This window comes from Bradyrhizobium sp. 170, from assembly GCF_023101085.1.
Taxonomy (GTDB): Bacteria; Pseudomonadota; Alphaproteobacteria; order Rhizobiales; family Xanthobacteraceae; genus Bradyrhizobium.
The window spans coordinates 225789-283459 of the sequence record NZ_CP064703.1 but is presented as its reverse complement, the minus strand read 5'-3'; the positions used below and the strand labels follow the sequence as shown (position 1 = coordinate 283459).

The window sequence follows — 57671 nt, the reverse complement described above, 5'->3', positions numbered from 1 at the left end:
ATTATTGGACTGGATTGCCGATGACCTATTTCACTGCGTCCACCCCGTCGCGAAGGCTGTTCGCTGCGGCGGTGGCTGGCCTGCTCTGCCTTTCTACCTCCCCCCTCGCCGCCGACGACGAGGCCCCCCCAAAGGGTGCCGCCGTCACCGTGCTCAAGGCCGCGAAATCCTGTTTCGCCAATATCGTCGAAGTCTCCGGCACCATCATTGCGCGCGAGGAGAACCAGGTGCGGCCCGAGCGGATGGGGCTGAAGGTCGCCGAGGTGATGGTGGATGCGGGCGACAGCGTTACCGCAGGTCAGGTGCTGGCGCGGCTGACCCTCCCCGAGGGTGGGCAGATCACGGTGCAGGCGCCGGTGGCGGGCGTGATCTCGGCCTCGACGGCTTCCGTCGGCGCGATGGCGTCGGCCAAGGGCGAAGCGCTGTTCTCGATCATCGCGCGCAGCGAGTTCGATCTGGTCGGCATGGTGCCGACGCGCGACATCGCCAAACTTCAGGTCAACCAGACCGCGCGGATCAAGGTGATCGGCGCCGGCGAGGTCGATGGAAAGGTGCGGCGGCTGTCGACCACGGTCGAGCCGAACAGCCAGCTCGCGCAGGTGTTCCTCGGCGTCACCACCAACCGGCGGCTATTGGTGAATTCGTCAGGCCGCGCGCAGATCAAGACCGGGCAGAGCTGCGGCGTCTCGGTGCCGCTCACCGCCATCCTCTATGGCTCCGCCGGCACCGTGGTGCAGGTGGTGCGGCGCGCGCGCGTCGAAACGCGGCGGGTGGAGACCGGGCTGATGTCGGCCGGACAGGTCGAGATCACCTCCGGCCTACAGGAAGGCGACATCGTGGTGGCGCGCGCCGGCGCGCTGCTGCGCGAAGGCGACCCGGTGCGGGCGGTGACGGCGAGCGCGGATGTGAAGTAGGCATCCGTCGCCCCTGCGAAAGCAGGGGCCATAACCACCGTCGCTAGTTGTGTGATAAGGTATCTGCTACCGCACTCTATCGATAGATCACGCGGTATGGGTCCCTGCGTTCGCAGGGACGACGGCAGTGTTTCGCGCATGTATTACGTCTACATCCTTGCGAGCCGGCGGCATGGGACCTTGTATATCGGGGTCACAAATTCCCTTTCGAAACGCAAGGAGCAGCATCGCAACGGCGAAGGCTCCTCGTTCGTCAAGACCTACGGTGTTTATCGCCTGGTTTATGTCGAGGCGTTCGAGCGGCCGGATGAGGCGATCGCCCGTGAAAAGCAACTCAAGCGCTGGAAGCGGAACTGGAAGATCGAGCTGATCGAGCGCGAGAATCTGGAGTGGCGCGATCTCAGCGATCTGATTGTGTGAGCGGAACTCACTCTCTCGTCGTCCCTGCGAACGCAGGGACCCATACGCCGCGGCCGGCGTATTGGGCACATTGGAAGACGGCTTTGCCTCAGCAAGCCACAGAGGTAGTTGGCAGAGCGTTTGCGACCGCGCGCTATTGAGGGATCACGCGGTATGGATCCCTGCGTTCGCAGGGACGACCGTGGGAAAAGGCGAGAACCTATCAACTCGTCGCCCCTGCGAACGCAGGGGCCCATACGCCGCGGCCGTTGGAATGGGCAAGAGGGAAGACGGATTCGGTTCAGCAATCCAACGCGGGTGTTGGGCAACGCAGGGCGTCTGCGACCGCGTCCCATCGATGGATCACGCGGTATGGGTCCCTGCGTTCGCAGGGACGACGTGTGGATAGAGTTGAGCGCGCGGCGCGCTTACCCGCCGATGCGGACGTCTTCCAGCAGCGACGACGACACCTGCGGCACCTGCTCGCCGTCGGAGGCGCGGGAGACGGAGATGCGGGTCTTGTTGAAGGCAGTGGCGGCGCCGGACTGCGAATTCAGATTGTTGAGCAACTCGGTCACCAGCACGCTGTACTGGCCCTTGCCGTCATCGGCCACCTTGCCCGGCGTCGCCGAGGTCAGGATCAGCGCGTTTTCCGGCGCGGAGATCGGGGCCAGACCGTGGGAATAGGAGCGGAAGCGGCGCTCATAGGGGTTGCGGCGGGAGGCGTCGACGACGACGAGCTTGGCCTTGGCGCCTTTCTCGGTCATCGCGTCCAGCACCTGTTCGATCGAGACGCCGTCGCGGCGGACGTCGGCTTCCTTCCAGATCGCGGCATCGACCGGAATCATGAAACTCTCGCGGCCGACCTGGACGCCATAGCCGCCGAAGAACAGCATCGCCACGGTGTCCGGCTGGATCTTGGCCTTCAGGCGGACGATGGCGCGGGCCATGTCGTCCTTGGTGGCGTCCTCGACCACGTCGACGTCAAAACCCTTGCCGCGCAGGGCGGCGGTGAGGCCGCGGGCATCGTTGATGGGCTGGGCGAGCGGCGCGGACGCATCCGGGTAATGGCCGTTGCCGATCACGAGCGCAACGCGGCTGGCGGTGGCGCCGATCGAGCCGGTCTGCTCGGTTCCGATCGCCTTGGCGGCGTCGAGCGAGCGCTTGTTCAACGCCGCATGGGCGCCGATCGCCAGCGACACCAGGCCGACGAAAGCAACGGCAATGGTGACGGTGCGGCGGGAGATGCGGAGCTGACCGAGGTTCATTGCGTTACCATTCCCAAGTTTGTCCAAAGGGCACCAAACAAGACCGCGCCAGTTAGTCGCGTGAGGACCGTTCAGGTTTGAAGGGGTTGCAGGGTTAAGTGCCGTCCAATTGCGCTCAATTTGCGGCACCGCAACAACCGGGCTTTTAGCCTGCCGGGCCCTCCCGAACAACCTCATTTGCCGCATGGAGCCAGTTGCCGGCCATACTGGCGGAAGGTTAATTTCAGTTAAGTGACCTAGATCACATTTGTATTTTTCGCTGATTTGTATAGTTTTCAAGGGCTTGCAGGCCCGATCCGGCCGGCGGTGGCCGCCTTGAGCTCGTTGCCGTGCTCAACGCGGCCCTCCCTTCACCGTTCCGGCGGAAAGTAACTGCATGGGCTTCCACACCATCGCCGGCGCCGCATTCCGGGCGCTGACCGCGCGGAAAGACGGCCCCTCGCTGTACGACGTCTGCGATCCCGTGCTGCTGAAATACCACGGCGGCGACCCCCATCTCGGCAAGTTCTATCGCACGGCACTGGGCAATCCGGCGCTGCGGCCGCTGCTGCGGCGGACCGGGCTGCCGGCGCTGCGGGACGAAAAACGACTGGGCGCCTTGCAGGAGGCGCTCCGGCAGGCGCGCGACGAGGCCGAGCCGGACTGGGCCGCGGTCGGCGCCCCGATCGCCGAGCTGATGGCCGATATCGGGGTGAACCACCCCTCGCCGCAGCCGGCGGCGGCCCCCGGCCGGGCGGCTGATGGAAGCGAGATCGACCGGGTGATCCGCCGCTGCGGCGCCCATCTCTTGGCCTCGTTCGCCAAAAACGGCTTCATCCCGACCTATGCGGCCTTCAACCTGATCGGCGACGCCGACATGGGCGGGCGCGAGATGCTGATGGCGCTGACGGGACTGAACTCGCGCGGCTACAAGAACTCGACGCTGTTGTTCAGCCTGGCGCGGATCTTCATCGCGCATTCGCCGGCCCGCGCCCTGATCAACCCGCCCTGGACCGGAATCGCCGAGCCGATGTGGCAGCCGATGCAGATCCGCCACCGCTCGGCCTATTACGACGCCTTCTTCACCGAGGCGCTGTTGAGCTTCATCGAGACCGGGCTGGCGTCCGTGGACGAGGCCGCGGCATCGCGGCGGGCGATTTCGGAGATGGTGGATTTCTGCCTGAAGACCTCAGCCGAGGAAGTGTCCTCGCATGACGGCTCGACGGTGCGCGTGATCACGGCCCTGGCGCCGCTGCCGCATCCGCGCTTCTCGCGCTTCTTCGCCCAGATCAAGCAGGATTTGGGCTTCGGCATCTACGTGCCGGATTGCGACACCACCGCGTGCTCGTTCTCAGCGGCGACCCAGGCAGGCTCCGCCGATCCGATCCTCGACCAGCCGCTGTTGGACTTCTACCGCGGCTATCAGGTGCGCGAGGGCGCCAACGAGCCGCGCGTCACCGTGCCCTTGAACGACAATATCGATTACGAGGGCGGCGTCGTCACCTGGATCGATAATCTCGCGGGCGACCGGCCCTACGGCAACGACCTCGATCCGACGCTCAACCTCGATATTCTCGAAGTCTCTTTCCGGAATCTAAAGCGCTGGAAGATTCTGGAGACGCCACAGCGGCTGGAGACGGTGCATCGCATCCTTGGCTTCCAGCGGCGGCTGGTGGAAAGCGGCGCGTTCAGAAATCCGCGCTCGCATATCTATTACCTCCCGGAACTCTACTCCGCCTATTTCGGCCGCTGCCATGCCGCGTTCATGGCGTTGCCTGAGGCGGCGCGGCAGGCGATCGATCCGGACGGCGCATTCGAGTTCATCCGCGTTCGCGTGCTGGCCTATGTCGAAGGAGAATTGATCGCGCGCGAGATGAACCCGTTCGACGCCGCGCTGGCGCTGATGGCGCTGGCGCATCTCGGCGCCGACGTTTCGACCTTCGCGCCCGCGCTCAACTGCATCACAGCCCAGCTCGGCGAAGGCGGCAGGCATGGGCCGTACAAGGCCTATGAATGGAACAAGATGAAGACGCCGACGCGGATTCTGGTCGGCGGCCCCGAGGTGACGTCGGCGTTCGTGCTGATGGGATTGGCGCTGGCGAGAGGCGTGATGATGAAGAGCTCGTAGGGTGGGCAAAGCGAAGCGTGCCCACCGATAGTGTTGCCGTTGAGAGATGGTGGGCACGGCGCAAGCGCGCCTTTGCCCACCCTACGAATCGCGCAATGACGGGAAGTTGAAAGCGATGCGACGCTACGGCACTGGCAAGATGGCTCCATTGTCCGCACTATCCGCATCATTCCGCTGGGACTGCCGATGAATTTACGGAAATTGCTGTCCGCGCTTTTGCTGCTGTCACTCCCCGCCATGGCGCAGGCGGCCGACATCACCGGCGTTCCGAAAATCCGCGAAGGCGATCAGCTCCAGATCGGCAACAGCCGCATTCGCCTCGGTGGCATCGACGCGCCGGCCGCCGACCAGCTCTGCCTCAACACCAAAAGCGAGCGCTGGGCCTGCGGCGCCGCCGCGCGCGACGAACTGATCAAGCACTTCGGGGGCAAGAGCTGGACCTGTCATACCAGGGCGGTCACCGACCGCCGCGGCCGCACGGTGGCGCGCTGCGAGGCCGACGGCGAGGACATCCAGAAATGGCTGGTGTCGAACGGCTGGGCGCTGGCGGCTACGCGGATCTCGCGCGACTATGAGGCAGATGAGAAGGCCGCGCGCGAGGCCAAGGCGGGGATGTGGCAAGGGGCGTTCATCGCGCCATGGGACTGGCGCGTCCGCAACAAGAAGACGGCGATCCTTGGCGCGGTCAGGCCGCCGGAGAATGCCAGGGCGATCCTGCTGGCGTCGGCGTCCGGATCGGTCGCGCCCTCGCCCGACTGCACCATCAAGGGCAACGTCAACCGGTCCGGCGAGTGCATCTTTCATCAGCCGACGAGCCGCTGGTATGCGAAGATCGAGATGAAGATCTCAAAGGGCACGCGCTGGTTCTGCTCGGTCGAGGAGGCCGAACTCGCCGGCTGCCGCGAGACGCGGCGGTAGCACCACAGCCCGGACGTGCTACCCTTCGGGGCCTGACATCGCGGAGCGCTGGATGTGACCGACACCGATGGCGCGCAATCCCCGGTCAAACCGAAACGTTCGCGGTGGAAGCGCGCGGCTTGGATCTTGCTGCTCGTTGTCATCGTCTACGGCGCCGTCGCCTATCTGATACTGCCGTTGTTCTGGACCCATTACGAACATCAAAAAGGCCTCGCCCAATTGCCGATGGTGACGCGGACCGGCCAGGGCATTCCCGGCGATCCCATGAATGTCGGGCTGATCGGCGACATCGGCGACGTGGTCTGCGCGATGCACGCGGCCGGCTGGTATCCGGCCGATCCGATCACGCTGAAATCATCGATCGAGATCGTCGGCAGCGTGCTGCTCGACCGTCCTTACAAGGACGCGCCGGTCAGTAATCTCTATTATCTCGGCCGCCGCGAAGATCTCGCCTATGAAAAACCGATCGGAGCCAGCGCCGATCGCCGCAATCATGTGCGTTACTGGAAGGTGCTCGACCAAGGCGAGGAGAAGCGACCGGTCTGGCTTGGAGCTGCGACGCAGGATCGCGGCGTCGGCGTCAGCAAATACACGGTGGCCGTCACGCACCATATCAGCCCCGATCTCGACGCCGAGCGCGCGCTTCTTGCGGCCGACCTGGAAAATGCCGGCATGGTCGAGGCGAAATACCAGGTCACCGGCATCGGGCCGACGATTGCGGGCCATAATGGCGGCGGCGACCTCTATTACACCGACGGCGAAATCTGGGTGCTGCGGCTGGTCGAGGCCTGCAAAAAACGCGAGGGGCCTGCGGTGACGGTCCCGAGCCCGCCGGCGACCGAATTGAAGGACCAGATCTGGCGCGCGATCGCCAACGCGGTTGGGAAATAAGCCGGCATCCTTACTCCCGGGAGCGGAGCAATGAGTGCAATCAACTCTTTTTGCGGCTCTGGATTGCTTCGCTGCGCTCGCAATGACGGTTTCGATCACATATTATCCAGCCTAACCACAAGCGCTTCGATTCCGCGTGCTTACCCATAAGGAAAACCAAAAAATGACCGTTCGCGCGGGCCGGGAATTTCTGGCCATCCCCGGACCCACCACCATGCCCGACGAGGTGCTGCAGGCGATGCATCGCCCGGCGCTCGATATCTATTCCGAACAGATGCTGGAATTGACCGACAGCCTGCTCGCCGATCTCTCAAAACTGTTCGCCACCAAGGGCCAATCCTACATCTACATCGCCAACGGCCATGGCGCGTGGGAAGCGACGCTTTCCAACGTGCTGTCGCGCGGCGACAAGCTGCTGGTGCTGGAGAGCGGACGCTTTGCGATCGGCTGGGGCCAGGCGGCGGCGGCGATGGGCGTCGAGGTCGAGGTGCTCAGGGGCGACTGGCGCCGCGCGATCCGTCCCGCCGAGGTCGAGGCGCGACTCAAGCAGGACAAGGAACACAGCATCAAGGCGATCGTAGCTGTACAGGTCGATACGGCGTCCGGCGCCTATAACGACATCGAAGCGATCGGCAAGGCGATCAAATCAACGGGACATCCGGCGCTGTTCATGGTCGACACCGTGGCTTCGCTTGGCTGCATGCCGTTCGAGATGGACAAATGGGGCATCGATGTCGCGATGTCCGGCTCGCAGAAGGGCCTGATGACACCGCCCGGCCTCGGCTTCGTCGCCGCCAACGACCGCGCCCGCGAAGTGCACAGACGCGCCAACTTGCGCACGCCCTATTGGGACTGGACCGAGCGCGAAGGAGCTGAGCATTACCGCAAATATGCCGGCACCGCGCCGGTGCATTTGCTGTTCGCGCTGCGCAAGGCGATCGACATGCTCCATGTCGAGGGACTGGAGAACGCCTTTCTGCGTCATCGCCTGCTCGGCGAAGCCGTCCGGCGCGCGGTGGCGGCGTGGTCCGAGGGTCAGGTGATCGGCTTCAACATCGCGGAAGCCAATGAGCGCTCCAACACGGTGACGACGGTGACGACGAACGGCTTTGATCCGGCCGCGCTGCAGCGTTACTGCAAGGAAAAATGCGGCGTGGTGCTGGGCACCGGGATTGGCGACCTCTCCGGCCAGGCGTTTCGCATCGCCCATATGGGCCATGTGAATGCACCGATGATTCTGGGCACGCTCGGCGTCGTCGAGGTCGGCCTCAACGCGCTGAACATTCCCCATGGCAAGGGCGGGACCGAAGCCGCGATCGAATATCTCGGCGAGAGTGTGAGCGCGTAAGCCCCGACGTGCACCTCTTGTAGGATGGGTAGAGCGAAGCGAAACCCATCAGCCGCGTCCAGTGGCTGTAATGATGGGTTTCGCTTCGCTCTACCCATCCTACGGCCTGCGTCTCTCACAATGTGAAATGGTGACACGTCGCTGCGCCCGCGCGCAATTGCGCATGAGGCGGGGCGACATCGTTTCCAACCCAACTCCCTTTCCCATCCCGTTTTTGTCCGTATACTGGCATACCAAGCCGGGCGCTGATCCGTGCAAGAACAAGGGTGGGAGTGAGGCGATTGGCGTCCGTTGATTTGCGCGGCCTGACCAAGCGATTTGGCTCGCTTGCGGTGGTCGATAACGTCTCCTTGAAAATCGACCATGGACAACTGGTCTGCCTGCTCGGCCCATCCGGCTGCGGCAAGACCACGACGCTGCGACTGATCGCGGGCTTCCTGGAGCCTTCCGACGGCGAGATCCATGTCGGCGAGCGGCTGGTGTCGTCCAAAGCGCGCACGCTGCCGCCCGAGCAGCGCAGCATGTCGATGATTTTCCAGAGCTACGCGCTGTGGCCGCACATGACGGTGACCGAAAACATCGTCTATGGCCTGCGCCTGCGCAAAATGGACCGCGACACCATTGCGAAGAAGCTGGCGGCGATTTTGGCCACGACCAAGCTTGAGGCGCTGGCGCAGCGCTATCCCGGCGAACTCTCCGGCGGACAGCAGCAGCGCGTGGCGCTGGCGCGCGCGTTGATCGTCGAACCCGAAACGCTGCTGCTCGATGAGCCGCTCTCCAATCTCGACGCCAATTTGCGCGAGGAGATGCGGTTCGAAATCCGCCGCCTCCACGATGAATATCGCTACACCACCGTCTATGTCACCCACGACCAGTCAGAGGCCATGACCACGGCCGACCTGATCGCGGTCATGAATGGCGGGCGGATCGACCAGCTCGGCACGCCCGAGGACATCTACGCGCGGCCGGAGTCCGAATTCGTCGCCCGCTTCATCGGCGCCAGCAACGTCATCAAGGGCACCGCGCTTGATGCCAACCACATTTCCTTTGCTGGCGCGACGTTGCAGGTGGTCGGCGCGCCGCTCACGGCAGGTGACGGCGCCGTGGTCGCGATCCGCCAGCATGACGTCGGGCTTTCGACGCAGCCGCCGGCTTCATCAAAAAATGCGATCAGGGCGGTCGTCACGCGGCAGGTCTATCTCGGCGCCGCACGCGACTACATGGTCGAGGTGGCCGACGGCACCAGTTTGCGCGCCACCACGCCGACCGAAACCAACGTACCAAAGGGCAGCGAGGTGTGGTTGACGCTGCCGCCCGAGCGTTGCCGGGCGCTGAGCCGGTAAACAAGAAGAAACGGGAGGACGCGATGGAGGGACGAAAGCTTTCGAGACGCGACATCCTGCAAGGTTCAGTCGCGCTGGCGGCCGGAACTATGTTCGCCTCTCCCGTTCGTGCGCAGGCGCCGGAGCCGGTCGCGATCACGCCTGATCTGGTGGAGGCGGCGAAGAAGGAAGGCAAACTGATCTTCTATTCCTCGATGGATCTGCCGGTCGGCGAAAAGCTCGGCAAGGCGTTCGAGGCCGCCTATCCCGGCATAACCATTCAGATCGAACGTTCCGGCTCGGAGCGGCTTTTTCAGCGGATCGACCAGGAATTTGCCAGCAACATTCGCGCCGCTGATATCGTCAACTCCTCCGATGCCTCGCACTTCATCGTCTGGAAGAAGAACGGCTGGCTGATGCCGTTCGTGCCCGAGGACGTCGCCAAACATTTTCCGGAAAGCTATCGCGACCCCGACGGCATGTTTGCGACCTCGCGCGTCTGGCTGTCGTCGATTGCCTACAACACCAACCTCGTCAAGCCGGAGGATGCGCCGAAGAGCTTTGCCGACCTGCTCGATCCCAAATGGGCGGGCAAGATGGTGAAGGGTCATCCCGCCTACAGCGGCACCATCATGACCGCGACGTTCCAGATGGTGCGCGAGCTCGGCTGGGAATACATGGAAAAGCTTTCAAAGCAGCGCGTGATGCAGGTGCAGTCGTCGACCGACCCGCCAAAGAAGCTGTCGCTCGGCGAGCGCGCCGTGATGGCCGACGGCAACGAATATGGCATCGTGCTGTTGAAGGAAGCCGGCCAGCCGGTCGAGCCGGTTTATCCTGTCGAGGGCACGCCGACGATTTCCGGGCCGACCGGCATCTTCAAGACCGCGCAGCATCCCAACGCCGCAAAACTGTTCCAGGCCTGGCTGCATACGCGGCAGACCCAGCAGTTCTTCATCGACTTCACCGCGCAGTATTCGGTTCACGCGCAGGTGCAATCGAAGCCGGGACGGCGGAAGATCTCGGACATCAAGCTGATGAAGGAAGATGCCGAGGGCGTCGAGAAAATGACCGAAGAGATCAAGACGCGCTATGCGCGGCTGTTCAGGGTTTGAGGATGCGCTGCCTCAGCCATTGCCGTCATTCCCGGTGCGCAATTGCGCACCTGAGGGCGCGCGTTAGCGCGAGCCCGGAATCCATTTCTCCGGCTGGCATGGATTCTCTGATGTGCAATTGCACATCAAAGCTCATCGCTTCGCGATGCCCCGGAATGACGGCGAGAGAGTTAGCATGACCACCATCACGACCACCGACACCTCAAAATCCCGCATCGACCTCACCCGCCCCGTCCTGTGGCTGTTCGCGGCCTTCATGATCGTGCTGATCGTGCTGCCGATGTCGTGGCTGATGCTCTACGCCTTCACGGACAAGGCGCGGCATCCGACGCTGCAGAATTTCGTCACGCTGTTCACCGATCCCGCTTTTCTCGATCCCTTGCTGACGACGGCGATCATCGCCACCACCTCGGCGGTGTTCTGCTGCCTTGTCGCAGCTCCGATCGGCTGGCTGGTGTCGCGCACCGACATGCCGGGGCGGCAGACCATCCGCGCACTGGTGACGGCTTCCTTCGTCACCCCGCCTTTTCTTGGCGCAGTCGCCTGGGAATTGCTGGCGGCGCCGAACAGCGGCCTGTTGAACCAGCTTTATCGCTATCTCACCGGCGCTGAAGATCCTCTGTTCAATATCTATTCGCTGACCGGGCTGATCTTCGTGATTTCCTGCTACACCTTTCCGTTCGTCTTCGTGCTGGTCGCCAACGCGCTCGACAATATGCCGGGCGAACTCGAGGATGCTTCCGCCATCCTTGGCGGCAAGGCATGGACGACGGCGCGGCGCGTCACGATTCCCCTGGCGCTGCCCGCGCTGATCGCCGGCGCGCTGATCGCCTTCCTGCAGGCGATGACGCTGTTCGGATCGCCCGCGATCCTAGCGCTGCCGGCCGGCTTCCACACCATGACGACGAAAATCTGGAGTCTGTTCCAGTATCCGCCAAAACTGGAATTGGCCGCAGCCGCCGCAGTGCCGCTATTGCTGCTGACGATCCTGCTGCTGCAGGGCCAGAAATTCCTGCTTGGGCGGCGCGGCTTCTCCGTGGTCGGCGGCAAATATGGCGCACCGCGGCCGATCGAGATGAAGGGATGGCGCTGGGCGGCGCTGGCCTTCTGCCTCATCGTGCTGCTCAATCCGGTGTTCCTGCCCTATTTCGCGCTGCTCAATGCGGCGTTCTCACCGAACGCGACCACGCTGGTGACGCCGTCGACAGCGACCCTGCACAACATCGTGTTCGTCTTCACCGAACTATCGTCGACCCAGCTCGCGTTGAAAAACACCGTGATCCTCGGCGCATCGACGGCGACCATCGGCACCATCCTCGCGCTGGTCGTCGCCTATGTCACGACCCGCCGCGTGATCGCAAGCCACCGCGTGCTCGGCTTTCTCGCGACCGCCCCCGTCGCTGTGCCCGGTATCGTGCTCGGCGTCGGGCTGTTCCTGAGCTACACGCGGCCGCCCTTCGTGCTCTACGGCACGCTGTGGATCCTGCTGGTGGCGTTCCTCACCATCAATCTGCCGTCGGCCTATCAGCAATTGCAGGCGGCGTTCGCGACCATTCATCCAGAGCTCGAAGACGCCAGCCGCATCCTCGGCGCGACGCGGCTGCAGACGCTGCGCCAGATCACCGCGCCCTTGCTGCGCACCGGCGTGATCGCGACCTGGTGCTTCATCTTCATCGGCGTGATGCGCGAGCTGTCCGCGGCAATCGTGCTGTTCACCTCGCAGACCAAGGTGCTGTCGGTCCTGATCTACGATCTCAACGAAAGCGGCGACCTCGCCGCGATTTCGGTGCTGGGTATCGCGATGCTGGTGATTACGTTTGCGGTGGTGCTGGCGGTGAACCGGATCCCGGTGTTCGGCGGCGGCGCCGCGGCGAGGTTAAGGAATAGTTAGTGGATCGTAGGGTGGGCAAAGCGAAGCGTGCCCACCATTCGGAGCCGCGATGATGATAGATGGTGGGCACGCTGCGCTTTGCCCACCCTACGGTTGGACCTTATACGCCTCGATCTGCGCCTTTAGCCGCTCCAGCGAAGCCAGCGGTGCTCCACGAGCGACAACATACTTCCGTTCCGCCAGCCACGACAAAATCTTCAGATCTATCGCCGGTGAATGATGGATCACGTCGCCGTAATTGCCGAGATCGTGGGTGACCTCCTTCACATCGCGGAAATCATGCAGCCGCACATTGGGGAATTGCAGCAATCGCGGGAACGCGTAGGCCGTGAGGTCGTAGGCCATCTTCAGCGTTGCCGGCGAGGCATCGCGCATCGCCACGAAATGCAGGATCGAATAAGGCGCGAAGTAGATATCGAAGGTGACGTTCGGGTTGCTCTCGATCAACGCGATCGCGTCGCGCTCAAAGCCCCGGACCATCGCTTCGTAATTATAGCCTTCCGCGATGGAATGGCTGCGCGCTGGGTCGGTGATGCGCCTGAAGGCGGCGACGGCACTGTTCGCATTGTAGAAGCCCGCAACGTCGAAATCCGGCCTCAGGGCGTTGATGTCGTCGACACGCGAAATCGGAAATTTGAACATCACGCCGTTCGTCAGCCGGGCGACGATCGGCTCCAGCGGCGGGATCGCGCGTGCCGCTATCCACCACGACTCGCGCGCCATCGCGCCGCTGAACAAATAGCCGCCGATGCCCCTGATATTGCGCCGGTAAAGATCGGCAGGAACGTAGATGTCGGAATCGATTTCGGGCGCGTCGCGAAAGATCCAGTCGTCCATCTGCCAGATGACCCGCTTGGGGCGGCGCTCCATCGCGGCAGTCAGCACAAAACCTTGCTCGCGGGAATTCGAACCGGTCATCGACAGCTTGAGCGAGCGGACGCCCAATGCCCTGTCGATATCGCTCTGGCGAAAGTGAATCGCGAGCGAGGTGCCCATGAAGACGGTATCGAAATCCTGGCTCCGGATCAGGCCGGCATCCTGCATGCGGCTGTCGGCCGAATACATCGCCGGAAGCAGCCGCGCGGGCCGGAACAATTGCAGGGGATCGACGACAAAGTTCAGCGCCGCCGCCGTCAGGACGATGGCCGCCGCCGCGCACAGAAACCGCCACAGGTTTTTCGACGATACACTCATCAGAACCTGAAATAGATGAATTCGCTGTGCTGCTGGATGCCAAGAATCCCGAACGCCAGCACGGCCGCGGTGGCATAGAGGAACAGCGGCCGCATCCGCTGCGCGCGAAGGTTTTCACCGACGCTCCGGTTCTCATGGTCGTAACCCATGATCTCCTGCGTATTCGGCGCAAGCCAGGCCAGCGCGGCGTAGATCGCGACGAACAGCGCATAAACCATTTCAACGCGGCCAAAGGCGATATTGGAAGGATCGGCCATTTTCGACAGCACCGAGAGCGCGGTCGCCATGTCCGGGGCGCGGAAGAAGACCCAGGCGATGACGACGGCCAAAAATGTCAGGATCAACCCTGCGATATCGGCAAGACGGGCGAAACGCGGCGGCGCCTTGGGGCCGTAATTGCTCCAGGCGTGATTGATACAGAGATAGACGCCGTGCAGCGCGCCCCAGACCACGAAGGTCCAGGCCGCGCCATGCCAGAGGCCGCCGAGCAGCATGGTGATCATGAGATTGACATAGCGCAGGAGGCGACCGTGACGGTTGCCGCCGAGCGGGATGTAGAGATAGTCGCGCAGGAACTGCGACAGCGTCATATGCCAGCGCCGCCAGAAATCGACGACGGAGGTCGCCTTGTAGGGTGAGTTGAAATTCAACGGCAGGATGATGCCGAACATCAGCGATATGCCGATCGCCATGTCGGAATAGCCGGAGAAATCGAAATAGAGCTGGAACGTGTAAGCCAGGACGCCGATCCAGGCCTGATCGAAGGTCGGCGCGTTGGGACCGAACGCCTGCGCGACCAGCGGCTGGATGCCGTCGGCCAGGCACGTCTTCTTGAACAGGCCGATGGCGAAGATGATCAGGCCGCACAGGATCAGATGCGGATCGGGGCGCTTTGTTTCCGCGCGCTCGAACTGCGGGATCATATCCTTGTGGTGCAGGATCGGCCCCGCGATCAGATGCGGAAAATAAGTGACGAACAGCGCGTAATGCGGCAGCGCGTAGCGCGCGACATTGCCTCGGTAGGCATCGACCAGAAACGCGATCTGGGTGAAGGTGTAGAAGGAAATGCCGACCGGCAGCACGATGGTGACGAAGAAGCCGGTCGCAAACAGCGCGTTGAGATTGGCGACGAAGAATCCCGCATATTTGAAGATGCCGAGCACCGTGAGATCGCCGGCGACGCCGATGGTGAGCACGGCAAACCGCAAGCCGGGGCGCAGCTTGCGCGCGATCAGGAGATAGCCGACGCCATAATTGAAGGCGATCGAAACAAGCAGCAACGGGACGAACTGCCCGCCGCCGAAGGCATAAAAGACCAGCGAGGCCAGCGCCAGCCAGACCACCGGGGCCAGATTGCTGCGGCGGCCGAGCGCGAAATAGCCCAACAGGACGACCGGCAGGAACAGGAAGATGAAGGAATGGGAGTTGAAGAGCATCAGGCCTTTCCCGGCGGGGCCGAAAAGCCTAACCATACAACGCGCTAGCCAACAAGATTGGGTTCGCGCCGATCTGGCAATTCGCGTTTTCGAGCCGATATAGTGGGTCGGCGACACCTGGCCTGATCGGCATGCACGGGCCCGACCCGCACATACAGCTTACGAGGATTGAGTGACACAACCCAAGACGACTTCCCTGCCCGCACCATCAGCGCCGCGCCGCCCGCATTCCTTCACCACGCACGGCATCACGGTGACGGACGATTACGCATGGCTGAAGGATGCCAGATGGCAGGAAGTGTTGCGCGACCCGTCGATCCTGGATCCGGATATCCGAAAGTATCTGGAAGCGGAAAACGACTACACCGAGAGCCTGCTCGGCCACACCGCGCCCTTGCAGAAGAAGCTGGTTGCTGAAATGCGCGGGCGGATCAAGGAAGACGATTCCAGCGTGCCTGCGGCGGACGGCCCGTTTGCCTATTTGCGGAAATTCCGTGAGGGCGGACAGCATGAAATGTTCGGGCGTACGCCGCGCGATGGCGGCGACGTGCAAATCGTGCTCGACGGCGACGCGCTGGCCGTCACCCACGAATACTTCAAGTTCGGTAGCGCGCGGCATTCGCCGGATCATAAATTGCAAGCGTGGACCGCCGACACCAAGGGTTCGGAATATTTTTCCGTTCGCGTGCGCGATTGGGAGTCTGGAGCCGATCGCGACGATTTAGTCGAGGAGACCGACGGCGGCATCGTCTGGAGCAAGGATTGCAACAGCTTCTTCTACGTCAAGCTCGACGACAACCATCGGCCGATGCAGGTGTGGCGGCATAGGCTGGGCACCCAACAGGCCGACGACACGCTGGTCTATGAGGAAAAAGATTCCGGCTGGTTCACCCATCTGCATGAGAGCTCGTCGGGGCGCTTCTGCGTCATCGCCGGTGGCGACCACGAGACCTCTGAGCAAAGATTGATCGATCTCGAACATCCCGAGGCGCCGCCGCGACTGGTCGCGGCGCGCGAGGAAGGCGTGCAGTATTCGATCGCCGACCGCGGCGATGAGCTGTTCATTCTAACCAATGCCGACGACGCCATCGATTTCAAGGTCGTCACCGCGCCGCTCGCCGCGCCCGAACGCGTCAACTGGCGCGATCTCGTTCCTTATCGGGAAGGCGTCTATGTGCTGGATGTCGAGCTCTATGCCGGTCACATGGTGCGGCTGGAACGCGCCAACGCGCTGCCCGCCATCATCATCCGCGATCTCCTTAGTGGCGAAGAGCACGCCATCGCCTTCGACGAGGCCGCCTACTCGCTCGACACCATGGGCAGCTACGAATTCGAAACCACGAATTTGCGGTTCTCCTATTCGTCGATGACGACGCCGGCGGAAGTCTATGATTACGACATGGCCACGCGGGCGCGGGTGTTGCGCAAGCGGCAGGAGATACCGTCCGGCCACAACCCCGCCGACTATGTCACCACACGTATCATGGCGACGGCGCACGACGGCGCGCAGGTGCCGGTCTCGATCCTTCATCGGAAAGACCTGGTGCGCGACGGCAAAGCGCCGCTGTTGCTCTATGGCTACGGCTCCTACGGCATGGCGATGCCGGCGTCGTTTGCGGCCAACCGGCTGTCGCTGGTCGATCGCAGTTTTGTCTATGCCATCGCGCATATCCGCGGCGGTGCGGATAAAGGCTGGGGCTGGTATCTCGACGGCAAGCGCGAGAAGAAGACGAATTCGTTCGATGATTTCGCAGCGGCGGGGCGCGCGCTGATCGAGGCGAAGTACACGAATGCAAAACGCATCGTCGGCCACGGCGGCAGCGCTGGCGGCATGCTGATGGGCGCGGTCGCCAACCGATCAGGCGAATTGTTCGCCGGCATCGTCGCCGAGGTGCCGTTCGTCGATGTGTTGAATACGATGCTCGACGACACGCTGCCGCTGACGCCGCCGGAATGGCCGGAATGGGGCAACCCGATCGAAAGCGAAAAGGACTTTCGCACCATCCTGTCGTATTCGCCCTACGACAATCTCGCGGCCAAGGACTACCCCGCGATCCTGGCAATGGGCGGGCTGACCGATCCTCGCGTCACCTATTGGGAGCCGGCGAAATGGATCGCGCGGCTGCGCCCGACGATGAGCGGCGGCGGCCCGGTGCTGCTGCGCACCAACATGGGCGCGGGTCATGGTGGTGCGTCGGGACGGTTCAACCGGCTGGATGAGGTGGCAATCGCGTATGCGTTCGCGCTGTGGGCGGTGGGATTGGCGGAGAAGGCGGACGCGGTTTCGTAATTCGTAGCCCGGGTGGAGCGAAGCGAAACCCGGGGGTCTGCTGAGCGAGCGGCCCCCCGGATTGCGCTTCGCTCCATCCGGGCTACGAACTATGCGCCGGGTGAGGCGAAGCCCCTCACGGCATCGTATAAGCCGTCTTGACCGTCGTATAGAACTCGGCGGCGTAGCGGCCCTGTTCACGGGCGCCGAAGCTGGAGCCCTTTCGGCCGCCAAACGGCACGTGGTAATCGACGCCGGCGATCGGCAGGTTCACCATCACCATGCCGGCTTCGGAATTGCGTTTGAAGTCGCTGGCATATTTCAGACTGGTGGTGCAGATGCCGGATGACAGGCCAAAATCGGTGTCGTTCGCGGTCGCCAGCGCTTCGGCATAATCCTTGACCCTGATGACCGCAGCCACCGGCCCGAATATTTCCTCGCGCGCGATCCGCATCGTGTTGGCCACGCCGGTGAACAATGCCGGTTGCAGATAGAAGCCGGGCGTCGCGCGATTGAGACGCTCGCCACCGAAGGCAAGCTTGGCGCCTTCGTCCTTGCCGATGCTGATATATTTGAGATCCTGATCGAGCTGGCTCTGATCTACCACCGGGCCGATATCCGCGCCGGCCGTGACGGCGTCGGCGACCTTCAGGCCGCGCATCCGGTCGGTGAGGGCCTCCACGAATTTGTCGTGGATGCCGGCGGTGACGATCAGCCGCGAGGCAGCCGTGCAACGCTGCCCGGTGGAAAAGAACGCGCTATTGGCGGCACATTCCACCGCGACCTTCAGATCTGCGTCATCCAGAACGACCAGCGGATTCTTGCCGCCCATCTCCAGCTGAAACTTCTTCATCGGCCGCGAAGCAATGCAGGCCGCCGCAACCTTCTGGCCGGTGGCCACCGATCCCGTGAAACTGATGGCCGCCACGTCGGGATGCTCCAGCAAGACCGCGCCGACTTCAGAACCGCGTCCGATCACGAGGTTGAGCACGCCCTTGGGCAAGCCCGCCCGGTGTAAAATATCGACCAGCGCCCAGGTCGAGCCCGGGACGAGATCGGCTGGCTTGATCACCACGGTGTTGCCATAGGCCAGCGCTGGCGCGATCTTCCAGGCCGGAATCGCGATCGGGAAATTCCACGGTGTGATCAAGCCGACAACACCCAGCGCTTCGCGCGTGATCTCGATGTCGATGCCGGGTCGCACGGAAGCGAGTTTCTCGCCCGCCATCCGCAGGCATTCGCCGGCAAAGAACGCAAAGATCTGGCCGGCGCGCGCGACTTCGCCGATGCCTTCCGGCAGCGTCTTTCCTTCTTCGCGCGACAACAGCCGGCCCAGTTCGTCTTTACGCGCGAGGATTTCGTCCGAAGCCTTCTTCAGGATGTCGTAGCGCAGTTGCGGCGTCGATCGCGACCACGTTGGGAATGCGGCCTTTGCAGCGGCAATCGCAGCCTCCGCTTGCGCGCGCGTGCCGCGCACCGCTTGACCTACGATGTCCCTGGTATCGGATGGATTGACGTTCGGCGCGCGCGCGCCATCGGACAACCATTCGCCGTCGATCAGATTGTTGAACATCAGCATGATGTGGACTCACTGTTAGAGAAAAGCGTTCGGTACCGGTCAGCGGACATTTTATCGCCCATTCGTCTTCCGCCAAGCGGCAAAATCCCTTGACGTCTGCTCGTCGGTCGCGGGATAGAGGCCAAGGATCGAGCGGCCCTTGCGGACTTCCTCCGTAACAAAATCCTCGAACGCGGTCATCTCGACTGCCTCGTCGGCGATCTCATCCGCGAGATGCGCGGGGATGACGATCACGCCGTCGCTGTCGCCCAAGATGACATCGCCGGGAAATACCGGCGCGTCGCCGCATCCGATCGGGACGTTGATTTCGATCGCCTGATGCAGCGTCAGATTGGTCGGCGCGCTTGGGCGGTGGTGATAGGCGGGAAAGCCGAGAGCCGCGATTTCGGCGGAGTCGCGAAAGCCGCCATCGGTGATCACGCCGGCGCAGCCGCGCTGCATCAGCCGCGTCACCAGGATGGCACCAGCGGACGCCGCGCGCGCATCCTTGCGGCTGTCCATCACCAGGACCGCGCCAACAGGGCAATCCTCGATCGCCTTGCGCTGCGGATGGCCGCGGTCGCGGAACACATCGATCTTGTTGAGATCCTCGCGCGCCGGCATGTAGCGCAGCGTAAAGGCCTCGCCGACCAGCACCGGCTGATCGGGGCCGAGCGGGTGCACATCCTGGATCATCTGGATGCGAAAACCGCGCTTGAACAGCGCGGTGGCGACGGTGGCGGTGGAGACCGTCTTCAGTTTGTTTCGGGTGGCGTCGCTTAGTTTGGTCATAGCGTTCTCGCTTTCTTCGTCGTCATTCCGGGGCGCTCGCGTTAGCGAGCGAACCCGGAATCTCGAGGTTCCGGGTTCGATGCTTCGCATCGCCCCGGAACGACAGGATCAATCAAACCGCCCCATGCGATTCCACATACAGCGCGTAGACCGAGTGGCAGCTCGTCATATAGAGGCGATTGTTCTTCGGGCCGCCGAAGGTGAGATTAGCGCAGCGCTCCGGCAGGCGGATGTGGGCGAGCGGCTTGCCGGCGGAGCTGAACACCATCACGCCGTCGAGGTCTTCGGACTTGCCCTTGAGTTGAAATACGCTGCGGCCGCCGACATCCGAAGGCTCCGACTGCAGCGCGCCGTTGGAGCCCCAGCCGCACCACAGATTGCCGTCGCGGTCGACGCGAAAGCCGTCGAGCGCGCCTTGATCCGCGGCGTCGATCAGCTTTGTCTTGCCGCCCACGGTGCCGTCGTCGTTGACGTCAAAGCTCCAGATGCTGCGGTTGGGCGTGCCTTTCCATTCCACCACGTAAAGTTTCTTCTCGTCCGGCGAGAACGCAAGTCCGTTGGGATTGACGATGTCGGTAATGACGGCAGTGAGCTTGCCGTCCCTGGTCAGGCGATAGACGTTGGTGGTAGCCTGCTCGGGCTTTTCCTTCTTGCCCTCCCACTCGCCATTGATGCCGAACAGGGGATCGGTGAACCAGATGGTGTCGTCGGATTTGACCACGATGTCGTTCGGCGCGTTCAGCCGCTTGCCATCGAACTTGTCGGCCAGCACGGTGATCTTGCCGTCCTTCTCGGTGCGGGTGACGCGGCGGGTGACCGAGTGCTCGCAGGTGACGAGCCGGCCCTGGCGGTCGCGCGCGTTGCCGTTGGCGTAATTGGCATTGGCGCGGAAGACGCTGGTCTGGTTGGTCTTCTCGTCGAACTTCATGATGCGGTTGTTGGGGATGTCGGAGTACAGGAGATAGCCGCCCTCGGGGAAATACGCCGGCCCTTCGGCCCAGCGCATGCCGGTCGCGACCTGCTCGACCGTCGAGGAATAGATCCGGTATTTGGCGAAGCTGGGATCGAGGATCTGCACGGCAGGATCGGGGTAGCGCTGGTTCGGCGTGAACGGGAATGATTGCGCGCCGGCTGTGCGGGCGAGAAGCGTGGTAGCAGCAGCGGCGCCAGCTCCGGCGAGCAGGTTGCGTCGGTTCATATTCATTGGTGATCCTCCCCTGGGATGTTTTTTTAGGTATCGCTCTTCATCTATCCACGTCATTGCGAGGAGCGAAGCGACGAAGCAATCCATTCTTTCTTTGTGCGGTGAGATGGATTGCTTCGCTGCGCTCGCAATGACGTAATACGGCTGGACGGATTACGGCTAGTAGATCGACGGCTCCTCCACCGGCGCCCCAAAACCAGTCTCCAGAAAATCGAAGTCGCAACCTTCATTGGCCTGCTTGATATGCTTGGTGAACATCCAGCCATAGCCGCGCTCGTAGCGCGGCTCCGGCGCCTTCCATGCGGCGCGGCGTTTTGCCAGTTCGGCCTCCGGCACATCGAGGTTGATGGTGCGGGCGTTGACATCCAGCGTGATCTTGTCGCCGTTGCGCACCAGCGCCAGCGGGCCGCCGATGTAGGATTCCGGCGAGACGTGCAGGATGCAGGCGCCGTAGCTGGTGCCACTCATGCGCGCGTCCGACAGTCGCACCATGTCGCGCACGCCCTGCTTCACCAGTTTTGTCGGGATCGGCAGCATGCCCCATTCCGGCATGCCGGGCCCGCCCTGCGGCCCGGCGTTGCGCAGGATCAGCACATGATCGGCGGTGACATCCAGATTCGGATCGTCGATCGCCTTCTTCATCGAGGGGTAATCGTCGAACACCAGCGCCGGGCCGGTGTGCTTGAGGAAACGCGGCTCGCAGGCGCTCGGCTTGATCACGCAGCCGTCGGGCGCGAGATTGCCCTTGAGCACGGCAAGCGCGCCCTCGGCATAGATCGGATCCTTCACGGTGCGGATGACGTCGTCATTATAGACTTCGGCGCGCGCGATGTTGTCGCCGAGCGTCTGGCCGGTCACCGTCATGACGTCGAGATGCAGATGCTCCCTGATGCGGCTCATCAGGCCCGGCAGGCCGCCGGCGTAGAAGAAATCCTCCATCAGATATTTGTCGCCGCTCGGCCGCACATTGGCGATCACAGGCACCTTGCGGCTGGCCTTCTCGAAATCATCGAGCCCGATGTCCTGGCCAGCACGACGCGCCTGCGCGATCAGATGGATGATCGCGTTGGTCGAGCAGCCCATCGCCATCGCCACCGTGATGGCGTTCTCAAAAGCCTTGCGGGTCTGGATTTTTTCCGGCGTCAGATCCTCCCACACCATCTCGACGATGCGGCGGCCGCATTCCGAGGCCATGCGGATATGGCCGGCGTCGGCGGCGGGAATGGAAGACGCGCCCGGCAAGGTCATGCCGATCGATTCCGCGATCGCCGTCATGGTCGAGGCGGTGCCCATGGTCATGCAGGTGCCGTAGCTGCGGGCGATGCCGGCCTCGACATCGACCCAGTCCTTGTCGGAGATCTTGCCGGCCCGCCGCTCGTCCCAGTATTTCCAGGCGTCCGAGCCCGAGCCCAGCGTCTTGCCCTTCCAGTTGCCGCGCAGCATCGGACCGGCCGGCAGATAGATCGTCGGCAGGTTCATGCTGGTGGCGCCGAGCAGCAGGCCCGGCGTGGTCTTGTCGCAGCCGCCCATCAGCACAACGCCGTCGACGGGATGACCGCGCAGCAATTCCTCGGCGTCCATCGCCAGCATGTTGCGGTAGAGCATGGTGGTCGGCTTCAGGAACGATTCCGACAGCGACAACGCCGGCAGCTCCATCGGGAAGCCGCCCGCCATCAGGATGCCGCGCTTGACGTCGTCGACGCGGCTCTTGAAGTGCATGTGGCACGGCTGCGCATCCGACCAGGTGTTGAGAATCGCAATGACCGGCCGGCCCTTCCATTCCTCCGGCGCATAGCCCATCTGCATGGCGCGCGAGCGGTGGCCGAAGGCGCGGAGATCATCGGGCGCGAACCAGCGCGCGCTGCGGAGCTGATCGGGCGTTTTCTTCTTGTCGGTCATGTCGGCACCGCTTCGTAGGATGGGTGGAGCGAAGCGATACCCATCACTGTTCTTGATGTTGTGATGGGTTTCGCGAAGTGCTCTACCCATCCTACGGACTGATCGGGGTTCTTGTTCTTGGTCATGATTGCGTGCCCCATTTTTGGACGGTGTTGCGCTCGATCGTGCGGAAGATCAGGTTTTCCACGATCAGGCCAATCACGATCACCGTCAACAGGCCGGCGAACACTGCGGGAATATCCAGGAGATTGCGGTTCTCGAAGATGAACCAGCCGAGACCGCCCTGCCCCGACGACACGCCGAACACCAGTTCGGCGGCGATCAGCGTGCGCCAGGCAAACGCCCAGCCGATCTTCAACCCGGTCAGGATAGAACCGAACGCGGCAGGAATCAGAATACGGGCGACATAAGGCAAACCGCGCAGGCCGTAATTGCGGCCGACCATGCGCAGCGTGTTCGACACGCTCTTGAAGCCGGAATGGGTGTTGAGCGCGACCGGCCACAGCACCGAATGGATCAACACGAAGACGAGGCTGCCATTGCCGAGACCGAACCAGATCAGCGCCAGCGGCAGCAGCGCTATCGCCGGCAAGGGGTTGAACATCGCGGTGATGGTTTCGAGGAAGTCCGTGCCGATTCGGGTCGAGATCGCGAGAATGGTGAAGATAGCGGCGAGGATGATGCCGGCGGCGTAGCCCATGAACAGCACCTTCAGCGATGCCCAGGCGCGCATCGGAATGGTTCCGTCGCGCACCTTTTCGTACATCGTCAGGATCGTATCGTGGAAGGTCGGAAACAGCAGCGGATTGTTGAGAACCGTGCCGTAGATTTCCCACACCACGGCGAGAAAGATGATGATCACGGATTTGCGGACGAAGCCATCATTCCACAACAGCTCCGGCACCGTCAGCTTGCGCTCGACTTCCGCCGGAACAGCCGCCGCCAGGTCTGCGGCATCGCGCAGCAGGATTTTTGCCTCGCCCATCGCGCGCTCCTTCAGTGTGCCGTCACGGCGTCGGCGAACAGCAAATCGTGGATCTGCTTTTCCAGCCGCGCGGCGCTGCCGTCCTCGCTGGATACCCGATCGACATCGATAACCTCGGCCTTGACGCGGCCGGGATGCGGCGACAGCAGCAGGATGCGGTTGCCGATCTTGATCGCTTCCGCGATCGAATGGGTGACGAACAGGACGGTGAACTTTGTTTCCGCCCATAGTTGCAGCAGCTCGTCCTGGCAGGTGCGCCGCGTCAGCGCGTCGAGGGCGGCGAACGGCTCATCCATCAACAGAATATCCGGCTCCATCGCCATGCCGCGCGCGATCGCCACGCGCTGTTTCATGCCGCCGGACAGCGTGTGCGGATAGGAGTCGAGGACGCGGGTCAAGCTGACCTTATCGATATAGGCGCGCGCCCGCATCTCCGCGTCCTTGCGCGGCAGGCGGCGCGTCATCAGCAGCGGAAACATCACGTTTTCCAGCACCGTCTTCCACGGCAGCAGCTGGTCGAATTCCTGGAAGATCATCATCCGGTCGGCGCCGGGCTCGGATATTTCGCGGCCGCTAATGCGCATCTTGCCTTCGCTCGGCTTCATATAGCCGCCGACCGCCTTCAACAGCGTCGACTTGCCGCAACCGGAGGGGCCGAGCAGCACGAAGCGATCGGAACGATCGACTGTGAAGCTGACCCGCTCGGTCGCGGTCACAACCGCGCTCGAAGTCTTGTAGCGCAGCGTTACGTCACTGACATCGAGAAGCGCGGCCATGTCGATCAGTTGCCCTTCAGGTCGTGCGAAACCGGCAGGTAGTAATCGGTGAAGGCTTTCGGCATGGTTTTCAGCGTGCCGACCTTGAACAGATGGGCGGCGAATTTCATGGTGCCCTGCGGCTGCAGGTTCCATTCCATCATGCCGGGCTCCTTGAGCCACGCCAGCAAATCCTCGACGCTGGTCTTGTCGCCGGTGACTTCCTTGTAGATCTCGACCGCGGCCTTGGTGTCGCTGCGGATCAGGTCCTGCGCCTCCTTGGTGGCGTCACGCACCGCCTGCACGATCTTCGGGTTGGCGTCGGCGAATTTGGTCGTGGTGAAGAACTGCGCCTGGCTGAGCGGGCCGCCCATCACGTCGGGCGACGACAGCACCACATGCGCGCCGGGAACGTTCTTCAGTTCGAGGAACGTGAACGGCGGAATCGAAAAGTGATTTCGCACCTCGTGCTGCGTGTTGGTCAACGCCACATAGGCGTCGGGATGACCGAGCTGCACTGTGTTGGGGTCGAGCTTGGACCACTGGTCGGCGCCGAACGCCTCGGCGGCCGCGATCTGCAGCACGATCGCCTGCGTCGAAACCTTGACGGTGGGCACTGCGATCTTGTCGTTCGGGCCGAAATCCTTGATCGACTTGATGTTGGGATCGCGGCTGATCAGCGTCATCGGCTGCGCCGAGGTGGCGACGATGCCCTTGACGCCGCCGCGGGTGCGATCCCACAGCAGCAGGAGATTGCCGGTTCCGGTGTTGAGGATGTCGACGCTGCCGGCCAGCAATGCATCGGTCTGCGCGCCGCCGCCGCTCAGATTAATCCATTTGGTGGTGACGCCTGATACGCCGAGGGAAGCCGCATGCTTCTCGATCAGCTTGTTCTTTTCCATGATGTGCGAGGGCATGTAGAAAATGCCCGGCTGCCGCGACAGCGTCACTTCCGACTTCTGCTGGGCCGAGACTTGCGAGCCCGGCAGCAACATCAGCATCGCAACGGCGCCCGCGCAGGCGCTCCACATCCCGTTTTTCATTGTGCATCTCCTCCGGCGTCTCGTTGACGCTTCTGGGAAGATGCACTAATGTATTAGTGCATCTGAAGCAAGTCCATTCTGGAACGGCTGGTCGCCCGATGGCTCCCCCGCAAACCGCCTCCCGCCGCGCAGCCCCGCGTTCCGCCGACCGGCTCGATCGCGACCGCCAGGCCGCGCCGCAGGTGTTCGAGCGCCTGCGCGGCATGATCATCTCGCTGGAACTGCCGCCGGGATCGCCGCTGTCGCGCGCTGCGCTCGCCGGACAATTCGGCGTCAGTTCGACGCCGATCCGCGATGCGCTGATGCGGCTTGAAGAAGAAGGGCTTGTCGACGTCTTCCCGCAGTATGCAACCGTGGTCAGCCGGGTCGACGTGCGACTGGCGCAGCAGGCGCATTTCCTGCGGCAGGCGGTCGAACTCGAAATCGTGCGCGGGCTCGCGATCCAGCACGACGAGGCGCTCGTCGCCGAACTTCACGCGACGATTGCCCGCCAGCAGCAATATGCCAAAGCGGGCGACTTCGAAAAATTCATGGCCGCCGATAACGAGTTCCACAGCCAGCTCTATGCGGCAGCCGACAAACAGGACATCTGGGTGCTGGTGCGCAGCCGCAGCGGGCATATCGACAGGCTGCGCCGGATGCATCTGCCCTCGCCCGGCAAGGCGCAGGATATCGTGCGGCATCACAGATTGATCGTGAAGGCGATCGATGCCGGGGAACCCGACGAGGCGCAGAAGCACCTGCGCACCCATCTGTCAGGCACGCTCAGCGAACTCGCCCGGATTCGATCGCGCAATCCGGAATATCTCAGCAACTGATCCTTGTGGCCCTTGCTTGGCGAATCACGGCTCGCCGGGTGGCGGGCTTTGTGCTTGTCTGCCCGGCAACAGGCGGATAATTGGGTTTTTATCCCGGCGTTTTGACGACCAACCGGAATGTTCCAGACGGTGAAGCAGTTGCGACAGCACGAGGATTCGGCAAAACTCGCAATCGCCGTTCACTTGATTCCAGCGGGGTCCGGAGAACTTTTACTTTGGCACGAATATTGGTCGTGGATGACGATGCGGCGGTCCAGGTGACCATCCGTCTGCTGTTGGAGCGCGCCGGCCACAGCGTGGTCACGGCCAGCGACGGCCGGAAGGGCCTCGCCTTATGTCAGACCGCAGACTTCGATCTCTTGTTCCTCGACATTTTCATGCCGGGAATGGACGGATTTGAAACCATGCGGATGGTTCGCCAGCAACGGCCGCAAATTCCGATCATCGTCATCTCCGGCCGGCCGATCTCTTCGGAGGCGGACACCGCCCCTGACTTCCTGACCATGGCGACCAAGCTCGGCGCGGTTTCCAGCCTGCAGAAGCCGTTCCGGCCAGCCGACCTGCTGGCTGCCGTCACGGGCTGTCTGGAGGCTGCCGAGCGCGGTTCACTGTCCCGGCCCACCGGCGGTGTTGCTTCCTCACCGTAATGCGCCATAGCATCGGATTTGCCCGGCAGTTCGCCGGAGCGGAGGGCGAGCGGGCACCGACATGACGCTCACAACCAGGCTTGCCATCGCGATGATTGCGTTGGTCGCGATCGCGGTTTCCGCGGTCGGATGGCTGAACTATCGCAACCTGGAACAGGCGCTCCTGCTGCGGGCCCGCGACCGCATTGAGACTCATTCGCGGCAGCTCGCCACCGACCTCGAATACTACGCGGCCAGCGCGATCGGAGATGTTGCGGCCTCTCGTTCCGCAGCGGCGCTGCACGGATTGATCCGCGCCCGCAGATCGGGGGGCATAGATCCGGTCGATGGCGTCTCCGAAATGACCTGGCGGAACCGGCTGGCATCACGTTTCGCAGCCGAACTCGAAGCCAAGCCCGCCTATGCGATGCTTCGGATCATAGGCCTTGATGATGATGGCCGTGAGCTAGTCCGCGTCGATCGCGCGGGACCGAACGACACGGTTCGGATCGTGCCCGAAGAGGGTTTGCTGGCGAGAAGCACTCGCAGCTACTTCCCGGAAACGATCCGGCTGGGCCCCGGACAGATCTACGTCTCACCGCTCGATCTGGGCCGCCGGAACGGACTGATAGAGGCGGTGCACAGGCCGACGCTTCGCATCGCGACGCCGATATTCGCAGACGACGGCAAGCTGTTCGGCCTTTTCATGATCAATGTCGACATGCGGCGCGCGTTCGACCGCGTCCGGTCGTCGGTATTGCCTGGCGAGACCATCTACGTCGTCAACAAGCAGGGCGACTATCTCATTCACCCGGACCGATCGCGCGAGTTCGGCTGGTTGCTCGGCAAGTCGAACGACTGGAAAGCCGACTTCCCGCAGCTGGCCTCGCAGGCCGGGGCCACGCAAGGCAGCGCGGACATAGTTCCGGATCAAGCCGCACGGCCGGGCGGAATCGCCCTCGCGCCTGTTCTGCTAGCCGGCGTCGAATGGGTTGGCATCATCGAAACCGCCCCTAACGCGGTCATCATGGCGCCCGCCGCGAGCATCAGAAATACTTCCCTTCTCGTTGGCGGGATCGCGGTGTTGTCCGCGGCAGTGCTGGCCGTGCTGATCGCGAGGTCGCTGACCCGCCCGATCGTGCAGCTGACCGAAGCCGTGCAGGGGGTGGCCAGTAACAAGAAGATCGCCATTCCGGTCGACGCACGCGGCGAGACCGGCGTGCTCGCGCGCGCGTTTGCGCAAGCGATCGGCGAAGTAAACGCAAAGACCACCGCCCTCGAACGGGAGGTTCAGGAGCATCGCCGCACCGAGGCGGCGCGCGACCATCATGCCGAGCGGGAACGGCTGTTCAGCGCGGCGGTCGAATCCTCCAACGACGCCATCATCACGATGTCGCTCGACGGCACCATCACCGGCTGGAACTCGGCGGCGGAGCGGCTGTTCGGATACAGCGCGGCGGAAGCCGGGGGCAAGAACATCACGCTGCTTGTACCCGAGGATCGAATGCCGGAGCTGCAGGACGCGCTGCGCCGGATCGGCTGGGGCGAAAGCATCGAACACAGTGAAACGGAGCGGCTGCGAAAAGGCGGCCAGCGGATCGAAGTCTCGCTCAGCATCTCCCCGATCAAGTCCCCCTCAGGCGCGACCATCGGCATCTCGAAGGTGGTGCGCGATATCACCGAGGTCAACAAGACCAGGCAGATGCTGCGGCGGCAGACCGAAGAGCTTCGCCGCATCTTCGAGACCTCGCAGGATCTGATCATGGTGATGGATTCCCGGGGATTTCTGGTTCAGATCAGCCCGAGCTGCGAGGCCATATTGGGTTATCGGCCGGAGGAAATGATCGGCCACAGCGGGGTCGAATTCATTCATCCCGACCACCTCGAGACCTCCCGCCACGAAATGCGCGCGGCCCGGCGCGGGCAGCGCCCGAAGATTTCCGATACGCGCTGCATTCACAAGAACGGGCGGGAGGTGTGGCTGTCATGGCTCGGAACGTGGTCCCAGCCGGCCAGGCGCTTCTTCTTCGTCGGCCGCGACATGACCGAGAGCCGGCTGGCACAGGAGACGTTGCGCGAAAGCGAACAGCTCGCGCGCGGCATCATCGACACCGCGCTCGACGCCTTCGTCCAGGTCGACGAGAAGGGCTTTATCCGGGACTGGAATGCGCAGGCTGAAAATATCTTCGGCTGGCCGCGCGATGAAGCGCTCGACAGGAATGTGTTCGACCTGATGGGCCAGCCGGACGGGCAAGGACCTCTCAAGAAGGCCCTGCAATCCTTCCTGCTTTCCGGCAACGAGGTAGTCCGTCAGCCCCGCCGCGAACTCCAGGTCAGGAGGCGGGACGGAAAGGAGATCACGGTTGAGCTGAGCATCGCCGCGCTGAAGACGCGCGGCGGGTTCGTGTTCAACGGATTCGTCCGCGATCTCACCGACAGGATCGCGGCCGAGGACAGGATCCGGCAGGCCGAGAAGATGGAGGCGATGGGACAGCTCACCGGCGGCATCGCGCACGACTTCAACAATATCCTGACCGTGATCACGGGAACGATCGAAATTCTGGCCGATGCCGTCAAGGGCGAACCGCAGCTTGCCGCCATCACGCGAATGATCGACGAGGCGGCGTCGCGCGGCGCCGACCTCACCCAGCACCTGCTCGCATTCGCGCGCAAGCAGCCCCTCGAACCAAAGGTAACCGACGTCAACACGCTGATCATCGACACCGCGAAACTGCTGCAGCGGACGCTCGGCGAGCATGTCGAGATCGAATCCGTGTTCGAGGACGAGACCTGTCCGGCGATCGTCGATCCCAACCAACTCGCGACCGCGATTCTCAATCTGGCCCTCAACGCCCGCGACGCCATGTCGGACGGCGGCAAGCTGATCATCGAGACCGGCTTCGTCGTACTCGACGACAATTATGCGAGAATGCACAGCGATGTCCGGCCCGGCCGCTACGCCATGATCGCAGTGAGCGACACCGGGAGCGGTATCCCGGCTGGGATGCTCGACAAGGTATTCAATCCGTTCTTCACCTCGAAGGGCCCCGGCAAGGGCACCGGCCTTGGGCTGAGCATGGTGTACGGCTTCGTCAAGCAATCGGCCGGCCACATCATGATCTACAGCGAGGAGGGCCACGGTACGACGATCAAGATGTACCTGCCGCCGGCCATGGGCGCCTTGCCGGCCGCCGAGCCGACGCTGGCGCCAGCCGTCGAGGGCGGCCACGAAACAATTCTGGTGGTGGAGGACGACAAGCTGGTGCGCGACTACGTGCTGGCGCAACTGCATTCACTCGGTTACGTCACGCTGGATGCGGCGAACGCGACCGAAGCCCTTGCGTTCGTCCATATCGGCCATGCGTTCGACCTGCTGTTCACCGACGTGATCATGCCCGGCATGAACGGCCGCCAGCTCGCCGACGAGATATTGAAGGTCAGGCCCGGCTTACGGGTGCTGTTCACCTCGGGCTACACCGAGAATGCCATCATTCACCACGGCCGGCTCGATGAAGGCGTATTGCTGCTCGCCAAGCCCTATCGGAAATCGGATATGGCAATCATGATCCGCAAGGCGCTCGCCGATTGATGGCGGCCGCGGCGCCGCATCCGGCTTGCCTTACGATCAAGCCTGCAACCAGACCTGTAATCAGATCTGGCCCTGACGCTGCGTGGTCATCACGATCCGGACCAGGTCAGCCGCATTCCGCGCGCCGAGCTTCTTCATGATATTGGCGCGGTGATCCTCGATCGTGCGCGGGCTGATCCCGAGATGCCGCCCCGCTTCCTTGTTGGAAGCGCCGGCGGTGAACTGTTCCAGCACCTCGCGTTCGCGCCGCGTAAGCGGTTCGCGTCCAGGGAAATGCAGTGTCGCGATTCGAGATGCCGAATTCTCCGCCTGCCGGCGCGCATAAGCCTCGATCGCTTCATCGAGTCTCGCCACGATTTCGCTGCCGCGGAACGGCTTTTCGATGAAGTCCAGCGCGCCGTTCTTGATGGCGCTGACCGCCATGGCGATATCGCCCTGCCCCGAGATCATGAAGATCGGCGCAGGGTAATCCTCACCATGCAGCTCTCTCAGAATATCGAGGCCGGACTTACCGGGGATATGCACATCGAGCAGGATGCAGGAAGGCGTCCGCGTTCGTGCAATCGCCAGCAGCGCGGCGCCGTCGGCGAAACAGATGACCTGATAGCCACCCGCCGTCAGGACCATCGATAGCGTGTCGCGAACGGCAGGGTCGTCGTCGACTACGAAGATCTCCCCACGGGAGGGGACTTTCTCAGCCATGTTCCATCGTCCATGCGTGGTTGAATGTGACTCACACTCGGATAACGGTATCGAACTCCATACCGGACCGTATTTGTACGGGACCGCAGCTTAACGCACAAGTAGCAACGCACCCCTAAAAAAGTAACTAAGGAGTGCACCCATGCGGAATGCAGCAGGCGACGGCGTCGCACAGGCGCCCCACGACCAGAATGACGCCTACCGCGCCGTGGTTTTGGACCTCGTCAGCCTGGTCGAGCACGTCCAGAACAGCCTGCGGCTGCTCGAACGGACGATCGCCAGGGAAACTCCGGCGGAAACTCCGGCGGAAACTTCGCCCCGCAGTCCCGAGAGTTCCACCAATGTCATTGTGCTTGACGACGTATCTCCCCGCTACATGAAGGCTGCCGCCGCGCTGCAAGCCTGCGACGTCAGTCTTGGCATCGCCCTGCGCCCCCTGCCGGATTCCGGCGATAGCGATCCATGCGCCTCAAGCCCGCCGGTACTTTCGGTCATCGGGGCGTAAGCCCGACACGGCACCGCCCTGCTGGAGCGCACGATGTCCCTCCGCCGCAAACTTTCACCCGGATTTTCTCGCGCCGTTAGCTACCTGCTGCGATCGCGGGCTGGCGTCCGTCATGCCACAGGCGAACCGTCGGACCAGGATGCCGCCACGACGATGGAGAAGCTCGACGCGGCGCTCAACAATATGAGCCACGGCCTTTGCATGTTCGGGCCGGACAATCGCCTGCTGCTGTGGAACGATCGATACGTCAAAATGTACCAACTGGCGCCCGACAGCCTTCGCGTCGGGTGCACGCTCGACGAAATGCTCGAGGCGCGCAAGGCGGCGGGCACGGCCTATCGCGACCTCGGACAATATGGATCGAAGCTGCGGGAGGTGATAACGACGCGCAGCCCCGACAGCCTCGTCGCCCAGCTCGACGACGGCCGCATCGTCAATGTTTCATATCGCCCGACGCAAAACGGCTGCTGGGTTTCGACCCATGAGGACATCACCGAGCGCGCGCAAAACGAGGCAAGGATCGCGCATCTGGCATTTCACGACCAGCTCACCGGCCTGCCGAACCGGGCGGCGTTCAACGAGCACATCGCAAACACTCTCCAGCTGGCGGCCGGCAATGCCTCGTTTGCCGTGCTGTGCGTTGACGTCGATCAGTTCAAGGAAATCAACGACGTCTACGGCCATTCGACCGGCGACCGGTTTCTGGTGGAAGTCAGCCACAGGCTGACGTCGGCCTGCAGCGGATCGTTCCTGGCGCGGCTCGGCGCGGACGAATTCATCGTCGTCTCGCCCGATGGCCCGCAACCGGCGACGGCGCAGGAGCTCAGCGCCCATCTTGCCACCGTCCTCGACCAACCGGTTTGCATCGACGGCTATGAGATCGAGAGCAGTCTTACGATCGGGGCCAGCGTCTACCCGCGCGACGGCGCCGATGCGGATACCCTGGCCGCCAATGCCGAGACCGCGCTTTATCGCGCCAAGGCCGACCAGCGCGGCAGCATGCGCTGCTTCGAACCGGCGATGGGCCGCCAGATCCGGGAAAAGCGCGCGCTGCAGCACGCCATCAGGGCAGCGCTGACGAAGAACGAACTGGAATTGCATTTCCAGCCCCAGGCCCTGCCCAATGGAAGTATCTTCGGTTTCGAGGCGTTGCTACGCTGGCGGCATCCACTGCGCGGCCTGGTGCCTCCAGGGCTGTTCATTCCGCTGGCGGAAGAGATCGGCGCGATCGGCCCGATCGATGAATGGGTGCTGCGCGAAGCCTGCCGGGAAGCCGCTTCCTGGCGACGACCGCTCACCATCGCGGTAAACCTGTCGCCGGTCGACTTCCGGCGGGGCGATGTCGCGGCGATGATCCTTGCGACGCTCGTGGAAACCGGTCTCGATCCACAACGCCTTGAAGTCGAAATCACCGAGGGCGTGCTGTTCGAGGATTTCGAGCGCGCCCTCGCCATCCTGCGCCGGATCAAGGGCCTCGGCGTGCGCATCGCGATGGACGATTTCGGCACCGGCTATTCATCGCTGTCCTACCTGCAGGACTTTCCATTCGACAAGATCAAGATCGACCAGACCTTCATCTCCAGGATTGGCGACAGCTTTCAGGCCGGCGCCATCATCCACTCCATTCTGAGACTTGGGCGCACGCTCGCGTTGCCGGTCATTGCGGAGGGCGTCGAGACCGAGGAGCAGCGGGCGTTCCTCGCGCGGGAAGGGTGTCAGGTTCAGGGCTATTTGATCGGCCGGCCGGAGCCGATCGCGCATTACCGGCATCTGGTGTCGGGTCTTGCCGGCGCGATACCATCGTCCGCGCCCGTTGAAACGGCGAGTTGAGGCGAACCGGTCTCCCCGGATCAAGTCCGAAGGCATGCTTCGCTGGGAAACGCTCCAGATCGTCCGCGCCGCGTCGGGCATCCCGCCCCGCGGTGCGATCGGCTCAGTGCATCGCCTCTTCGGCCTTTGACGAGGCGCTCGGCCGCTTCTTGGCGTGCTTGCCTCTCAGGAAGCGGATGTCCATTTCCGTGCCGTTGACGCGAACGAGTTCGCACCGGCGATAGGCGAGGCCGGTCGACGACAGCAGCAGGAAGAACTCCTTGAGATTGAGGCCCTGGATGGAGCCTTCCACGGTCAGCGTGGCGTCGGTGTCCGAGATCGCGTTGAGCTGGCAATCCCTGCGCCAGGTCCCGTCGATCGCCATGATGCAGACGTCATAGCCCCGGCTGAACGTGACCCGCTCTGCGCCTTTGCCGTCCTCTGTCATCGCTCACCGTCCCGCCATCGCCACAAATTTTGGCATCGACGTTGCGCCCTGCGGAGACGCGGCACGCGCGCCGCTCGGCCGATAGAGACCGCGTTTGTCCGGGAACGGCTTGAAGACATCAGTCAGGCCGACGACCGTTTCCGCCGCGCCCAGCACCAGGAAGCCATCGCCTTCCATCGCCCTTCCGAGACGGCCGAAGATATTGATCTTGGTGTCCTGATCGAAATAGATCAGGACGTTGCGGCAGAAGATGATGTCAAAGGTGCCAAGCTGGGAGAAATCGTGCAGCAGGTTCAGTTGCCGGTGCTGAACCATGGCGCGCAGCTCCGGGCTGATCTGCCAGAGCTCGCCGTTCTGCTTGAAATACTTGACGAGCAGTTGAATCGGAAGGCCGCGCTGGACCTCGAACTGGCTGTAGATGCCCGATTTCGATTTCTCGAGCACTTCCGTGGACAGGTCGGTCGCGATGATCTCGACGCGCCATCCGGCAAGCGCCGCGCCCATTTCCTTCAGCGACATCGCAAGCGAATACGGCTCCTGGCCGGTCGAGCCGGCGGCGCACCATATCCTGATGCTCTTTCGGCCGGCGCGCGCCTTCAACACGTCAGGCATGATCGTATCGCGGAAGTGCTCGAACGGCACCTTGTCGCGGAAGAAGAAGGTTTCGTTGGTGGTCATGGCTTCGACCACCTGGGCGATGATCGAAGGCGATCCGCCCTTCATTTTCTGCACGAGTTCGCCGATGCCCGGCACACCGCATTTGCGCGACAGCGGAAGCAGGCGGCTTTCGATCAGATATTGCTTGTCTGCGGACAGGTCGAGACCGGAATGATCCTTCAGGAGCTTACGCAGGTACTCATAGTCTGGCGGGGTCACGGGCGGCCTCTCAAGGGCAAGCGGATAAGATTTAGACCGGGCTCTGTTCGTTAAGCGCGACCAGACCGACTTCCTGGAATTTTGCCGCGACGATGTCCTTGTCGAACGGCTTCATGATATATTCGTTGGCACCGGCATGCAGCGCACGCGAAATATGATCCATGCCGTTCTCGGTGGTGCAGAACACCACCTTGGGCGCATCGCCGCCGGGCAGGCGGCGCAGATGGCCGAGGAATTCGTAGCCGTCCATGACCGGCATGTTCCAGTCGAGCAGAACCGCGTCGGGCATGACCTCCTTGCAGGACGCAAGCGCCTGCTCGCCGTCCTCGGCCTCGGTGATCTGGAAATCCATATCTTCCAGGATGCGGCGCGCGATCTTTCGCACGACGCTGGAGTCATCGACCACAAGACAGGTTTTCATTTCAGGCCTCCTTGCTTGACGCGCGGTGTTACGCTGCGAGGGCTGTTTTCGGCACGATTTCGAGAACGCGATCGATGTCGAGGACGACCATGAGCTGGCCGTCGAGACGGTGAACGCCGCCGGCGAGCTTGGCCATGCGGGGATCAAGATTGACGGGGTTTTCCTCGCGGCCATCGTCGCGGAGTTTCAGGACCTCGCCGATCTGATCGATCAGAAGGCCGTAGGACTCGCCGCGCAGATCGACGCCGACCGCCATCGGCGGCTTGCCGTCGTCGTTCTTGGGCAGGCCGAGCCGGGCGCGCATGTCGACCACGGTGACGATGCGGCCGCGCAAATTGAGCACGCCGGCGATCTCGGCCGACGACAGCGGCACCCGCGTCAGCCGTTCCGGCATGAACACGTCCTGCACCCGCGAGATCGGCAGGCCGAACAATTGCCCGCCGATCACGGCGGTGACGTATTCGGCGACAGTGCCCTCGATGGTCTCGGTCTTGGTTGTCATGTGCTTGTTTCCTTACGCCGTCCGGCTGAACTTGTTCATGCCGCTCTGCTGGTCTCGGCGGTCTGTTCCTTCAGCGCCGCGATCAGGCCGGGACGGTCGAACTTGGCGACATAATCGTGGAAGCCGGCCTGCCGCCCGCGCTCGATCGCCGCCGGCGACACCAGCGAGGACAAAGCGATGATCGGCATCGTGCTCAGATTGTTGTCGGCGCGGATGGTTTCGGCGAACTCGAAGCCGTTCATGTCCGGCATTTCGATGTCGGTCAGCACCACGTCGAAGGTGAGGCCCGAGCGCAGCGCGGACAGCCCCTCCTGCGCGTTGACGGCGACCCGCACCTTGTAGCCGGCGGCTTTCAAGACCGGCGCCAGCATGTTGCGGAAGAATGCACTGTCGTCGACCAGCAGCACCGATTGCGCCGTTGATGAAGCCCGCATCTCCTTGCGCGAGAACCAGTCGGCAAACGCCATCGGCAGGAAGTGGCCGACGTCGATCACTTCGGTGGCCTGGCCCTTGATCACGGCCGAACCGAGAATGCCCTCCTGCTGACCGGCGACTTCGATGTGCAGCCGCTCCTCGACGATGTCGATGATCTCGTCAACCACGAGCCCCATCGAGCGGCCGTCGTCGGCGAACACCAGGATCGGCTGCGAGCCCGTGGTCTGGACGGTGACCCCGTTCATCTGCACCAGCGGCATCAGCTGCTCGCGGTACTGCACCATGTAGCGGCCGTTACTGAGCTCGATCTTGTCGGTGGCGATCTCCTCCAGCCGGGTGACGAGGCCGAGCGGCACCGCCTTGGGCTGGCTCGATCCGGCGCGGAACACCAAAAGCGAGGTAAGCTGTTCGCCGCCGATCGCATGCGCGGCCGACGCCTCGTCGGCCATCTCATGGGCCGAGGAGCCGGAGGCGCCGAGCGCCTTGGCGATGCCGTTGGGGTCGATGATCATGATCACGGCGCCATCGCCGAGAATGGTGTTGCCGGAGAACATGTCGATGTGCCGCAGTTTTGTGGACATCGGCTTGACCACGATTTCTTCGGTGTGGAACACGCCGTCGACCACGATGCCAAAGGTCTGGCTGCCGACCTGCGTCACCACGATGAAGCCGTTCTCGGGATCGCTTGACGAGCCGTCGTCGATCTTGAGGAGCTTCTTCAGGTGCATCAGCGGCAGCAGCTTGTTGCGCAGGCGCAGCACCGCGGTGTCCTTGATGCGCTCGATGCGGTGTTCGGAGTTGGCGCGGGCGCGGACCAGCTCGACCACGGACAGTTGCGGGATCGCAAAGCGGTCGCCGGCGGCCTCCACGATCAGGGCCGAGACGATGGCGAGCGTCAGCGGGATCTTGATGGTGACGGAGGAGCCCTCACCCGCCACGCTCTTGATGTCGATGGTGCCGCCGATCTGGTCGATATTGGTGCGCACCACGTCCATGCCGACGCCGCGGCCGGAGACCGAGGTAACGGTGGCCGCGGTCGAGAAGCCCGGCGCGAAGATGAACTTGTGGATCTGGGCTTCGGTCATCTTCTCCAGTTCGGCCTCGGTGACGAGACCGTTGGAGACTGCCTTGGCCTTGATCCGCTCGGTGTTGAGCCCGCGGCCATTGTCGGCAATGCAGATGATGATGTGGCCGCCCTCGTGATAGGCCGAGAGGCGGATGGTGCCCTGCTCGCCCTTGCCGCTAGCGACGCGCTCGGCCGGGGTCTCCAGGCCGTGGTCGGCGGAGTTGCGCACCATGTGCGTCAACGGATCCTTGATCAGGTCGAGCACCTGGCGGTCGAGTTCGGTGTCGGCGCCGTGCATCTCGAGCTCGATCTGCTTGCCGAGTTCGCCGGAGAGGTCGCGGACGATCCTTGGCAGCTTCTGCCAGGCATTGCCGATCGGCTGCATCCGCGTCTTCATGACGCCTTCCTGCAGTTCGGCGGTGACGTTCGACAAACGCTGCAGCGGCACCTTGAACTCGGTGTCCTCGTTGCGGCGGGAGATCTCCAGCAGCTGGTTGCGGGTCAGCACCAGCTCGGAGACCATGGTCATCAGATGTTCGAGCGTGTCGACGTTGACGCGGATCGACTGGTTGGCGATCTTGTCGGCTTCCTGGACGTCGGTGTCGGCGACAGCGGCGCGCTTGGCAGGTTTTGCCTTTACTTCCTTTGCAGCCTGCGGCTCGGGGGCGGCTTCCGGCGCGGCCGGCTTGGCGGCGGGCTTCGGCGCGGGCGCGACTTCGGTCGCGGTCTCGCGGAAGGCGCGTTCGAGGTCGTCGAGCGAGACTTCGCCGGGACGCAAGGGGCGTTCCAGCACCTGCTCGATCAACGTGCCTGATGTCACCGCCGGCTGAACGGGCGGTGCGGCAACGACGGGGACTGGCGCGGGCTCAGCCGCAGCTTCCGCATGGTGGCCGCCCTCGGCCATCGCGTGCAGCTTCTCGATCAAATCTTCGTCGGTGCCCTCGGGCTCGGTTTCGGTGGCCTCAAGGCCTGCGAGAATTTCCTTGATGCGGTCGATGCTACTCAGGACCAGCGTCACGGCCTCGGCCTTGACCGGCATGCCGTCGCGGAATTTGCCCATCAGCGTCTCGCCGGCATGGGCCAGCGCTTCCAGCCGCGGCAATCCTAAGAAGCCGCAGGTGCCCTTGATGGTGTGGACCAGCCGAAAAATGTTATCGAGGATCTTCGCGTCGCTCGGGTCCTGCTCGAACCGCACCAACTGATTGTCGACCGTATCCAGGCTCTCACTGGTCTCCGTCAGGAACTCCCGCAACAGGTCGTCCATAGAGCATGCCTTCCAAAAAATCAGATATCGGCCTTCTGCAGACTAACCCTCCGGATTTCACGGCTACGTTAATTTCACCGTCCGTGCTAATACGGATATGGTGAACAAAATCTCGTCATCGGCTGTTCGCGGCGGTGCGGTCGACGACGATGAAGCCGTAGCCCCGGGAGCGATGCCGGACGAATAGAATGTGGGAAGTTGTTACCACCGTTCCCCGGGATCGCTTCGCTCGCCCGGGCTACAGCAGCCGGATATAATGATTTGGGGACTTGCGTGCGGCGAAGGTCGCACCGGTCAGGCTGCGAGCAGTTCGTCTTCGCGCTTCACCAGCTTCCTGATTTCCTTGAGCGCCTTGTAGAGCGCGCCGGAGGCGACATGGGCGTTGGCGGCATCAATTGTGATGCGGGCGCCCGGATTGGCCTCGCGCAGTTCGCGCAGGAAGCCTTGATAGGCGGTCCGGTAACGCGGAATGTCGTTCTTCAGATACATGGTCTGAAGGCAGAGATAGAGACGCTTGGCCGGCGTGTTGGCGGTCTCGGCCGTGATGGTGTCTCGCTCGCGCAGTATCGGCGCATCGCCGTCGATCAGGAACGAGGTGCGCGTGCCGGAATTGACGAGAACAGTTTCGCCGATCACGATTCGTTCAAATGGCTTCAGTTCAACACGTAGCGGCACAATCGTCCCCCGTTCGAACACGCGCGCGAGCGCGGCGGCTCACGACGTTTACGAAACATCGTTCGTGCAAATGCGCGGCGAACATGCCGCCATATAATTTTTAGGGATCTTGGATCGATGGTGGCGGCGGGGTTTCCCCCGCCGCCTTGATCGTTGACGTCGCCGTCCCGCTTAGCGCAGGAGCTGCAACACGCTCTGCTGGCTCTGGTTGGCCAGCGCCAGCGCGGACACCGCGATCGACTGGCGGGTCGACAGCGCCTGGCTGTTCGCCGCTTCCTCGTTGGTGTCGGCCAGCGTCAGGTTCGACGAACCGGTCTGCAGCACGTTGATCAGGTTCTTCGAGAAGTCCTGACGGATCTGTACGATCGACAGGTTCGAACCCAAGGCGGAAGCCTGCGTGCGCAGCAGCGTCGAAGCGCTGCTCAGGTTGCCAATAACCTTGTTGGTGGCGGAGTTGTCGATGAAGTCGGTACCGCTCGCCAGGTTCGCCAGACCGAGACCCGCCGCATTGAACGACACGCCGGTGATGTTCAAGGTCGACTTGCCGGTTTCGTTGAACGTCAGCTTGAGCTGATCGCCGCCCAGCAGGTTGACGCCGTTAAACGACGCGTCCTGCGCAGTGGTCGTGATCTGCGACAGGATGCCGTTGAACTGGCTCACCAGGTTGCTGCGGACCGCCTGCGCCGACGCGTCGACAACCGGAGCCGATGCGGTCGTGAAGGTGATCGAGGTGGTGAGCGTACCGCCGATCGCACCGCCTGCCACCGCCGAACCGAGGGTCGACGAAGCATAGTCGTTGGTGGTGGAGATCGTCAGCTTGCCGGCCGAGTCCAGCGTCGCGTTCAGGTTGTTGGCCAGCAAAGATGCGTTGAGCTGGTCGAGGGTCTTGACCGTACCGTTGGCGCCGTCGCCGAAGGTGACGTTGACTGCCGAACCACCGTTGAAGGAGGTGAAGGTCAAGGTCTTGCCCGACAGGCTGCCGGCGGCGGCGGAGCGGCCCGCGGTGAACGAGGTCCCTGTGCCGGTGTTGCCGGTGAGGCCCAGCGCCGAGAGCGCATTGCCGGTGCCGATGATCGACAGGTCGGCAGTCGTGCCGGTCGAGATCTGCAGCGCGCCCGCCACGATGGACGATGCGACCTGGCCGGCGGCGACGGCTACCGCTGCCGAACCGCTTGCGTTCGTTGCGGTCTGGACGCCGGTCGCAAGATCGATCGCCTTCAGCGTATCGGCGATCGTACCGCCCTGCAGGTAGACGGTCGAATTGCCGTTGCCGTCGGTGACGAGGTTACCGCTGACGCCAGAACCGGTCGGAACGTTCGCAGGCAGCGGAGGAGCGGCGTTCTTGAACGTGATGGTCTTGCCGTTGACGTTCAGGGTGGAGCCATCCTGAACCAGGGTGCCAAGCGACGCGGTCGTGATCGTGCGCTGCCGGGTGACCGTGGCGTCGCCGGCGCCGACCGACGCGGTCAGACCGAGAGCATTCAGGAGGTCGGCCCTGCCGGTGATGCTGAGATCCGCACCGGTACCGGTCGTGAGCGTGAGAACGCCGGCCGCGATGGCCGCGTCGGCGCCCGACGAGCTGGAGAGCGTCGCAGCACCTGCGCTGTTGACGGTCTTCTTGACACCGCTGGCGAGGTCGATGGCGTTCGCCAGATCCTGCACCGTCGCCGTCGGGGTGCCCGTGGTGCCGATGTAGACGGTGGAGTTGCCGTTGCCGTCGGTGACGATATTGCCGCTGCGGCCGGATCCGGCGGGAACATCCACTGCCGCCGGGACCGAGCCTGACTTGAAGGTGATGGTCTTGCCGTTGACGGTCAGGGTCTCGCCGTCGGAAGGGGCGCCGTTAGCCGCAATCGTCGTGGCGCTGGGCGCACCGGCCAGGGTCAGGGTCAGGGCAAGGCTGTTGGCGGCGCCGGCACCGTTGGCGGCGCCGGTGCCAACCAGCGAAGCGGAAGTGCCGCCGAGCGTCGTACCCACAACGGCTGCGGAAGTGCCGCCGGCCGCGCCGGAGAACAGCACGTTGGAGGACGCGGTCGCGCTGGTGTAGCTCGTGGTGCCGCGCAGGTCGGCTGCGGTGGCGCCGGTGATGGTCGCTGACACATTCGACTTGGTGGAGTAGCCGACCGCGCTCTGCAGCGCCTGGTTGGCGATCGACTTCGCGGTATCGACCAGCTTCTGCAGCGAGGTGATGCCAGTGTTGGCGGCCTGCAGCACCTGCACGCCGTTGCCGATACCGTCCAGCAGGTTGTTGATGTCACCGGCGCGCGAATCGAGCGACTGCGCGGTGAAGAAGTTGGTGGGGTTATCGAGAGCGGTGTTGACCTTCTTGCCGGTGGCAAGGCGGTTCTGCGTGGTCGCGAGCAGATCGGCGGTCGACTGCAGCGAGAGAAGGTTCTGGCGAACCGACGACGAGAGAACAATACCTGACATAACTCATATCCTTCTGGATGAACACGATTGACGCAACGCCACAACTTCATTGGGCGACCGTGCCACACTGGTTCTGAAGCGCTACTCACAGGTTAACGCGCCGATCCGTACAAATACGAAACGCCAAAAAAACCTTCACCGATGTCATTTATGGTAAACAGAGTCTTACCGATGCAGGCTCCGGCCCCTGCGCACCAACGACGCCGATCGCGGAAGGCTGTGACGGCGCATCGAGCAATCGATCGCCGGCGGAAGAATATCCGCGAGCCGCTAGTTCGACTGGACGACGCCGCTGAAACGGGACCGGGCTTCGGCAAGACATTCGTTAACGATCGCCAGCAGCGCTCCCGGCGTGAACGGCTTGCGCAAGCAGCGCGCGGCGCCGAGTTCGAGCGCCATGCGCAAAAAGTCCGGCGCCGGCGAGTCGAGGTTGGCAAAGGCGTATCCCGACATCGCAACCAGCGGAATCGCCGGCGCGCGTTCGTGGAATATCCTGATCGATTCGAGCCGCGCATGTGCGGCATGAAGATGTCGACGAGCATCAGGTCGAAGCTGGAATCTTCCAGCGCACGAAGCCCGGCTTCGCCGCCATCGGCTATCGTCACGTCAAAGCCGTGACGCTCAAGATAGATCTCGATGGCCGCGCAGACCATGGGATCGTCATCGACGATAAGAACGCGTGTCATGTCAGCCCCCGGAAGCAGATAAAGTACTTTCAGTCCGATCATTCCGCAGTCGCAATCATAACGGGGCTGTCTGGTTTTTCTGGTTTGGTGGGCGGTGCCGGTGGCTTCCGTCGCCTCCTCAGGGCCGACGAAAGCGGCGAACGCCGCATGGCCTCTCCATGGCAGTTCAGCCCGTATTTGCCCTCTCTCTCGAAATGTTCGGCGGCGCGCTCCCAATGGCGGCGAGCGCTGCGGCATGTTTGCGACGCTGTTCGGCTTCCGACAGACACTCGTCGATTACGCCCAGCAGCGTTGCCGGCCGGAACGGCTTGCGCAGGCACCGTGTCGCGCCGAGGCTGAGCGCCATCCTGAAGCAGGCGGGATCGTCCGTTTCGGGGGCGGGAAAAGCGTAACCGGAGATCGCAATCAGCGGGACGGTCGGTGCGTGGCTGTGAAAATGCCCTGATCGACTCGAAACCTCGCATGTTCGGCTTGAAGACATCGACGATCATCAAATCGAACGTGCCATCGTTCGCGGCGAGGCCGCTCTCGCCGCCATCCGTGATCGCGACCCTGAACCCGCACTGCTTGAGCCATATGCCTATGGCAAGGCGGGTGTGCAGGTCGTCATCGACCACCAGGATACGACGCATGACCACCTCCCTCATGGCGTCGGACGCTCAATGCGCCTTGTCGGCCATCCCTGCCAAAGGGAACGCGACCTTCCACACGATCGCGCAGGCAGTTTTGCCTTGCGAATCAGTGCAATACCGCATTTCTGCCGCAAATTGGCGGCCTGTCTGCCCTCCACAGTGTATAAGGCCGGTTCCACAACCTGGCGCCATCGGACCGGGAATTTTAATGCCTGGCCGGCCCGCGACGCGCCTTGCCCTCATTGACGCGAGCGTTCGATCTGCCGCCTTGGATCCGGGCGTATCGCGTCCTCCCAATCGAGTGTTCCAGGTCTTTGCCGCCGGCGGCGCTGACATTGCTCTGCCCGCATCGCAGAACCATCGAACTGGCCAAGCGCGCCGCCGAGCGGTGCAGCCCATTACAAAAACATATGGGGAGCATGAGCAGCCCCGTTGATGCAGGCCCGGCGATCTGCTCCGAACAATGCGTCTCACCCGACGGATCGCGCCTGTTGCGCGCGCGGGATTTGTGCGACGTGCAGAGCACGGCCGCCGATCCCGGAATTCCTCGCACGGATGATCGACGTGCAGCGCACCGCGATCTCGATCGCGGCGCATGCATTTCAACGGGCCCGCCTCGCCATCGACGGCCACGGGCAAATCAAAATCATCGACGTCGACGGCCCTGCGGAAGACCTCGTGCGAGTGCGACCGGGCGATCCGGACGCGACGCGACCGGCCGCTGAACGCGACGAATGGCTGCCGCCCGCACAGGCACCTGCCCAACGGCGCTCGCGTCTTGGCGCGCGTCTTGGGAAGGCCTCGACGCGGCGCCGACGGCGTGCGTCTATTTTGCCAGTTCTGCTTGCCGGGAAAATGTGCAAGGATCCCCCTGTATTTCGGATTGCGCGTTAGACGCCAGAGACCGGCTTGGCCCGTAAGGCAGGAGACTGCTTTGGATTCAGCCCCTCGTTCTCAGAATGGATTCTTGTCCTCGCTGACCGCGGACGACTTCGAATTGCTTCGTCCGCATCTGCGTGCCGCCGATCTCAGCCAGGACATGGTGCTGGTCGAAGTCGACGAAACGCTCAAGCGTGCGTACCTCCCGCACAAGGGCGTTATCTCGCTGGTCGTCAAGCTCGCACGCGGCGAGCATGTCCAGATCGCGATGATCGGCCGCGACAGCATCTTCGGCGCGTTTTCCGCACTCGGCGACCCCGTTGCGCTGAATACCGCCGAGGTGCTGGTGCCCGGTGCCGCCTCGACGATCGATCTCGACCAGCTTCGTATTGCCGCTGACCAGAGCGCCACGTTGCGGACCGCGCTGACGCGGCATGGCCTCGCCGTCTATGCGCAAATCCAGCAGACTGCCGGCTGCAACGCCTCGCACACGGTGGAGTCCCGGCTGGCGCGATGCCTGTTGCATACGCGCGATCTCTCCGGCAGCGACAAGCTCGTCCTGACCCAGGAAGCAATGGCCCAGATGATCGGCGCGCGCCGCAACAGCGTTTCGCTGGTGGCCAACACGCTGCAGCACGCCAACTTCATCCACTACAGCCGCGGACATATCGAAATCACCAACGTGGACGGCCTGATCAAGACCTCCTGCGAGTGCTATGCGACGGTCAAGTCGCAGTACACGAGACTGCTGCATCCGCGCATCCACTGCGCGGCCGCATGATCGCTCGTCGCGATCGGCGGCGGCGCGGCCGATCTATGATACGCATCGCGCCGCCGTTGCGCGCGAGGATTGCACAATCCCCTAACATCTTACCGTACTACTACGGCCAGTCCCGACCTTTGCGCTGTTTCGGCCGGCGCCGAGTTAACGCGCTGTTCAATGAGCCCTGATAGTTGTCACGGTGCTGACGGGTGCGGGTTCGAGACAAGGCAATCGAGACTCTTTCGCGCGCAACGCGGATTCACCTGTGTTCGGCGGCCTGCTGTTTGCGCGGAGTTAAGGACCATGGCTTTTGACTTGTCGATGCCGATCCTGGTGGTCGATGACTACAGCACCATGATCCGCATCATCCGCAACCTTCTCAAGCAGCTCGGATTCGAGAATGTCGACGAGGCCAGCGACGGATCGGCCGCGCTCGCCAAGCTGCAGACCAAGCGCTACGGCCTCGTGATCTCCGACTGGAACATGGAGCCGATGACCGGCTACGACCTGCTCAAGGAAGTCCGCGCCAGCCCGGAATTTTCCAAGACGCCTTTCATCATGATCACGGCTGAATCCAAGACCGAAAACGTCATCGCCGCGAAGAAGGCCGGCGTCAACAATTACATCGTCAAGCCGTTCAACGCCGCAACGCTGAAGACCAAGATGGAAGCGGTGTTTCCCGACGCAGCCGGCTGACATCCGCCGGGAGAGCATCGCTGTCTCCGGGGCCACGCCGCCGCACATACTTCAGATCCGCCACTGCCGATACAACGACCTGCGCGCGGCGCTCCTCACAAGATGTCTTTTCTAGAGCCGGACCGGTTCGCTCCGCGCCGTCATGCGGGTTAGCCGTACTACTACGGTTTGAGATTTTCACCTCCGGATAACATTGACTGACGATAGTTGCGGGGTCCAACGGAGTCCCCCCATGTTCACGTTTGAAACGAGCGATCAGAAGGAAGTGCGGCGTTTTCGTATCGCCCAGTTCAATGGCAGGACCGCAACCGTGCGCTCGGCCGGATCGGCGGTCACCGGCCACGTTCGATCGATCGTGGAAAACAAGTCGAGCGTTCCGGCGGCGTGGACCATCACGATCATCCCGGAAGAGCCCAAGCCGACGCTCTCGTTGCGGCCCGCACCGCGCGCTCGCTCCTTCATGGAAGACCTCCGCTGAACGGCAGAACGCACGATCCAGATTTTTGATCTGACACGTTTTCTTGACGCGAACCGGTTTCCACCCCCGGATCAAGTCCGAGGGCATGCTTCGCTCGAAAACGCTCTGGCAAGCCTGCCCGGCCTGCCAGCTTCCCGCACATCGATAGCTTGAAGCCGCGCCCTCAGCGGCGCATCGCAGGCACCATCTTCGGGAAAATCAGGCGGGCTGCAGCAGCGCCTTGCGAACCAGATCCGCGGTGTTGCGGGCGCCAAGCTTGCGCATGGCCTCGGCGCGATGGCTCTCGAATGTCCTTGGGCTGATACTCATCCGCAAGGCGCCCTGCTTGTTGGAACAGCCTTCGCTGATCAGGCTCAGCACCTCGCGCTCGCGCTTGGTCAGCGGCTTCTGGCCGGTCTCCGCGGCGAACATCAGGCCCGGCCTGCGGGCGCCATCCGCGGGGCGGCGGGCCTGGGCCTCGCTCGCCTGCTTGCCAACGGCATCGGAGGGCGGCGCCGGATGATTGTCCGACATCTGCTTCACCAGCGCGCAGACGCGCTCGGTTTGCTGAAGCGCGTTCTCCACCACCTGTTGCAGGTAGAGCCGGTTGCCGGGCGCTTGCGAAAACTGGTGGCTGTGCTGCTTGATCTCATTCATGTAGAGCAGCAACGCCGTCAGGGGCCCGTTCAACTGCCGGGCAATCGCAGCGCTCGCCTCTTCCGCGGCACGCGAGCGCGCGGCGGACAGTTGGACGATCTCAGGATTCTCGTCGTGAGGTGTGTTGTTTTCCATCCACTTCGTGAAGTGCGAATCAGCCGCGCGATGGTCTTGTCCTGACATATAACTATTTTATCGATCCCAACCTCCTTCATGGTTAATTTCCGAACCAGTAAGACTACGGAGAAATTCGCCAGCGCGCCCTGCTGATGGACCAAAGTTGGCTGAAAACACCTCGAAATCGGGTATATATCGGCCATTTTTGATCGAAATGCATGATCCAAAGGTAAATTCCGTAGCCCGCTACTCCGCATTTTTACGGTGACTCCATTTATTTTATTAATGGATCACAACCAGTTCTCTGCTGGCTTTCCGAGCCCTTCGGCACCCGGAGCCGGAGTCCTGCTCCGACGCTGATGAATACGTTCGGCTGAGAGATCGTTCCGTTGAGCGGGAGAGACCAGGATCCGGCCGTCGTCGCGGCGATGGATCAGGGGCGACGCAGCTTGAGGAACTTTTCGAGAAATCGTCCCGAGACGACGAACCTGAACCACCAATAGGCCATCCGCCGCGCTTTCATCGGTTCGATCCTTGCTGACTGGGGCGGCGTCGCTTCGCCGCGGATTAGCGCAAGCTCCGTCACGTGCGTATGATTTGCTTCACAACCGGCCGCGAAACGGGAAGGGCAGCGATGCCGGCATTTTCGCCGATTCCGATTTACAGGCTGCGGCAGCCTCGCAATGATCGAGGCCCAAAATCATCCCGCAACGAACCCAAAAAAGGAGACGGCGATGTCGCAAGCAAAGGGATCATGGATGAGAATGGCCGTGCTGGCCGGCGCCTTGGCCAGCGTCTTGGCGTTCAGTTCGGGTGCGGCGGCACAAACCGCGACGCCACCGGCGGAGAACGCGGCGCCGACGGCCGACAACGCCGTGATGCTGACCGTGTTCTTAAAGCACGACCAGTCGCGGCCGCTGAGCGAGCTCAACGCGCAGCTCCAGCGCCAGGGATATTACAAGGCTTTCCCGCCTGAAGGCGTCGAGGTCGTGAGCTGGTACGTGATGATGGGAGTAGGCCAGGTGGTGACCCTGCGGCTGCCGGCGTCGCGGTTGCGCGAAGTCAACCGCATCCTCGAGAACACCGCCTGGGGCAGCTACCGCACCGAGTTCTATCCGACCTATGATTACAAGGCGATCGGCATCGCGGCACACGAGAAGGCGCAGTAGGGCGCCGCTCAACAGTTCCGATGGGATGCCCCTGAGGGATCAGCCGAGCCTGGAGATCTGTTCCTCGGTCACGACGCGCTCGATATTCTCGGTCTTGCTCTTGATACGATAGCGCGGGCGGCCGTCGGCCTCGATCGGCAGGCAGGTCACGATGGTGTAGATGCTGCGTTCCTTCGCCGTAGCCCGGCCCTGCGGGCCCTGCTGCTGGTGGTGAACGTCGTCATTGATCGCGAAATTATGGGCCATCGCCGGTCTTTCCGTTGAAAAAAGGCTTGTAGACTCAACGGCCTCGCAAGGCAACAGATCGTTCGGCGGATTTGACCCGAGATGATCTCGGGTTCCACCCGTCAGGCCATCAAGAGCGCCTTTCGCTTGACCACCCGCGCGATCGATTGCTCGATTGCCGAACCGGACAAGGTCTTGTCGCGCAGGCTCTGTTCGACGTATTCGGCGATGGCGGCCATTTCCTGTTCCTGATCGAACAGGTTGTTGCCGATGCAGAGCATGTCCATGCCGGCTTTCAGCGATTGCAGGCTGGCCTCCCTGGTGCCGAGCGCCTTCTGCAATCCCTGCATCTGCATGTCGTCGGTGATCAGCAGCGTGTCCGGAAGGCGCTTGCGCAACCGGCCAAGCCCCGCCGCGGACAGCGTCATCGGGCGATCCCGGTCCCATTGCCTCACGATGGCATGGCTGACCAGCACCGCATCGCCGAACATCCTTGGCGCGAGCGAATAAAACAGCTCTTCCTGTTCATCCCGGAGTGCATCGGAGATATCCATGAATTCCTGATGCGAATCCACCATCGCGCCGCCGATGCCGGGGAAATGCTTCAGGCACAGGCCGATGCGCTGCGCCCGCGCCACCTCGCCTGCCAGCAGCGCATTGGCCTTCACTTCCGCAATGTCGGCGGAGTAGGAACGCTTGATCTTTCCAATGTTCGGATTTCCAGGGTTGTAATCGACGTCGATCACCGGCGCGAAATCATAGTGGATGCCGAGCCGCCGCATCTCGGCAAAGCTCGCGGTGAGGATCGCGCGCTTGCGATCCGGCGCGAGATGATTGAACTCCTTTGCGCTGGGCAACGGCGCAAAGCCGCGGCTTTCCTTCAGCCGCCGCACCAGGCCGCCCTCCTGATCGATGAACACCATCGGCCCCGATGGAAGCGCGGCAATCTCCTCGCAGAGGCGCTGCATCTGTTCGGGCGCTTCGATGTTGTTGTTGTATTGTTGCGTCCGGCAGGAATAGTCGAACAGGATCACGCCGCCGAGGCCGTAGCGGGCGGCGAATTCCTTCAGCCACGCCGGGACGGTCTTGCCGAGGAAGCCGAGGATGAAGAGTTCGCCGATGGGCATGGGATCGCCTTGGGAATAACGCTTTGAGCCCGGCTAGGCCAGGTTCAGCAAATAATCGCGCTGCGCATGAGGAAGATACCTGACTCCCCGAATCATACCACTTGGGTGATCCGGCCAATTGAGTGACCTTGATCACATCGCGTCGCAGCCAACGTCTCTAGGGGTGGATCATCGCAGGGCGATCCTCGCTCTGCCCAACAGGAGACGTCCATGACGAAGATCAAGAAGATCATTACCGCTACGATCGCTGCTCTGGCGTTGACCACCGCTTCCTTGGCCATCCCGAGCCAGGCCTTCGCTGGCGGTCACGGTCACGGCGGGCATGGCGGCCACGGCGGGCACGGCGGGCACGGTCACGGTGGAGGCCACGGCCACGGCCATCACGGGCACCACGGCCATGGGCATCATCATGGTCATGGTCATCATCACCACGGCCATCGCCATCATTTCCACGTTTACAACAGCTGCTGGAAATGGAGCCCCTACGGCCCGGTCAACGTCTGCTACCGCTATTGATTCGAGATGAAGAAATGAAACTCGTCCGGGCCGCGGGGCTCGGGCGAGTTTCTCGATTCCGTGATGACCACCGTGATCGTCAGCCTGGGCACGGCAACCAATCTCGTTGCAAGCTCATCGGCCTGCCGGACCCACCCGATCGGCGCGCGTGTACCAATACTGCGTCCTGAAGTTACCGCATCCTGAAGCCGGCCATCCTGGCTCCCCCCTGCGCCAATGCATTCGCGACGGCTGGAGTGATCTGCTGGCGCTGCGCTATGCCGGTTCAGTGGCAGCTGTCCGATCCTGACGAGACCTGATCAGGATCGGCGGGCGCTCGAAGCCCCGGGCTCGATGGGAGCTTGAGCCTCAATGTTTGCTCCGCAAGCGCCACCTCCTTGAACGCATTTCGAACGCACTTCCCTTGGCTTCGAGCTCAATGCGCGTCGCCGAACGGAACCGGCAAGGAAAGCCCGAGTTCCGGTGGCGGCAAGCTGGATGTGTGATGGGTCGCACATTTGTCGGCGCGCAGGTGGGCTAGGCTTCAATTCGCGAGAGGTGCTGTGGAGAGACGTAGCCCGTCAGCCGCTCGTAACAAGCAGGCGATCGTCGACTCCGGCTGAAAAACCCAAGCTGAAAGCGTGTACAAGCAATGCGACGCATCCCAAATTTCCGATCGATCAACCCGATCTCAAACCGATCATCGCGGCCGGCATTTCGCTACGCGATTTCGCAGGCCGTGAAGCGAGCAGTTGTAGTCGTCGCTTGCTGCCTCGCTGTGCTGATCGACCTCCGCCCTGCTCTTTCCGACGCCGCGTCCGATCGGGCAATGGCCACTCGCTACGAGCAGGCGGCGCAAGCGGGCGATGATGATGCCCAGTTCTATCTTGGGGCGCTCTATTCAGCAGGCGCCGGTCGCCCGCGTAGCGACCAGGAGGCATTTCGCTGGTTCTCGCGCGCTGCCGATCAAGGGCACGCCCATGCCAGTTTGATCGTTGCCGGCCTCTACGCGAGCGGGCGCGGCGTAGCGAAGGACAATGTGAAGGCCTATAGCTGGGCCTACATCGTCGCTTCGGCGAGCAAACTCGACGAGGACCGCAACGGTGCGCGGCAATTGATGTCGCTGCTCATGAAGAAGATGACGAGCGATGAGATCGGCCGCGCCGTGGTGGCCGCGAGAGCCTGGCGCGCGGTTCGGACTGCCGGCGCGGGCAAGGCTCCGAATATCGAAAGAGCTTTAGAGCAGGACCAACCCGCGGCGGCCGCGCCCCCACCTGCCCCCGCGGTCGTGCAGCCGGCGCCCGCAGCCCAATCATCGTCTACGGTCTCGCAACCGGCGGTCTCGCAGTCGGCGCCATCCAACGTCACGGTATTGCCGGCATCTCCCAAGGCCACGTCGGCAGCTTCCGTGAAGAATGCAAAGCGAGATGATGCTCGTGAACTGCTCGACCAGGTTCCACCGGGCCTGCGCAAGCGATTTGGCTTCTGATTTAAGGGGACGCACCATGAAATTGCAGCATCTCGTCGCAACCGGAATTCTGGCCATCGCCACGGCAGGGGCCGGCTATTACGCCTACTCCCATTTGCTTCATCCGCCGTTGGTGACCACCAGCTTTGCGAGCCTCGCGGCGGTTTCCGAAGCCGTTTACGGAACAGGCACCGTCGAGCCCGAGCGCTGGGCCAAGGTGGTGCCGCTGCAGCGCCGCCGGCTGGTCGAGCTTTGCCGATGCGAGGGACAGGTAGTCAAGTCCGGCCAGATCCTCGGCCGCCAGGACGACGCCGAGGAGCGCAGCGCGCTGGAGCAGATGGAAATCAATCGCGGCCAGCTCGAACGCGATCTGACGCGCGCCGAGAAGGATCGCGACAAGAACGACGCCGCGCGCACCGAGTACGAGCAGCGCTGGACCAAGCTCGAGGAAGCAAAATCGCGGATCGCCGCGCAGAAGGTGCGGCTCGACTCGCTGATCTTGAGAGCTCCGCTCGACGGCATGGTACTGCGGCGCGACAGCGAGGTCGGCGAGATCGCCGGTCCCACCGATGTCCTGTTCTGGGTGGGACCGCCTGCTCCGATGCAGGTCGTCGCCGAAATCAATGAGGAGGAAATCAACCGCATCGCCGCAGGCCAGAAGGCCCTTCTGCGAAGCGAGGCTTTCCCCGGAAGGGCCCTGCGGGCCACGGTCTCCCAGATCACGCCGAAGGGCGACCCGACCCGAAAGACCTTCCGCGTCTATCTGCGGCTGCCACAGGATACGCCGCTGCGGATCGGCATGTCAGTCGAGACCAATATCATCTTTCGCGAGAAGCCGGCGGCCATCGTCGTGCCGGCGGAGGCCGTCGCAGGCGATTCGGTCCAGATGGTCGATGACGGCCGGATCAAACGCGTGCCCGTGACCGTCGGCATCCGCGGCAGCCGCAACACCGAGATCATCGGCGACGTATCCAAGGGCACCACCGTGCTTTCGCCCGCCCGCAGGGATCTCGCTGACGGCGCCAGGATTCGCATCGACAACAGCCTGACCAGAGCCGCGGAGCCAGCGGCCGTGAGTGAACCGGCCGATCAGCCAGCCGCACCGCCCGAAGCTACCGTGGTAGCCTCGGTCACCACAGCGCCTTCGGATCCCGATGATGCGGTGATTTCGGCAGCCATGACCGCCCACATCGATTCCGTCGTCAATGACGCCCGTCGCAACATGATCAGCAACAGCCGGTAGCCGCCGTGAAGCTCATATTCAACATCGCATGGACCCACGTCAGCACCCGGGTGCGGCAGACCCTTGTGGGCATGGCCGGCGTGTCCATGGGGGTAGGCTTCACCATCATGATGGCGGGCCTGATGCAGGGGTCGCAGCTCGACTTCCTGCGGCAGCTCGTCGACACCATGCCGCATATCACGGTCGAGGATGAGCGGCGCTCCGTGCCGACGCAACCCGCAGAGCAGGAATATGCGGCGGTCCAGATGGCCGACATCGCCAATGTCGGCAAACGTCCCGGAATCAAATATCCGGAATCGGCGATGAATTCACTGCGCTCCTGGATACCTGGAGACGTGGCTCCGTCGGCGAAGACCACCGCGATCATCAATCACGGCGGCGCGCGCATCGGCATCACCCTGACCGGCATCGACACCCGCCGTGAGGTTCATGTCTCCAAACTCGCCTCGCAAATGCGTGAGGGAAAGCTCGACGACCTTTCACGCGCGCCGAACGGCATCATCATGGGCGAGGCGCTGGCTGAAAAACTCGGCGTGAAGACCGGCAACACCGTTCTCCTGATCGGCGGCCAGGGCGTCCAGCTGAATTCGACGGTGGCGGGGCTCTATCGCTCCGGCCTGAAGCGCGTCGATGAGAGCCAGATCTATTCGCTGATGGGGCCGGCGCAGGTCATGATGGGGCAAAGCGGGGTGGTCAACCAGCTCCGGCTGCGGCTGAACGATCCGATGTCGGCGCAAAAGGTCGCCGCCCAGGTCGAAGCGCAGACCGGCTACAAATCAGTGTCCTGGCAGGAAGCCAATGCTGACCTGCTGTCATCCTTTACCGTGCGCGATTTCATCGTGCTCACCGTGATGGGCGCGATGTTGCTGACATCGTCCTTTGCCACCTACAACATCATCTCGACGATCACGCACGAGAAGCGCCAGGACATCGCGATCATGAAATCGCTGGGCATGCGCGAGTATGCGGTGCGGCGGATTTTCATCATCGAAGCCGCCATCATCGGCGTGGTCGGCATCCTGTTCGGGTGGATCCTCGGTTACCTGCTCTGCTACGGTTGGTCGAAGATCACGATCTTCAATCCGCTGACGGGCTCGACCGTTCCGCTGCAGATCTATTACTCGCTGACGCATTATTTGATCGCCGGCGGCATATCCCTTGTCTGCTGCGCAGGGGCGGCCTATTTCCCGGCGCGCAAGGCAACCAGCGTACATCCAGTTGACATCATCCGGGGAGCATCATGACCGAGGTCGCTTTGCAGGCGGTGGAGCTGGTTCGCCGCATCGAGGGCGCTGTTTCGCACACCCTCGTCAACGGGATCGATCTTGCGGTGAACAAGGGCGAATTCGTCGCCATTACCGGGCCGTCGGGATCGGGCAAATCGTCGCTGCTCTATCTCCTGGGCCTGCTCGATGCGCCCAGCGAAGGCGAGGTCATCATCTGCGGTCAGCCGACCTCGAAATTATCGGAATCGGACAGGGCCGATGTCCGCCTGACCAAATGCGGCTTCGTGTTCCAGTTTCATTTCCTGCTGCCGGAGTTCACCTCGCTCGACAATGTGCTGCTGCCGATGCGTGCCGCGGGCACGATGGCTGAAGCCCAGATGCGCGAGCGCGGCCTTGCTCTCCTCGACTCGCTTGGACTTGCCGAGCACGCCAACAAGCGCCCCAACGCGCTCTCCGGCGGCCAGCGCCAGCGCGTCGCCATCGCCCGCGCGCTGGCCAACCGCCCCGAGATCATTGTCGCCGACGAGCCGACCGGCGCACTCGATACCGCATCGACGGAACAAGTGTTCTCGATCCTCCGCAACATCGCGGACCAGGGCCAGACCGTGGTCGTGGTGACCCACGATCCAGCGCTCGCCGCCCGCGCCGACCGCCGCATCCACATCGTCGACGGCAAGATCGCGGAGATCACCGAACGGGGTGGTGGCGGCGAGCTGGTTTGTGCGGCGGTGAGTTGATCGGGGGCTGGCGCAGAGGGAGGATTTTCAGCTCCTCTCCGGATGCAGGGCCCGTTATTGAATCGTTGCACCTTCAGGCGGAAGTAGTGCCTGCGACCATCAACCCTGCTCCAATTCCCCGGTCCACCGGTCTCGCCCCTTCCAATACGGGCATCGGGGACAAGACTCGCCCATCGGATAATCAATCCCTTCTTCGTGAGGACAGCCGATGATCTCATCAACCATCGCTACCGACCGCGCCGAATGCTGGCGCAGATACGCGGCGATCTCGACAAGAATAATCTTGTCCGTCCGCACGTCGCCGATTTCCGAAAACCACCGGTGCAGTTTGGGCTCGGTTCCCTCCTCTGGAATGACAGACACGGCAACTTTCGAAGCGCGCCGGTTGTCAGGACCATAGAAGGCGATCGTGCCGACGGGATAGCCGCGCATTCCTTGCTTGGCTTTCTTTCTGAGCCATTTGTCCGCCTGCGGTCCGATCTTCATTGCCGCTTCTTGCGTTGTTTGCTGGCAGCTTGGACAATTTTGCGTGGAATGCAGCAACGGCTGGCGGAGAGGGAGGGATTCGAACCCCCGATAGGCTTGCACCTATGCCGCATTTCGAGTGCGGTGCATTCGACCACTCTGCCACCTCTCCAGGCGCCATTTCGGGTGATTCCTCGACCCGCGGTCGGGGCGTGTTCTAGGCGAGGATGGCGGGCCAGACAAGGCGCGGGGCCAAGAAATCCGTGCCGGCGCCGGGAAGCAAAAAAAGGAGCCAAAAATGGAGCATTTGACGGTTCAGGCCAATGGCGCGGCGCTTCACGTGGCCCGCATGGGGGCCGGGCGCCCGCTGCTGTTACTGCATGGCTGGCCCGAATTCTGGCTGACGTGGGAGCCGGTGATGACGCGGCTTGCCGATCGCTTCACGCTATATGCTCCCGACCTGCGCGGCTTCGGCGACAGCGACAAGCCGGAAGGGCTGTTCGGACCCGACCAGCAGGCCGCCGACATGCTGGCGTTGATGGATGCACTTGGCCTGGCCCAAGCCGGCATCGTCGGTCACGATGTCGGCGGTGCATTGATGCAGCCGCTGGCGCGGCGGGCGCCGGGGCGCATCGCCGGACTGTTTTTCTTCGATTTCGTCTATCCGGGAGTCGGGCCCCGGATGGCGGAGCCGGAGCGCCTCAACAACATCTGGTATCAATCCTTTCACCAGATGGAGATGGCGCCTGCCCTCGTCGGCGCGAGCCGCGAAAGCTGCCGGCTCTATATCGGGCATTTCCTGAAAGCCTGGTCGCATCGCAAGCACGTCTTTGACGATCAACTCGAGGCCTTCACCGATAATTTCCTCAAGGACGGAAACCTCGCCGGTGGCTTCGCGCATTACCGCGCAGCCCATGCCGGCCGGATCAGGATGATGAAGGGTGAAGCGCCGGCGCTACCGCCGATCGACGTGCCGACCTGCGTTCGCTGGGCCGAGCATGATCCGCTGTTTCCCTATGAATGGACCGACCGGCTCGGCGAGACCTTCACAAATCTCGATCTCGCGATGTTTAGGGATGTCGGTCACTTTCCCCATCGCGAGGATCCCGATCGCGCAGCATCTGACATCGCGGCGTTCTTTGCGCGCATCGGCTGGAGTTGAGGAAAATGGGTGGGACCGTCAGACGCGACAAAACACTGACGGTCCCGTGCCGCTGCTTTGAAATTCTGGCCGGGAAGTGCGGCTTCGCCGGCCAGGCGGAGCGACGAAATGACGGTAGCAAGGCGGAGCGAAACGGCAACGCGAACCCGGTCTTAACCTAACCAGTCAACCTTACCGCCCGCGGGATAGCGTTAATCCTTGCCCTTTTTCGTCTTCTTGTCGTCCTTGCCGCTGTCCTTGCGCCGATTGGTGAAGCGCGCATTGCCAAGCCCGGTGCCGATGGTCAATACGCCCCAGCGTTCGACGTCCTGCATGAAGGGAACTTCGGACAGGCCCTGCACCACGGCGTCATTGTGCATCAGCACGGCGGTATCGTGATCGCCGATCTGCGGAATCGCTTCCACCAGGCTTGCGGGCAGGTTGAACTTGCTGCTCTCCCAGTTGCCCGGCAGGTTCTGCGCACCCTTTTCGATCGAGCCGTCCGCGTCGATCACGCCGGGACAGGCGATACCGATAAAGGGCGCGAGCTTCAGGCCTTCGGTTTCGGCCGCCGTGATCAAATCCTTCAGCATCGTGACCAGCCGCTTCACCGCGCCTTCGCGCGTCGGCTCGTCGTCGGCATGCCGCCACAACTGGGACTTCCAGACGTCGGCCTTGGAAAGGTCGGGCGCCTTCTTCCAGCGCGTCTCCACGACGCCGCAGCGGATGTTGGTGCCGCCGATATCGACGCCAAGGATGCTGTCATGGCCCTCGAAAATCCACGACGGCGCCAAATGCAGCGTGCCGATCAGGCCGGCGTCATCGGGATGAAAGCGGATCGGCACCAGATCGACGTCGAAATCTTCCGCCTTGAGGATGATGTTGGTGCGGGCGATGGCGAGCTCGCCGACACGGCTCTGCCGGAAACCGCCGCCGACCACGATGCGCTCGGTATCGGCCCACGCCTTGGTCTTGAGAAACCGCCCGGTCACATAGGCCAGCTCCTGGGCGAATTCCTCGATCGCACCGTGCACCAGGGCCGCGGCGCCGATATCGTCGCCAATCAGCGCCTCGTCGAGCTCGGTCTTGGCGATCTCGCCGGCAGGCTTTTTCCCTAAGGGATCGTCGCCGTTTTTCTTCAGCGGCTTGCGCAAGCCGTCCAGGATCTTGCGGAAGGCCCCCTTGCTGGCGCGGTCGCCGAGAAAGCCTTCGTCATCCTTGAGTTCAATGTTGAAACTGTCGACCTCGACCGATGGCAGGCGGGTGGCGCCGTGGCGGGCGATGCCCGTGGTCGTTATGGTGTCCTCTGCCATGTGCCCAAGCCCCTGCCGGATTTCGCTGGCGACAACGAGCGGGGAACTCATTGGTTTCATGGAGGGGGCGAGCGGCGAATGGCGAATTGCGAATGGAGGGGCGGCAAATGACCTTCCCTCGTCACTAGTCGCTACTCGCCGTCAGCTCTTTTTGGGCCAAATCCTTCATTTTTGGCCGGTTTTTGGGTCGCTTTGCCTTGACTCACGGCATTCTGCGGCTATAAGTCCCCGCATCCGGCGCGGGATTTCTCGCGCCGCTTGTTTTTGCGCGAATTCTCAAGGCGCTCGCCCTTGTTCTATGGGGCTCGCCCTTGGCCGCGCGAAAATCGTACCCATAACGACTGACCAAAAAGCCGACCCGGGCAGCCCTGTTGGGAATATGTCCGAGGCCGGGATCGAACACGAAGGAAAAAAACGATGTTCGCAGTCATCAAAACCGGCGGCCGGCAATACCGCGTCGTTCCGGATGATGTGCTCGAGATAGGCAAGATCGCCGGCGATGTCGGTACGATCGTGCAGCTTGGTGAAGTTCTGGTGGTCGGCGGTGACACGCCGGTGCTGGGCACGCCGACGGTGGCAGGCGCTACCGTTGCGGCCGAAGTGCTGGACCACAAGCGCGGCCCGAAGGTGATCGCGTTCAAGAAGCGTCGCCGCAAGAATTCGCGCCGCAAGCGCGGCTATCGCGACGAGATCACGGTGCTTCG

General features: G+C 62.9%; 50 protein-coding genes, 1 tRNA gene and 2 pseudogenes (1 of these 53 only partly in view). 27 read left to right on the top strand and 26 right to left on the bottom strand.

Annotated features, from left to right (window positions below):
• The first annotated feature begins 20 nt into the window (after positions 1 to 20).
• Positions 21 to 914 carry an efflux RND transporter periplasmic adaptor subunit gene (locus IVB05_RS01360; RefSeq protein ID WP_247782669.1) on the top strand — a complete coding sequence of 298 codons (894 nt, stop codon included), beginning with the start codon at positions 21 to 23 and terminating at the stop codon, positions 912 to 914.
• A gap of 138 nt (positions 915 to 1052) precedes the next feature.
• Positions 1053 to 1334: a GIY-YIG nuclease family protein gene (locus IVB05_RS01355; RefSeq protein ID WP_247787425.1), complete on the top strand. Its 282-nt coding sequence runs from the start codon at positions 1053 to 1055 to the stop codon at positions 1332 to 1334.
• A 407-nt stretch (positions 1335 to 1741) separates the two neighbouring features.
• Here the strand turns inward: IVB05_RS01355 and IVB05_RS01350 are convergent, their stop codons facing one another.
• Complete coding sequence (locus IVB05_RS01350; protein ID WP_247782668.1) at positions 1742 to 2581, bottom strand: caspase family protein; 840 nt, start codon at positions 2579 to 2581, stop codon at positions 1742 to 1744.
• 376 nt (positions 2582 to 2957) lie between these two features.
• Between IVB05_RS01350 and IVB05_RS01345 the strand changes: the two genes are divergently transcribed.
• The 7 genes from IVB05_RS01345 to IVB05_RS01315 all read left to right on the top strand — a co-directional run bounded on the left by IVB05_RS01345 (position 2958) and on the right by IVB05_RS01315 (position 12170).
• Entirely contained in the window at positions 2958 to 4688 is a 1731-nt protein-coding gene (locus IVB05_RS01345; RefSeq protein ID WP_247782667.1) for a hypothetical protein, read from the top strand.
• A gap of 186 nt (positions 4689 to 4874) precedes the next feature.
• A complete protein-coding gene (locus tag IVB05_RS01340) occupies positions 4875 to 5606 on the top strand; it encodes a thermonuclease family protein (protein WP_247782666.1) in 732 nt (243 codons plus the stop codon).
• A gap of 54 nt (positions 5607 to 5660) precedes the next feature.
• On the top strand, positions 5661 to 6497 hold the full coding sequence (locus IVB05_RS01335; RefSeq protein ID WP_247782665.1) for an LssY C-terminal domain-containing protein: 837 nt from the start codon (positions 5661 to 5663) through the stop codon (positions 6495 to 6497).
• A gap of 163 nt (positions 6498 to 6660) precedes the next feature.
• A complete protein-coding gene (locus IVB05_RS01330) occupies positions 6661 to 7845 on the top strand; it encodes an aminotransferase class V-fold PLP-dependent enzyme (RefSeq protein WP_247782664.1) in 1185 nt (394 codons plus the stop codon).
• Between the two features lie 281 nt (positions 7846 to 8126).
• The gene (locus tag IVB05_RS01325; RefSeq protein WP_247782663.1) at positions 8127 to 9188 is read left to right on the top strand and encodes an ABC transporter ATP-binding protein; all 1062 of its coding nucleotides are present in this window, start codon (positions 8127 to 8129) and stop codon (positions 9186 to 9188) included.
• A 23-nt stretch (positions 9189 to 9211) separates the two neighbouring features.
• Positions 9212 to 10279 (top strand): extracellular solute-binding protein, encoded by a 1068-nt coding sequence (locus IVB05_RS01320; RefSeq protein ID WP_247782662.1) that lies wholly within the window; start codon positions 9212 to 9214, stop codon positions 10277 to 10279.
• A gap of 175 nt (positions 10280 to 10454) precedes the next feature.
• On the top strand, positions 10455 to 12170 hold the full coding sequence (locus IVB05_RS01315) for an iron ABC transporter permease (RefSeq protein ID WP_247782661.1): 1716 nt from the start codon (positions 10455 to 10457) through the stop codon (positions 12168 to 12170).
• Positions 12171 to 12257: 87 nt separating this feature from the next.
• Here the strand turns inward: IVB05_RS01315 and IVB05_RS01310 are convergent, their stop codons facing one another.
• Together IVB05_RS01310 and IVB05_RS01305 are read right to left on the bottom strand one after the other, a co-directional pair.
• Positions 12258 to 13364, bottom strand: a complete 1107-nt coding sequence (locus IVB05_RS01310) for a hypothetical protein (RefSeq protein WP_247782660.1) — start codon at positions 13362 to 13364, stop codon at positions 12258 to 12260.
• Positions 13364 to 14800, bottom strand: a complete 1437-nt coding sequence (locus IVB05_RS01305; protein ID WP_247782659.1) for an MBOAT family protein — start codon at positions 14798 to 14800, stop codon at positions 13364 to 13366. The genes IVB05_RS01310 and IVB05_RS01305 overlap by 1 nt, the downstream gene beginning before the upstream one ends.
• Positions 14801 to 14972: 172 nt before the next feature.
• On the opposite strand from IVB05_RS01305, the gene IVB05_RS01300 reads away from it, so the two are divergent.
• Complete coding sequence (locus IVB05_RS01300; RefSeq protein ID WP_247782658.1) at positions 14973 to 17090, top strand: S9 family peptidase; 2118 nt, start codon at positions 14973 to 14975, stop codon at positions 17088 to 17090.
• Between the two features lie 115 nt (positions 17091 to 17205).
• Here the strand turns inward: IVB05_RS01300 and IVB05_RS01295 are convergent, their stop codons facing one another.
• The 7 genes from IVB05_RS01295 to IVB05_RS01265 form a co-directional block, all read right to left on the bottom strand.
• Positions 17206 to 18648 (bottom strand): aldehyde dehydrogenase family protein, encoded by a 1443-nt coding sequence (locus IVB05_RS01295; protein ID WP_247782657.1) that lies wholly within the window; start codon positions 18646 to 18648, stop codon positions 17206 to 17208.
• A 51-nt stretch (positions 18649 to 18699) separates the two neighbouring features.
• A complete protein-coding gene (locus IVB05_RS01290) occupies positions 18700 to 19419 on the bottom strand; it encodes a ribonuclease activity regulator RraA (RefSeq protein ID WP_247782656.1) in 720 nt (239 codons plus the stop codon).
• 112 nt (positions 19420 to 19531) lie between these two features.
• Complete coding sequence (locus IVB05_RS01285) at positions 19532 to 20623, bottom strand: SMP-30/gluconolactonase/LRE family protein (protein WP_247782655.1); 1092 nt, start codon at positions 20621 to 20623, stop codon at positions 19532 to 19534.
• Between the two features lie 159 nt (positions 20624 to 20782).
• Positions 20783 to 22522: an L-arabinonate dehydratase gene (gene araD, locus IVB05_RS01280; RefSeq protein ID WP_247782654.1), complete on the bottom strand. Its 1740-nt coding sequence runs from the start codon at positions 22520 to 22522 to the stop codon at positions 20783 to 20785.
• 121 nt (positions 22523 to 22643) lie between these two features.
• Positions 22644 to 23507, bottom strand: a complete 864-nt coding sequence (locus IVB05_RS01275) for an ABC transporter permease (protein WP_247782653.1) — start codon at positions 23505 to 23507, stop codon at positions 22644 to 22646.
• An 11-nt stretch (positions 23508 to 23518) separates the two neighbouring features.
• Positions 23519 to 24283, bottom strand: a complete 765-nt coding sequence (locus IVB05_RS01270) for an ABC transporter ATP-binding protein (RefSeq protein ID WP_247782652.1) — start codon at positions 24281 to 24283, stop codon at positions 23519 to 23521.
• 5 nt (positions 24284 to 24288) lie between these two features.
• Positions 24289 to 25263 carry an ABC transporter substrate-binding protein gene (locus IVB05_RS01265; protein WP_247787424.1) on the bottom strand — a complete coding sequence of 325 codons (975 nt, stop codon included), beginning with the start codon at positions 25261 to 25263 and terminating at the stop codon, positions 24289 to 24291.
• 140 nt (positions 25264 to 25403) lie between these two features.
• On the opposite strand from IVB05_RS01265, the gene IVB05_RS01260 reads away from it, so the two are divergent.
• The 3 genes from IVB05_RS01260 (at position 25404) to IVB05_RS01250 (ending at position 30338) form a co-directional block, all read left to right on the top strand.
• On the top strand, positions 25404 to 26123 hold the full coding sequence (locus tag IVB05_RS01260; protein ID WP_247782651.1) for a GntR family transcriptional regulator: 720 nt from the start codon (positions 25404 to 25406) through the stop codon (positions 26121 to 26123).
• A gap of 215 nt (positions 26124 to 26338) precedes the next feature.
• Complete coding sequence (locus tag IVB05_RS01255) at positions 26339 to 26770, top strand: response regulator (protein WP_247782650.1); 432 nt, start codon at positions 26339 to 26341, stop codon at positions 26768 to 26770.
• A 61-nt stretch (positions 26771 to 26831) separates the two neighbouring features.
• Complete coding sequence (locus IVB05_RS01250; RefSeq protein ID WP_247782649.1) at positions 26832 to 30338, top strand: PAS domain S-box protein; 3507 nt, start codon at positions 26832 to 26834, stop codon at positions 30336 to 30338.
• Positions 30339 to 30398: 60 nt separating this feature from the next.
• On the opposite strand, the gene IVB05_RS01245 is transcribed toward IVB05_RS01250, so the two are convergent.
• Complete coding sequence (locus IVB05_RS01245; protein WP_247782648.1) at positions 30399 to 31040, bottom strand: response regulator; 642 nt, start codon at positions 31038 to 31040, stop codon at positions 30399 to 30401.
• Positions 31041 to 31182: 142 nt separating this feature from the next.
• On the opposite strand from IVB05_RS01245, the gene IVB05_RS01240 reads away from it, so the two are divergent.
• The gene (locus IVB05_RS01240) at positions 31183 to 31545 is read left to right on the top strand and encodes a hypothetical protein (protein ID WP_247782647.1); all 363 of its coding nucleotides are present in this window, start codon (positions 31183 to 31185) and stop codon (positions 31543 to 31545) included.
• A gap of 33 nt (positions 31546 to 31578) precedes the next feature.
• Positions 31579 to 33375, top strand: coding sequence for an EAL domain-containing protein (locus tag IVB05_RS01235; protein ID WP_247782646.1), 1797 nt, complete (start codon positions 31579 to 31581; stop codon positions 33373 to 33375).
• Between the two features lie 103 nt (positions 33376 to 33478).
• On the opposite strand, the gene IVB05_RS01230 is transcribed toward IVB05_RS01235, so the two are convergent.
• The 9 genes and pseudogenes from IVB05_RS01230 to IVB05_RS01190 all read right to left on the bottom strand — a co-directional run bounded on the left by IVB05_RS01230 (position 33479) and on the right by IVB05_RS01190 (position 42789).
• Positions 33479 to 33802, bottom strand: coding sequence for a PilZ domain-containing protein (locus tag IVB05_RS01230; RefSeq protein ID WP_247782645.1), 324 nt, complete (start codon positions 33800 to 33802; stop codon positions 33479 to 33481).
• Positions 33803 to 33805: 3 nt separating this feature from the next.
• On the bottom strand, positions 33806 to 34678 hold the full coding sequence (locus IVB05_RS01225) for a protein-glutamate O-methyltransferase CheR (protein ID WP_247782644.1): 873 nt from the start codon (positions 34676 to 34678) through the stop codon (positions 33806 to 33808).
• Positions 34679 to 34709: 31 nt separating this feature from the next.
• Positions 34710 to 35099, bottom strand: a complete 390-nt coding sequence (locus IVB05_RS01220) for a response regulator (RefSeq protein WP_247782643.1) — start codon at positions 35097 to 35099, stop codon at positions 34710 to 34712.
• 28 nt (positions 35100 to 35127) lie between these two features.
• Positions 35128 to 35601 carry a chemotaxis protein CheW gene (locus IVB05_RS01215; RefSeq protein ID WP_247782642.1) on the bottom strand — a complete coding sequence of 158 codons (474 nt, stop codon included), beginning with the start codon at positions 35599 to 35601 and terminating at the stop codon, positions 35128 to 35130.
• Positions 35602 to 35636: 35 nt separating this feature from the next.
• Entirely contained in the window at positions 35637 to 38366 is a 2730-nt protein-coding gene (locus IVB05_RS01210) for a hybrid sensor histidine kinase/response regulator (protein ID WP_247782641.1), read from the bottom strand.
• 294 nt (positions 38367 to 38660) lie between these two features.
• Positions 38661 to 39041: a flagellar biosynthesis repressor FlbT gene (gene flbT / locus IVB05_RS01205; RefSeq protein WP_247782640.1), complete on the bottom strand. Its 381-nt coding sequence runs from the start codon at positions 39039 to 39041 to the stop codon at positions 38661 to 38663.
• Between the two features lie 171 nt (positions 39042 to 39212).
• Entirely contained in the window at positions 39213 to 41471 is a 2259-nt protein-coding gene (locus tag IVB05_RS01200) for a DUF1522 domain-containing protein (protein WP_247782639.1), read from the bottom strand.
• A 270-nt stretch (positions 41472 to 41741) separates the two neighbouring features.
• Positions 41742 to 42157: pseudogene (locus IVB05_RS01195) on the bottom strand (response regulator).
• A 166-nt stretch (positions 42158 to 42323) separates the two neighbouring features.
• Positions 42324 to 42789: pseudogene (locus tag IVB05_RS01190) on the bottom strand (response regulator).
• Between the two features lie 555 nt (positions 42790 to 43344).
• On the opposite strand from IVB05_RS01190, the gene IVB05_RS01185 reads away from it, so the two are divergent.
• The 4 genes from IVB05_RS01185 to IVB05_RS01170 all read left to right on the top strand — a co-directional run bounded on the left by IVB05_RS01185 (position 43345) and on the right by IVB05_RS01170 (position 45605).
• A complete protein-coding gene (locus IVB05_RS01185) occupies positions 43345 to 43683 on the top strand; it encodes a hypothetical protein (RefSeq protein WP_247782638.1) in 339 nt (112 codons plus the stop codon).
• Positions 43684 to 43723: 40 nt separating this feature from the next.
• The gene (locus tag IVB05_RS01180) at positions 43724 to 44449 is read left to right on the top strand and encodes a Crp/Fnr family transcriptional regulator (protein ID WP_247782637.1); all 726 of its coding nucleotides are present in this window, start codon (positions 43724 to 43726) and stop codon (positions 44447 to 44449) included.
• Positions 44450 to 44734: 285 nt separating this feature from the next.
• Positions 44735 to 45127, top strand: coding sequence for a response regulator (locus tag IVB05_RS01175; RefSeq protein WP_247518762.1), 393 nt, complete (start codon positions 44735 to 44737; stop codon positions 45125 to 45127).
• 232 nt (positions 45128 to 45359) lie between these two features.
• On the top strand, positions 45360 to 45605 hold the full coding sequence (locus IVB05_RS01170; protein WP_247782636.1) for a hypothetical protein: 246 nt from the start codon (positions 45360 to 45362) through the stop codon (positions 45603 to 45605).
• 198 nt (positions 45606 to 45803) lie between these two features.
• Here the strand turns inward: IVB05_RS01170 and IVB05_RS01165 are convergent, their stop codons facing one another.
• Entirely contained in the window at positions 45804 to 46424 is a 621-nt protein-coding gene (locus tag IVB05_RS01165) for a helix-turn-helix transcriptional regulator (protein ID WP_247782635.1), read from the bottom strand.
• A 698-nt stretch (positions 46425 to 47122) separates the two neighbouring features.
• On the opposite strand from IVB05_RS01165, the gene IVB05_RS01160 reads away from it, so the two are divergent.
• Entirely contained in the window at positions 47123 to 47527 is a 405-nt protein-coding gene (locus IVB05_RS01160) for a hypothetical protein (protein WP_247787423.1), read from the top strand.
• A 39-nt stretch (positions 47528 to 47566) separates the two neighbouring features.
• Here the strand turns inward: IVB05_RS01160 and IVB05_RS01155 are convergent, their stop codons facing one another.
• Positions 47567 to 47773, bottom strand: a complete 207-nt coding sequence (locus IVB05_RS01155) for a hypothetical protein (protein ID WP_214488408.1) — start codon at positions 47771 to 47773, stop codon at positions 47567 to 47569.
• A gap of 101 nt (positions 47774 to 47874) precedes the next feature.
• On the bottom strand, positions 47875 to 48879 hold the full coding sequence (locus IVB05_RS01150; RefSeq protein ID WP_247782634.1) for a glycoside hydrolase family 3 N-terminal domain-containing protein: 1005 nt from the start codon (positions 48877 to 48879) through the stop codon (positions 47875 to 47877).
• Between the two features lie 210 nt (positions 48880 to 49089).
• Here IVB05_RS01150 and IVB05_RS01145 point away from each other — a divergent pair, with 210 nt between their 5' ends.
• The 5 genes from IVB05_RS01145 to IVB05_RS01125 all read left to right on the top strand — a co-directional run bounded on the left by IVB05_RS01145 (position 49090) and on the right by IVB05_RS01125 (position 54048).
• Positions 49090 to 49395, top strand: coding sequence for a hypothetical protein (locus IVB05_RS01145; RefSeq protein ID WP_247782633.1), 306 nt, complete (start codon positions 49090 to 49092; stop codon positions 49393 to 49395).
• 757 nt (positions 49396 to 50152) lie between these two features.
• Positions 50153 to 50863 (top strand): tetratricopeptide repeat protein, encoded by a 711-nt coding sequence (locus IVB05_RS01140; protein ID WP_247782632.1) that lies wholly within the window; start codon positions 50153 to 50155, stop codon positions 50861 to 50863.
• Between the two features lie 16 nt (positions 50864 to 50879).
• Positions 50880 to 52085, top strand: a complete 1206-nt coding sequence (locus IVB05_RS01135) for an efflux RND transporter periplasmic adaptor subunit (RefSeq protein WP_247782631.1) — start codon at positions 50880 to 50882, stop codon at positions 52083 to 52085.
• A 5-nt stretch (positions 52086 to 52090) separates the two neighbouring features.
• Entirely contained in the window at positions 52091 to 53329 is a 1239-nt protein-coding gene (locus tag IVB05_RS01130) for an ABC transporter permease (protein WP_247782630.1), read from the top strand.
• Positions 53326 to 54048, top strand: a complete 723-nt coding sequence (locus IVB05_RS01125; protein ID WP_247782629.1) for an ABC transporter ATP-binding protein — start codon at positions 53326 to 53328, stop codon at positions 54046 to 54048. Before IVB05_RS01130 ends, IVB05_RS01125 begins: the two co-directional genes overlap by 4 nt.
• A gap of 99 nt (positions 54049 to 54147) precedes the next feature.
• Here IVB05_RS01125 and IVB05_RS01120 read toward each other — a convergent pair whose 3' ends face one another.
• Positions 54148 to 54534 carry a hypothetical protein gene (locus IVB05_RS01120; protein WP_247782628.1) on the bottom strand — a complete coding sequence of 129 codons (387 nt, stop codon included), beginning with the start codon at positions 54532 to 54534 and terminating at the stop codon, positions 54148 to 54150.
• Positions 54535 to 54595: 61 nt separating this feature from the next.
• Positions 54596 to 54685: transfer RNA gene (locus IVB05_RS01115), tRNA-Ser, on the bottom strand.
• 126 nt (positions 54686 to 54811) lie between these two features.
• Between IVB05_RS01115 and IVB05_RS01110 the strand changes: the two genes are divergently transcribed.
• Positions 54812 to 55675: an alpha/beta hydrolase gene (locus tag IVB05_RS01110; RefSeq protein ID WP_247782627.1), complete on the top strand. Its 864-nt coding sequence runs from the start codon at positions 54812 to 54814 to the stop codon at positions 55673 to 55675.
• A gap of 191 nt (positions 55676 to 55866) precedes the next feature.
• On the opposite strand, the gene IVB05_RS01105 is transcribed toward IVB05_RS01110, so the two are convergent.
• On the bottom strand, positions 55867 to 56967 hold the full coding sequence (locus IVB05_RS01105; RefSeq protein ID WP_247787422.1) for an ROK family protein: 1101 nt from the start codon (positions 56965 to 56967) through the stop codon (positions 55867 to 55869).
• A gap of 417 nt (positions 56968 to 57384) precedes the next feature.
• On the opposite strand from IVB05_RS01105, the gene rplU reads away from it, so the two are divergent.
• Positions 57385 to 57671, top strand: partial view of a 50S ribosomal protein L21 gene (gene rplU / locus IVB05_RS01100; RefSeq protein WP_247782626.1) — the 5' portion only. It continues 205 nt past the right edge of the window; only the first 287 of its 492 coding nucleotides appear in the window; the start codon lies at positions 57385 to 57387; its stop codon lies off the right edge, out of view.

What these genes read in the sequence shown, in the direction of transcription:
- IVB05_RS01170 (WP_247782636.1), top strand. Translation starts at nt 45,360, where the DNA reads ATGTTCACGTTTGAAACGAGCGATCAGAAGGAAGTGCGGCGTTTTCGT.
- IVB05_RS01155 (WP_214488408.1), bottom strand. Translation starts at nt 47,773, where the DNA reads ATGGCCCATAATTTCGCGATCAATGACGACGTTCACCACCAGCAGCAG.
- IVB05_RS01330 (WP_247782664.1), top strand. Translation starts at nt 6,661, where the DNA reads ATGACCGTTCGCGCGGGCCGGGAATTTCTGGCCATCCCCGGACCCACC.
- IVB05_RS01320 (WP_247782662.1), top strand. Translation starts at nt 9,212, where the DNA reads ATGGAGGGACGAAAGCTTTCGAGACGCGACATCCTGCAAGGTTCAGTC.
- IVB05_RS01220 (WP_247782643.1), bottom strand. Translation starts at nt 35,099, where the DNA reads ATGAAAACCTGTCTTGTGGTCGATGACTCCAGCGTCGTGCGAAAGATC.
- IVB05_RS01250 (WP_247782649.1), top strand. Translation starts at nt 26,832, where the DNA reads ATGACGCTCACAACCAGGCTTGCCATCGCGATGATTGCGTTGGTCGCG.
- IVB05_RS01310 (WP_247782660.1), bottom strand. Translation starts at nt 13,364, where the DNA reads ATGAGTGTATCGTCGAAAAACCTGTGGCGGTTTCTGTGCGCGGCGGCG.
- IVB05_RS01285 (WP_247782655.1), bottom strand. Translation starts at nt 20,623, where the DNA reads ATGAATATGAACCGACGCAACCTGCTCGCCGGAGCTGGCGCCGCTGCT.
- IVB05_RS01110 (WP_247782627.1), top strand. Translation starts at nt 54,812, where the DNA reads ATGGAGCATTTGACGGTTCAGGCCAATGGCGCGGCGCTTCACGTGGCC.
- IVB05_RS01235 (WP_247782646.1), top strand. Translation starts at nt 31,579, where the DNA reads ATGTCCCTCCGCCGCAAACTTTCACCCGGATTTTCTCGCGCCGTTAGC.
- IVB05_RS01295 (WP_247782657.1), bottom strand. Translation starts at nt 18,648, where the DNA reads ATGCTGATGTTCAACAATCTGATCGACGGCGAATGGTTGTCCGATGGC.
- IVB05_RS01360 (WP_247782669.1), top strand. Translation starts at nt 21, where the DNA reads ATGACCTATTTCACTGCGTCCACCCCGTCGCGAAGGCTGTTCGCTGCG.
- IVB05_RS01345 (WP_247782667.1), top strand. Translation starts at nt 2,958, where the DNA reads ATGGGCTTCCACACCATCGCCGGCGCCGCATTCCGGGCGCTGACCGCG.
- IVB05_RS01135 (WP_247782631.1), top strand. Translation starts at nt 50,880, where the DNA reads ATGAAATTGCAGCATCTCGTCGCAACCGGAATTCTGGCCATCGCCACG.
- IVB05_RS01240 (WP_247782647.1), top strand. Translation starts at nt 31,183, where the DNA reads ATGCGGAATGCAGCAGGCGACGGCGTCGCACAGGCGCCCCACGACCAG.
- IVB05_RS01215 (WP_247782642.1), bottom strand. Translation starts at nt 35,601, where the DNA reads ATGACAACCAAGACCGAGACCATCGAGGGCACTGTCGCCGAATACGTC.
- IVB05_RS01245 (WP_247782648.1), bottom strand. Translation starts at nt 31,040, where the DNA reads ATGGCTGAGAAAGTCCCCTCCCGTGGGGAGATCTTCGTAGTCGACGAC.
- IVB05_RS01200 (WP_247782639.1), bottom strand. Translation starts at nt 41,471, where the DNA reads ATGTCAGGTATTGTTCTCTCGTCGTCGGTTCGCCAGAACCTTCTCTCG.
- IVB05_RS01175 (WP_247518762.1), top strand. Translation starts at nt 44,735, where the DNA reads ATGGCTTTTGACTTGTCGATGCCGATCCTGGTGGTCGATGACTACAGC.
- IVB05_RS01265 (WP_247787424.1), bottom strand. Translation starts at nt 25,263, where the DNA reads ATGCTGATGTTGCTGCCGGGCTCGCAAGTCTCGGCCCAGCAGAAGTCG.
- araD (WP_247782654.1), bottom strand. Translation starts at nt 22,522, where the DNA reads ATGACCGACAAGAAGAAAACGCCCGATCAGCTCCGCAGCGCGCGCTGG.
- IVB05_RS01125 (WP_247782629.1), top strand. Translation starts at nt 53,326, where the DNA reads ATGACCGAGGTCGCTTTGCAGGCGGTGGAGCTGGTTCGCCGCATCGAG.
- IVB05_RS01305 (WP_247782659.1), bottom strand. Translation starts at nt 14,800, where the DNA reads ATGCTCTTCAACTCCCATTCCTTCATCTTCCTGTTCCTGCCGGTCGTC.
- IVB05_RS01270 (WP_247782652.1), bottom strand. Translation starts at nt 24,283, where the DNA reads ATGGCCGCGCTTCTCGATGTCAGTGACGTAACGCTGCGCTACAAGACT.
- IVB05_RS01340 (WP_247782666.1), top strand. Translation starts at nt 4,875, where the DNA reads ATGAATTTACGGAAATTGCTGTCCGCGCTTTTGCTGCTGTCACTCCCC.
- IVB05_RS01165 (WP_247782635.1), bottom strand. Translation starts at nt 46,424, where the DNA reads ATGTCAGGACAAGACCATCGCGCGGCTGATTCGCACTTCACGAAGTGG.
- IVB05_RS01120 (WP_247782628.1), bottom strand. Translation starts at nt 54,534, where the DNA reads ATGAAGATCGGACCGCAGGCGGACAAATGGCTCAGAAAGAAAGCCAAG.
- IVB05_RS01150 (WP_247782634.1), bottom strand. Translation starts at nt 48,879, where the DNA reads ATGCCCATCGGCGAACTCTTCATCCTCGGCTTCCTCGGCAAGACCGTC.
- IVB05_RS01275 (WP_247782653.1), bottom strand. Translation starts at nt 23,507, where the DNA reads ATGGGCGAGGCAAAAATCCTGCTGCGCGATGCCGCAGACCTGGCGGCG.
- IVB05_RS01210 (WP_247782641.1), bottom strand. Translation starts at nt 38,366, where the DNA reads ATGGACGACCTGTTGCGGGAGTTCCTGACGGAGACCAGTGAGAGCCTG.
- IVB05_RS01350 (WP_247782668.1), bottom strand. Translation starts at nt 2,581, where the DNA reads ATGAACCTCGGTCAGCTCCGCATCTCCCGCCGCACCGTCACCATTGCC.
- IVB05_RS01185 (WP_247782638.1), top strand. Translation starts at nt 43,345, where the DNA reads ATGATCGACGTGCAGCGCACCGCGATCTCGATCGCGGCGCATGCATTT.
- IVB05_RS01105 (WP_247787422.1), bottom strand. Translation starts at nt 56,967, where the DNA reads ATGGCAGAGGACACCATAACGACCACGGGCATCGCCCGCCACGGCGCC.
- IVB05_RS01290 (WP_247782656.1), bottom strand. Translation starts at nt 19,419, where the DNA reads ATGACCAAACTAAGCGACGCCACCCGAAACAAACTGAAGACGGTCTCC.
- IVB05_RS01355 (WP_247787425.1), top strand. Translation starts at nt 1,053, where the DNA reads ATGTATTACGTCTACATCCTTGCGAGCCGGCGGCATGGGACCTTGTAT.
- IVB05_RS01145 (WP_247782633.1), top strand. Translation starts at nt 49,090, where the DNA reads ATGACGAAGATCAAGAAGATCATTACCGCTACGATCGCTGCTCTGGCG.
- IVB05_RS01260 (WP_247782651.1), top strand. Translation starts at nt 25,404, where the DNA reads ATGGCTCCCCCGCAAACCGCCTCCCGCCGCGCAGCCCCGCGTTCCGCC.
- IVB05_RS01315 (WP_247782661.1), top strand. Translation starts at nt 10,455, where the DNA reads ATGACCACCATCACGACCACCGACACCTCAAAATCCCGCATCGACCTC.
- IVB05_RS01160 (WP_247787423.1), top strand. Translation starts at nt 47,123, where the DNA reads ATGGCCGTGCTGGCCGGCGCCTTGGCCAGCGTCTTGGCGTTCAGTTCG.
- IVB05_RS01230 (WP_247782645.1), bottom strand. Translation starts at nt 33,802, where the DNA reads ATGACAGAGGACGGCAAAGGCGCAGAGCGGGTCACGTTCAGCCGGGGC.